This window comes from Streptomyces sp. NPDC048644 (assembly GCF_043199105.1).
Classification (GTDB): domain Bacteria; phylum Actinomycetota; class Actinomycetes; order Streptomycetales; family Streptomycetaceae; genus Streptomyces.
In genome coordinates, this window is the sequence record NZ_JBICVO010000011.1 from 115,344 (window position 1) to 173,014 (window position 57,671).

The following is a 57,671-nucleotide window of genomic DNA, read 5'->3' on the forward strand; positions in this document are numbered from 1 at the left end:
GGTGTGGGGCTGCTGGGTCTGGGCCTGCGTCGGCTGCTCGTGGGTCAGGCCGACGCCATCGACGGGCTCTGCCGGGTGCGTGCGCTGTCCGGCCGGCGGCGCGCCCGCGTCCTTCGCGCTGCCCGCGTCTGCCGTCGCGTCGGCTTCCTCCGCCGCCGCCTGCGTCTTGAGGCCGGCCCGATGCCGCTGCTCCGCCTGCTGACGAGTGCCCTTCTCGAAGGAGTCCGAGCCGTTCTTCTCGTCCTCGAGCCACTGCTTCAGGTCGGCGCTGTCCTTGCCGTGGAAGCGGTCGTGCAGCGCGACCCAGTCGTGACGGAAGGAGGACGCCACGTCCGCGTACCCGTCCTCGTGGGGGGAGGCGAACCCGTCGTATTCGACGAACCGCCTCTCGAAGGTGCGGCCGGCTTCGGCGACCGCGCCCTCGCGGTAGGAGTCCCGGTCCAGGTGGGTGCGGAGGTCGTCCAGGAGCTTGTCGGACGTGGCACGCCACTCCTGGAACCGCGGGTCGAGTTCCTTGCCGAGCAGCGGTTCCCGGCCGGTACGCAGCCCGCCCAGCAGGGATTCGGCCTCCGCCTTCAGCTGTGTGGTGAGGTCCTTGACGACCCGCTCGACGGCCGCCTCGTCGTGCGTCAGGTTGTTCTCGGTGGCGTCGCGCAGTTCCGTGACGCGCTGGTTGACCTCGGAGTGGTAGTGCAGCCGGTCGCCGAGCGCCCGCCCGGTCAGCATCGAGTCGGTGCTGCGCTTGCTCCACGACACCGCATCGCCGAGCCCGTTCCGGGTCGGGTGGGCGCCGCCGTTGAACGAGGTGAACGCGTCGTTCACGGTGGCGCGGAGGTCCTTCTTGAGGCTCTCCAGCGCGTCGGCCTTGAGGTTGTCCAGCGCTTCGCCGGACGGCTTGCTCCCGGAGTCCCGCACGTGCGCGGAGACCGCGTCGTCCAGCTTCTCCTTCAGCCCCGGCAGCAGGTCCTTCTCGACCCGCAGGTGCTCCTGGAGGCGGGTGAGGGTGCTGTCCAGCGCGAAGTCGGCCGCGTCCTGGCGTCCCCATCCCTGGGCGTGCAACTGCTTCATGTCGCGGAACGAGTCCAGCAGCTGATCGCGGGCGGAAAGCTCCCAGCCCTTCCTGCCGCCGTCGTTGAAGTGATCGTCATCGACGCGGGCATTGCTGCCGCGCTTGCCCGATGCCGCGTCGTAGTGCTCCATGAAGCGGTCGACGCGTGCCTGTACCTCCTTGGCGAACGCGAGCCGTTCCGCCTCGGTGCCGACCGTGTGGGTCTGCTCCGGTGCGAGGTCCTTCGCGCCGTCGATGTCCGCCTGGTACTTCTCCCGGACCGTCTTCACGAGTTCCGGGTCGAGCGGGTTTTCCTTGTCCGCCGGGGCCAGGTGCTCATCCCGCGGCCGGTCGTCGGCCGTCAGGTCCCGCTCGGCCGCCGAGTGGCGCACGTCGAAGCGCTCGGGCAGCGTGCTGACGAGCTGCTCGTGGAACTCGTCCCAGGTCTTGCGCAGCGCATGGTGCTCGCCGGCGGTGAGCGGCTGCCCCTCGCCGACCTCGGTCAACTTCGTGAACTCGGCGTGGAATTCGGCCGTGACCTCGTCCAGTACGGCCGCACGGTCCACCTTGGTGGGCCGGTCCATGGAGGTGCCCAGCAGATTGCGGCGCTCGGCCGTGGCCCGTGCGTCCCTCAGCTCCGCCGCGGTGAGGCCGGCCTTCTCCTCGTCGCTCATGTGACGGACCCGCTCGTCCAGCGGCATCCAGTCCTCGGCCGCCGCGTCCACCTTGCCGGACAGCTCCTGCAACTGCCGGTTGCGGGTTTCGGCCAGTTCGAGCACGTACGTGTAGTGGTCGGTGAGCTTTTCCTTGGCGGCGGTGTGTGCGGCGTCCACCGCGGGGTCCTTGGCGGGCGCGGGGGAGGGCTCGGCGTCCTTCCAGTGACCGCCGTCCAGCCGCCCGTCCGACCAGACCTTGTCGTAGCCGGACATCCACTCGTGGTGGAAGTCCGATTCCAGCGAGTCCGCCTTGGACGAGGGAAGGCCGTGCCCGTCGCCGACCAGCTCGTGCCATACCGACTTGGCCTCGGCGGCGGTGTGCGGCAACTGCTCCGCGGTCTTCGCCAGGCCGGGCGCCGAGTCCTTGAGGCCGGTGAGGTGGTGCTCCAGGTTGTACAGCGCCTTGTTGACCTGCTGCGGCGAGTAGTCGGTGCCGTTCAGCTGCTTGCGGGCGTCGGCCACCGCGTCCACGGAGAGGTGGTCGAGCCGGGAGCGGACCCAACTGCCCTGCGTGCCGAGGTCTTCCCGGCCCGGCAGGGATTCGTGGGTGGTCTTCCACTGCCGGTGGGCCTCGGCCTCGAAGGTGAAGCGCCCGGAGATGCTCTTGTCGAGAGTGGTCAGGGCGTGCTTCGTGGTGGTGTCCACGCCCACGGACCTGTCGTCCAGCGGGTCGCGCCTGATGTCGGCGAGCAGGTCGTGGGCGGACCGGTGCAGTGACGCCTGCACGCTGCCGGAGTGCTGCCGCAGATCGTGCGAGAGCTGGTGCGGGTTCGCATCGTCCCCGAAGCGGTCCGGCAGTTCGTCGAGGAAGTGGCGGATGTCATCGGTGGCCTTCAGCTCGGCCGCGAGCTTCTTGCCGACGCCTGCCTCGACCTCCCCCCACTTCTCCGACGCGCGGGTCAGCGCCGCGTGCTGCGCCTTGGAACTCGGCCGCTCGGGGAGCGACTTCAGCTCGTCCTGGAGTATCTGCTCGAACTTGGCGCGGGACGCGGCGCCGTAGCGTTCCCGGATCTCCGCCGTGTCACGGTCGGACCAGCCGCTGCCGGACTCCTTCCAGCCGGCCAGGTGCCGCTCGACCATCTGGTCCGTGACGCTGAGGTTTTCGTGGGTCCTGGAGTGCAGCGTGATCCGGTCGGGCAGCCCCTTCTTGAGGTCGTCGGCCATCCGGGAGAAGTGCTCGCCCGGCTCGTGGACCATCCAGTGCGGCTCCTCGTGCAGCTTGCCGTAGCTGCTGTCGAGGGCGTGCTCCAGGCTGTTCCGGTACCCCTGGGACGCCGCCTTGACGGCCTCCGGGGGGTGGCCTTCGGAGTTCCAGCGCTGCTCGGCCCGGTCCACCGCATTGTCGATGCGGGTGTCCAACTCGGGCCTCATGTTGTGCAGTTGGGCGCGGCCCCGGATGGTGCTGCCGAGGTTCTTCAGCTCCTGCGCCCACTGCTTCTCGGCCTTGGCGAGTTCGGACCCGCTGGGCGCGGGCTTCTCGCCGTCCGCGCGGAACAGCTTGTCGAACTTGCCCTCGGCGTCCTGGACGAGCTTGTCGAACACTGCCTGACGCCCTTCGGCGTCCATCTTGCGCAGCGCCTTGGACGTCTTCGTCAGCTCGACGAACTTGTCCCGCAGCTTCTCGGCGCCCGTCTGGAGCTTCTCGTTCAGGGCCTTCTCATGGGCGAAGGACTGCCGCTCGGCCTCCACCTTGTCGGCGTAGGACTTCTTCACCCCCTGGTTCTCGTCCGACCAGGCCCGCTCCTTCTCGGCGTTCTTGGCGTGGCCTTCGGAGTCCGACGGGGCGTGCTCGGATTCCGAGCGGGCGCCGGGACCGTGCTCCCCGGGCCGTGCGGCCTGCGCGTGACCGGCCGAACTGCCCGCCTCGTGGGAGGGGTTGGCGTGCTCGCCCGACGCGGAGGCGCTGTGCCCGCTCTCGTGTGCGCTGCCCTGGGCGGACGCGTGGTGATCGGCGGAGGACGCGGACGAGGTCTCCGGGGAGCGCGGCTCCTGCTTGCCGGCCCCCTCCTTGGCCGACGTGGCACCCGGCTTCTCCGTGGCGTTCGCGCCCGGCTTGTCGCCGGTGGCGCCCGGCTTGCCTTCCTGGCCGACCGTCACCTTGTCGTTCGCCTGGCCGACCGGCCTGTCCGACTTCGCCCCGGCCCGCTCCCCAGGGTTGGCCCCCGGCTTCTCGCCTGCGGTGGTGCCGGGCTTCTCCGATGCGTGGGTGGTGGGCTTGTCGGACGCGGTGGTGCCGGGCTTCTCCGATGCGTGGGTGGTGGGCTTGTCCGACGCGGTGCTGCCCGGCTTGTCCGTGGCGGTGGGCTTGTCGGTGACACCCGGCTTGTCCGTGGCGGTGGTGCCGGGCTTGTCGGTGCCGGTGGTGCCGGTGGTGCCGGTGGTGCCGGACTTCTCCGTCGGTCCGGCGCCCGGCTTCTCGTTCGTCTGCGCCGGGTGCGTGGTGGCGGGCTGGTGCTGCTCGGCGTGCTCCGTGGATCCGCCGGGCCGTTCCCCGGGCTGGTTGCCCTTGCCGCCCTCGGTGGAATGCGGTGCCTGCGTCTGGTGGCCCGGCTCCGTCTGCGGGGTCTTCCCGGCCGAGCCGGTCTGGCCTTCCTGCGCGGCGTGCTTGCCGCCGTCACCGGACTTCGCGGCTCCGGTGGGCCGGGTTTCGGAGCCCGGGGTCTGGTGGGTGGGGCTCGACGTGGTCGGCTCGGTGCCGTGCCCGGTGCCCTGCTTCCCGGTCGGGCCGTGGCCGGACGAGGTGGCGGGCGGCTTCTCCTCCGCCCCGTTGCGGCGGCCCGGCGAAGGAGGCACGTCGGTCGGGTTGGCGTGGACGGGGCCGCTGTTCTTGCCGGACGGCGTCGTGGTGTGGGCGGTGGGCACCCCGTCCTCGGGGCGCGCGGTGTGCGGCTTCGGACCGGTCGTGCCGGTCGGCGAGGTCTGCCCCACCGGGCCTTCCGTCGTCGGCTTGACCGTTGAACCAGGGCGCGGGTTCACCGGGTCCTTGCCCACGCCGGGGCCGGTACCCACCGACTTGTCCGGCGCCGTGGCGACCTGCTGCGGCCGGGTCGTCGAGCCATTGGTGGGGTGGACACCGGACGATTCGCCGCTGACGGGCTTGGTGATCACGGTCTCGGCGCCCTTGCCGGGGTTCACCGACTTGGCGCCGCCGGTGCCCGACTTCGCCGTCGACGCGAGTCCGCCGGTGGGCGGTGAGAAGTTGCCCACCGGGACGGTGGTGCCCACGTCGCCCGTCGGCGTCACGCCGTGCTCACCCGACGTATTGACCGTCGGCGGATCCATCGCGGGGCCGTGCGTCTTGTCGCCCGCCCAGCTCTTGGCCGACTCGACGCCCTTCAACGCAGGTCCGAACAGGCCGGCCCCGCCCGCCAGGCCCATGTTGAGCCCTTCGTTCTTCCACCAGTCGCTGTCGAACTTCAACTCGGTGTGGGTGGCGGCGGCGCCGATGGCAGCGGTCGCCGCGTCGATGCCGAGCTGCGCTCCGGCCTGCAACGCGACATCGACGGCGACGGCCGCGCCGAAGACCGCCGCCTTGGCGACGGCGCTCGCGGCGGAGGTGACGGCCTCCATGACGGCGGTGAAGCCCCTGAGGAGGGCGCTGAAGACGGGCATCCCGGCCGTCAGCAAGCTGAGGCCGAGCCCGACCGTCATGGAGATGATCTCCTTGATGATGTCGTTCAGCGCGTCCTGCTGTTGCTGCTCCTGGAGATTCTTGATGTAGTCGCCGTACGCGTTGATCTTGTTGCCCATGTCCCGCGCCGCGTCAACGGCCACCTGAAGGTGCTGGTCGTGGACCTGGTTCCAGGTGGTCTGGACGGTGTTGTTGGCGTCACCGGTCCACAACATGCCGTGCACGGACGAGTCCATGGACGACATCTGTTCCCACAGCATGTCGCTGAAGTGGATCCAGGCATTGCCCAGCTTGTAGATGTTTTCGGTCACCGTCGGATCGATGCTGTACATGGCGACATCACCTAGAGGCTGGAGCGGGAGGGGAGAGGGGGAGCGGACGGGCGCGTGGGTCGCGCGCCGGTCAGTAGGTCTCGCTGATCGCGGTGACCGACGGGTCGCCGAACGCGGTGCCGTGGATGATGCCGTCGTCGGGCTGCGGGCTGCTGCTGCCGTCGCCGTTCATCTGGTTGGAGAAGTCCGTGAACTCCTTGACGATCACGTCTTCGGCGTGCAGGTAGTTCGCCCCGGCGGCGTTCAGTGCCTGCGCGGTCCGCGCGATGACACTGGTCTTCTCGCTTTCCGGGTTCTTCTCGTTGCCGAAGGCGGTGGTCATGCAGGCTTCCAGGCGCGTGAAGAAGTCCTCGGCCTCCGCCTGGGTCTTGCCCGCCCAGCCGAGTTCGAGTTCCTTCAGCGTCGAGAAGATCGTGCTGACCTGGGTGGAGATGTCACCCACCAGACCGCCTTGGCCGTCCGTGCCGGCGACCTTGCTGCCCAACGCCCGCAGCACTTCGGCGTCGACGTTGATCGAGGTGTTGACCGGCGTGACCGGGTCGTGACTGCCATATGTGACCGAAGGAAGGTTCGGAGGGGTAGTGCTCACCTGTGCTCCTGCGAAAGTCGTACGGGGGTGCCGGCCGGCGCGACCGCGCGTGACAGGAGGCGGTTGCTGCCGCGGCCCCGGTCGTGGGCGGTCTCAGTTCTTCTTGTGGAAGTTCTCGGTGTTGGTCTCTTCGGCCTGCTTGTACTCCGCGTACGCCGCGTTCATGCGGGTCACCATCTCGTGGAGGAGCTCGACGAGTTCGCTCATGTTGGTGCCGAACTCGGCCTGGAGAGCGCTGAAGGACTCGCCTGCCGGGCTGCGCCAGCTGCTCTGGGCTTGCTGGAACGCCGCCTTCACCTGTGAGACGTCGCTCTCGATCGAGGTCGTACAGCCGCGCACCGTGCCGATCGCGTCGCGCAGTTGCGCCAGGTCGACTTTGAACTCTGCGGGGGTGAGGGATCCTGTGGCCACCAGGCGAGCCTAGACGGCGGTGATCATCCGGAGGAATTCCCCTGTTCCGGCGGGGCCGGTGTCCAAGAACGGGGACCTGGCTCACGGCCGGTGCATCGGGTGGGATGGGATCGAGCGCACCCTACCCGACCGCACCTCAGGAAGGCAGCTGTGGCCACCACTCCGGAGAACTCACGACACGGGCCGCCTCGTAAGGACGAGGAGGACGGCCCCGAGGCCAAGGGGGACGGCACTCCGGCGGACACGCGGTACTCGGACGTCCCCAACCTGACGATGATCTGGGGCGATGCCCCGCCCATCACGTCCTTCACCCCGCCCCCGCAGAACGGCAACGGCCAGGACCTCACCCAGAAGCAGCCGGTCGGCACCCACCCGGCGATCAACGTCAGCATCGGCAGCATCGTCGACGCGATGCAGGGGATGTTGGCGTCGTCCAGGACGGCGGTCGACGGCTATCAGGAACTCCAGCGCACGGTGAAGGAAGCCGTGTTGGGCGGCTCCGTCTTCGGCCAGCAGGCGACCTACGAGGACTTGGGCGCGGACGACGGCAGCACCTTCGTGGACGGCCAGGGTGACAGCCACGAACTGATGAGCCACGCTTTCGACGACGACCCCCCGCCCAAGCCGGACGAAAAGGTGCGGGCGGCAGCCACCGCCTACGCCGAGGCGATGAATCCGGCGATGACCCGGGTACTGCGCCAGTGCGCCGACGCCATCGCGCTGGGCGGCCAGTTCATCGTCCGGATGGACCGGGCCGGCAGCTTCTACGCCCAGGCGGACCAGCAGTCGATCTTCCCCGCACCGACCGGTGAGCGGTGGACGACCTGACGCGAGCAGGTACGCCGACGCCAACGGGCCGGGAATGACGTGCGGTTGACGCACGCACCCCGGCCCGTGGTGTCTCACCCCGCGTGCAGCGCGGGGATGTCATCCGGCAGCAACGTCACCAGATCATCCGTGTCGGACCCGGCCTCGCCTTCGCCCGGCGTGATCAGGGCCGCATGATCGGCGAGCCGGGCCGCGTGACGCTCCGTCATCCGCTGGAAGAGCTGGCGCGCGGTGCGGCCGTTGCCGAAGCGGTCGTCGCGTTCGACGCCCGCGAAGTACTCGGCGAGCGCCGCCGATGTCTCGTCGCCCAGCTCGTACTGGTGGTGCTCGGCCTGCTGCCGCACGATGCCGACGAGTTCGTCGGAGTCGTAGTCGTCGAAGAGCAGGGTCCGGGTGAACCGTGAGGCCAGGCCAGGGTTGGCGTCGATGAACCGGCCCATGTCGTCGGGGTAGCCGGCCACGATCACCACCACGTCCTCGCGGTGGTCCTCCATCAGCTTCACCAGCGTCGAGATGGCCTCAAGACCGAAGTCCGAGCCCTGGCCGTGCGGCACCAGCGCGTACGCCTCGTCGATGAAGAGCACGCCGCCGACGGCCTGCCGGAAGACCGCGGTGGTCTTCGGCGCGGTGTGCCCGACGTACTCGCCGACCAGCGAGCCGCGGTCCGCCTCGACGAGATGCCCGCGGGTCAGCAGCCCGAGCGCGGCCAGCAGCCGGCCGTACAGCCGGGCCACCGTGGTCTTGCCGGTACCCGCGTTCCCCGCGAACACCAGGTGGCGGCTGAGCGGGGGCGGCGGCAGACCGGCCTCGGTACGGCGGCGGACCAGCTGCATCAGCTTGACCAGCGTTTCCACGTCCTGCTTGACGCGGTCCAGGCCGATCAGACCGCGGAGTTCGGCGAGCAGCTCCTCCAGCGTCTCGGCGGGCGGCGCGGTCTCGGTGGTGCCGACCGGTGTGCCGCCGCCGCGCGAGCCGCCCGACGGCACCGGGGTCGCCCCGGGCGCGGGCGCGACCGCGCGCCCGGACTCCGGCAGGGTGCTGTCCTTCACCGCGTCGACGCGGCACTCATCGAAGACCGGCTCGGCGCCGTCCGCGAGCTTGAGGTCCTCGTCGGTGTCGCGGATCAGGCAGCGGCGCAGCACCGGCTTGGCGTCCTTGCCGACGTACACCGCGGGGAACCCGGTGGCGCCGATGTCGCAGTCCGCCAGGAGTCCTGACGCACCGTCGGCGATGTAGACGCCGTTCTTGGCGGCGCGGGTGACCCGGGTCGAGCTGATCCGGGGCCTGGCGCCGGTCCACAGCACCAGGGCGCTGCCCTTGCTGTCGGTGATCTCGCAGCCGTCGAGCCACGCGGTGCTGCGCTCGCCGAGGAACACACCGGCCGACCGGCTGCCGCGCACCCGGGTGTCCGCGACCAGCGCGCCGGTGCCGGCCGTCACGTCGAGGCCGGTGCCGCAGTCCTCGATCTCGCAGTCGTCGAGGAGCGGGCGGTGCTCGGTGGACAGGCTGATGCCGGTGCCCGCGTCCGCCACCCGGCAGCGACGTGCCGTCAGGTCGCCGCCGTCCACGGCGATGCCGGTGAGTTCGGCGGCTTCGACGCGGGTGCCGGTGAGCGTGAGCAGGGCCCGCTCGGTGACCCGTACGCCGTGCTGCGGGGTGCCGCGCAGTTCGCAGTCGCGGACCGTCGCGCGGGCCGAACCCGCGAGGTGCACGGCGGTGAACGCGCTGTCGGTGACCGCGCATTCGGTGAGGGTCAGACGGGCCTCGTCGGTGACGAAGACGCCGTTGGCGCGGGAGCGGGCCAGGCCGCCGCCGCGTACCTCGACGTCCGCGGTGCCGCCCGCGGCGAGTCCGCTGTCGGCCGAGTCACCGACGGTGGTGGCGTCAAGACGCAGTACGGCGCCCTCGGCGGCCAGCACGCCCACGCCGCCGGATTCGTCGACCCGGCAGTCCCGCAGGGTGACCAGCACAGGCCCCGCGGCCTGGACACCGGTGCCGCCGCTGCGGGCGATCTCGCAGTCGTGCAGCAGCACTCCCGCGGTGCTCCCCGATGCCCCGGCGTCGCCTTCGGGGCCGCTGCCCGCGTCGGTGTCGGGCGGCAGCGCGGGGCCGCCGGTGCCCGACGCGGTGACCAGGACGCCCTGTGCCGCGCTGCCGGTCAGCCGGCAGGAGCGCAGCACGGGACGGGCGTCGTCGTCGACGCGGAACGCGGCCGACGCGGTGCCGGTCAGCTCGCAGTCGGTGAAGCTGCCGCGGGCCGGGCCGCGCATCAGGACGCCGTATCCGGCCACCGCGCTGACGGTGAGTCCGGTGACCGTGGCGTCCGCGCCGTGCTCGACCAGCAGGCCGGTGCCGTTGACGTCGGTGACCGTCACGCGCTCCAGGACGGCCCGGCTGTCGCCGCCGAGGCGCAGCGCCGGTGTGCCGGTGCCGTGCACCCGGCAGTCGCGCAGGGTGGGGGCCGCGGTGCCGGTGATGTCCACCCGGCCGCCGGTGATCTCACAGCCGTCGAGCACCACCGTGCCGCCCGTCATGGACACCGCGGGCTGGTCGGGGTCCAGGCCCTGGACGGTGAGCCCGCGGACCTCGCCCGCGCCGCCGAGCACGGTCAGCGGCGTGCCGCGGGTGGCGACCAACTGGACGGTGCCGGGGCCCTGTTCGGCGACCAGGGTGACGTCCCGGTCCAGTGTCAGGTTCTCGGGGTAGGTGCCGGGCTGGACGGAGATGACCGTGCCGGGTCCAGCAGCGCGTAGTGCCGCGCCGATGGTGCGGTGCCCACCCCAGCCCCGGGCTCCGACGCGCAGTGCGGCTGCGCCGCTGGACCGCCCGATCATGCCGGGGAGCAGCTGAGCTGGACCGGCGCGGCAGCGTCGTGCGCGTGCTTGGTGGACGACGTGTAGTCGATGCCGGTGTTGAACATCTTGAGCGTCACCTTGCCGCCGCTGACCTTGAACGGCCCGCGGGAGAGCCACTTTCCGGCGTTGTGGACCTGGTCGACCTGGAAGGTACCGGCGGCGGTGCCGCCGCTGTGGTCGGAGTTGTAGAGGGCGTACTCCGCCGGGTTGCCGCCCACGTACTGGATGTTGGAGTTGCCGGGAACGTAGACGGACAGCTCGCAGGAGGCGGCGCCCTTGATCTTGGCGCTGTAGTCGAACTTCCACAGCACGTACTGCGTCGCGTCGTGCGAGGTCTTCGACCCGGACATGGGGACGGAGAGGTACTGGCCGTTGCAGCCGGAGCCGGTGTAGCCGCCGGTGGAGGACTTGAGCCAGCCGGATGAACCGTTGCTGAAACTGGGGTCCTTGGTCCAGATCTTGGCGGCGGCGCTCGACGGGCAGCCGTAACCGGCGAGGCCGGTGTAGGCCGGGGTCGCGGCGCGGGAGTACGTCTTGCCGTGAGCCTCGGCCTTCTGGGTCGCGGCGCTGGTGGGGGGAGTCTTCGACGAGCCGGTGGAATCGGGGGACGGTCCCGTGGAGTCCGGCTGGGTCTGGATGTTGTTGCCCGACGTCCCCTGCCCAGCACCTTGTCCGCCCGAGCCGCCGCTGCTTCCTCCGGTCCCTCCGGCGGGGCCGTCGTTGTGGCCCGCGGGGCGCTTGCCGTGCTGGTCGGCGCTGGCGGTGGCCCCGGCCGGGGAAGCCTTCCCCGCCTCGTTCTTCTCGTCGCCCTTGCTGGTGAGCGCGCCGATCGCGAGCGCGCCGAGGCTCAGTGCGGCGACCACCGCGATGCCAATCGCCACCAGCCGCTTGCCCGGCTTGCCCTGCTCGCCATCGGGCCGGACGCCGCCCACGAACGCGGAGACGAAGCCATGCCGGTCCTCCTCCGCCAGGCGGCCGGGCGCCTCGGCGGCGGGCTCCTTTGGCTTCTCCTGGTCAGCCACGTGCTCTCCAATATTCAGGACTGGTATGGGACTGCGGCACAGAATACCGCTGATGGGTTAACAGATAACTCCCCAGAGGTAAATAAATTAACGTGAGGGCTGCGCCTATCGGCCGTTAACGGAAGCATTACGTAATCGTAATCTCCCACGTGGAACCGTACCGTCGGTTCCTTCGTCGCAGGTCAGAGTGGCAGTTGCGACTCACCCCGTCACCGGTCGAACACTCATGTAGTGGTTCTGTTATACATAGCCATCGGTCCGTGCACTGCCGACCCGGTCCAGTACATTGAGCGTACATCGAGTCGGTTTCCGGATGATGCGTCGATCCGGGGACCGGAAGCGCGACGCATTGATCTGAGGACGGGAACACGCATGTCTAATTGTGCGCGAATTGCCATTATTGAGCATCAGAACCTCGTCCGGCACGGACTTGAGCGAGTGCTCTCCCAGAGCCCCCGGCTGGACGTGATCGCCGCGGTGGAGTCCGTACAGGACTTCTCCCGTGTGCCGCTCGGCGCCGAGGGGCTCGACGCCATCCTCTTCGGCCCGCCCGTCCGCGAAGACGAGATGGAGGGGGAGTCGTCGGTGCAGACGGTCGCTCACCTCGCCGCCTGCGCACCGGTCCTGGTCGTCTCCGAGTTCAGCCGGCCGACCCGCGTGCTCGACACGGTGCGGGCCGGGGCGCTCGGCTGCGTCACGGGACAGGTCGACGACGACGAACTGCTGCGCGCCGTGGACACCGTCGTCGCGGGCGGCTTCCACCTCGCGCCGACGCTGGCCCCCCGCATGCACGCGGAGCTGCGTGAGCCCACCGGGGCGGAACCCAGAACGCTGGCCCGCCGTGAACTCGAAGCGCTGCGGCTGCTCGCCGAAGGGCTGACGCACAGCCAGATAGGCCGCAGAATGGGCCTGACCGAGGCCACCGTCAGCACCTACGTCAAGCGGATAAGAACCAAGCTCAACGTCGGGAACAAGGCCGATCTCACCCGCACCGCCATCGAACTCGGCCTGCTGCGGGAAGCGGGCACCGCGCCGGCGCGAGCGGCTGCGCCGGTCCGTGGCACCGGAAGGACCCGCTCCCTGCTGCTCGGCAAGGAGTGAAGGAGCGGGCAGGGGCGGTCGCGCCGCTCGATCCCCTTGTGCGGGCCGGGCCGGCAGCGCCGACCTCCCGTCCCGCTCCGCCGCGCCCGTCACAGATTCCGGCCGATCCCCATCAGCTGGCCGAAGACGCCGAACGCGGCAACCGTCAGCGGGATGGCGAACGCACCCAGCACCGCGCCGAGTCCGCCGAACCAGGTGGGACGGCGCAGCGGCGGCAGCTCAGGACGCATCAGCCGCCGGAACCCGTACAGCACCAGCACGCCACCGATCACCAGCGAGGCCACAGGACCCGACCAACCGGGCAGGTCCAGCTGGTCGGGGCCGGCCAGCAGCAGCGTGAACAGGCCGATCGCACCGGCGATGCCCACCGGCGCCACCTCGACCACGACCTTCGCCGACCCGGCGCGCAGCAGCAGGCCGAGACCGATGCACGCGGTGATCGCGGCGGCGAACGGGGACTCCCCGTCGGAACCGAGCAGCACCAGCGAAACGGCGGTCACCAGGGACAGCGCCCCGCCCCACAGGGCGAGCAGCAGCATCGCGGTGCGTACGGCGCTCTCCAACTCCGGGCCTTCCGGGGCGGTGTCACCGCTCGGAGCGTGCCGCCGGTAGCCGAAGGCGGCCACCCGGCCCGCCGTCGCCGGAGCGATGAGGAGCAGGCCGAACGCGACCACCGAGATCACCGCGGCGCACTGCGCGGTGTCCGCCTTGAGCAGTGCGAGCCCTGCGGTCAGCACCGTGGCGATCACCGAGCCGAGCAGCACCGCCGCGGTCGTCACACCCATCGACGCGACACAGGCCAGCACCGCGCCGACGAGTACCCCGCAGGCCAGGCACAGTGCGGTCACCCCGTCCGGGGTCAGCGCCGTCTGCGGCGCCGCGTCCTGTGCCACCAACTCCCAGGAGGCGATGGCCAGGCAGGGGATCGCACACAGCGCGAGCGCGAGACGTACGGAACCCGGCACGGACCAGCGCCGTTCGGCGGCCAGCCAGCCGAGCGCCGGCAGCACCAGGCCGAGTGCCGCGGCTGCGGTTCCGATGACCGCGGAGTCGATCGGCTCCAGAAAGGCGACCAGCAACAGCGCGCCGATCCACCAGGCGAGGCCGCAGGCCATCACCGTGACGGTGCGCGAGCGGGCGTCCCAGCGCCGGTCAAGCAGCTGTTCGGAGACCTCCGTGACCTGCTCGGCCACGTCCTGGATCACGGGTTCGTCGAACTCCCCGGCCACCACGTCCCGCAGGTACAGCAGTTGACCGTCCGCCACACCGATCTCGGCCAGGCTGTGTTCGGGTGCGAACGGCACTCCCGTCCCGGTCCCGAGGGACCAGGCGGCGGGCATCAGCTCGCTCTCCTCCAGCTCGCACATACGGGCCAGGTCATCGACGTACTCGGCGATGGGAGCACGGGCCGGGACCGCGAGGTCCACCTGCCTGCGCTCGCCTACGACCGTGATCCGGCAGCGCTCATCGGCCATCGGGTGTGCTCAGGTCCTCTCGTGCTGGGTGGAGACAGGGTGATGCGTGGCTCACTGGTTCATCCAGGTCTTCGTGTTGGCCCACTCGGCCTCGGAGTAGTTCTCCCAGTTGACGTTCATGGCCATGGCGATCTGGCCGAGCACGCCGTTCGGCCCGAACAGGCCCTCGGCGGCGATGTTCCACTCCTGCTGAAGGCCCTCGTAGTACACCTGCGCGTCACCCTGCCAGGTCTCCGCGATCGGCTGGAGCAGGGTGATCAGTTGATGCAGCTCCTCCGCGATCTGCTCGGACAGGTTGTTGATGTGCGTGCCTGCGTTTTGCAGCTCATGGCGGACCAAGAGGTTCGCATCGTCGATTCCCACGGCAGCTCCTCGGGCGTTCGGCCGGTCAGTCGGACGGTTCGGTGGTCAGCCCAGCCGGGCCGCGGGCAGCTCGCTCTGCAGGGTGTGGATCCGCTGGAGGTTGGCGTTCTCGGATTCCTTGTAGTTGACCTCGTTGCCGCGCAGGCCCGACGCGATGTCGGTCAGGGCGTTGTGCAGCATCTGCGCGTACGTGTCGTACTCGGCCATGTAGATCTGGAAGGTGTTGTGGGCGATGCCCTGCCAGGAATCTTCCAGCTGGATGACGTACGACTTGAGGTTCTGGAGCTTCGCCTCGACGTCCGCCGCCGTGTTGTCACAGGAGACGGCGGCCTGGGCGATCATCGCCGGAGTGACCTTGAAGCCTGCCGATGTCATCTGCCCGCCCTCTCGCGCCGGTTCCTGCCGGCAGTTGGCTGTTCCGCCGCAACTCTCGCAGCGGGCGTGCATGTCGGCCAGTCCCCTGTTCTGGTGTCCCCCCACGTCACGGAACGGTGCCCTGACCAGGGCTCAGGGCACCAGCGGACGCACCTGCCCGGCCACGAAACGGACGAAGCCCTCCGGGTCGGGTTCGCCGCCTGCTGCGGCCGGCCGCGGCGCGTCCCTCCGCCAGGAGTGCACACGTCCGGCGTACGCCGTCGGGTGTGGTGCCGGCCTCCAGGATGGTGCCGTCCGCGGTCTCGCCGGTGAGCCGGATCGTACGCGGCCCCTTCGCGCCGGCGAGCACGTCGGGTGCCGTCGGCGGGGGCCAGTCGAGGGCGACGCCGTCGAGCCGGACGTAACGCCCCTGTACGGTGACCCGCTCGCCGTGCAGCAACGCCCGTAGCGCCGTGAGGTGTTCGCGCAGCAGCGTCAGGGGCGAATCGACGCGGGCGCCGACCTGTGCCATCCAGTCCTGGATGCCGTGTCCGACGCCGAGGGTGACGCGTCCGGGGAACAGCCGGTGCAGCGTCGCGGCCTCCATCGCGGTCAGCGCCACGTTCCGCAGCGGCACCGGCAGCAGGCCGACCCCCACCCGCAGCCGTTGCGTCCAGGCCAGGGCGGCGGCTGCGGAGGCGATGCCGCTTTCGGAGAAGCAGTCCTCCCGGAGCCACAGCTCCTCCAGGTCGGCTTCCTCGGCGGTGCGGGCGACGTTGCGCAGCCGCTCGGGAGGCAGTTGGGGGCGGAACACGCCACCGAGAGCAGTCATGCGGTTCTTCCTCCCCGCGGGTGGTGCCCGGCGATGCATGCGGTGTGCGCGGGGCGGCCGGGGCCGGGGCGCGATGCGCCGTTCCGCACCCCTTGACCGTACGCGGTCAGCGAGTAAAGTCTAGACCAATTGGCGGGCGGGTCCGTGGGCCTCCGTACCCGGTGTCGGCGCCGGGCGGGGCGGTCGCGTGCGCCGCCGCCGTGGAACACCTTCGCGTCATCCACCCCACACTCAACGAGGCTTCCCGGGGCGGACGTGCGGCGCTGCGGCAGCGCCGCGTCCCCCTCTCTCGCGTGGCGGCCTCCCTCGCGAAAGGTCTTGGCATGAACAAGAAAAGAAGGCTGGCTCTGGCCATCGGTGCCGGTGTGGCTCCGCTGCTCGTCGTGACCATGCCGGTCAGCTCCGCCAGCGCGCACGGCTACATCTCCTCACCGCCCAGCCGGCAGGCCCAGTGTGCCGAGGGCACCGTCGACTGCGGGCCCATCAAGTGGGAACCGCAGAGCGTCGAAGGCCCCAAGGGGCTCACCAGTTGCAGCGGCGGCAACAGCCAGTTCGCCGACCTCGACGACGACTCCAAGGGCTGGAAGGTCACCCCGGTCGGCAGCTCGACCAGCTTCAACTGGCGGCTGACAGCCCGTCACGCCACCACCACCTGGCAGTACTTCGTCGGTGGCAACAAGATCGCGGAGTTCAACGACAACGGGGCCACGCCGGGCGCCACCGTCACCCACCAGGTCAACTTCGGCGGCCTCAGCGGCAAGCAGAAGGTCCTCGCGGTCTGGAACATCGCCGACACCGCGAACGCCTTCTACGCCTGCGTGGACGTCAACATCGGCGGCTAGCACGGGAATTACGGGTTCCGCTTCCCGGGCGGGACGTGGCACGGACGCGCTCCAGAGCGGGCCGTTCCGCGTCCCGTAACCCCGCCGTCCCTCCGAACAGCGGGACGTGCGGCGGCCCGGTCCCCTCCGCCCCCCGGAGCGACCCCGTGTGCCGTCCTCTCCCGCCGCCCCGGTCCGGCCTCCGTGCCGGGGCGGCGGGGCGCGGCGCCGCCCGCCGGAGCGTTACGGCACCGGCGGAGCGTGCCGGAACCGACCGGCGTACCCGATACGATCGGCCTTCGTGGCCGTCGTTCGTGGCCGTCGCCGGGAGGAAGAGATGGGCCTGTTCCGCCGAGGACCGAAGCGGGATCCACGCGCGCTCGCACGCGACGAGGAGTTCGCGTTCTTCTCCGACAGAGAAGGCGGCGTCTTCCGGTCCCAGGTGCGGCAGGCATTCGCCGAACGGGGCCTGGAGGTCACCGTGTACGCGGGCACGGTCACCGACTCCGGTGGCCGCCAGTTCGGCCTGGGCAACCTCGCGGCCGTCTGCCACCACGACCGGCGCGGCGAGCGCTGCTGGCCGGCCCTCATCCGCGACCACGTCGGCAAGGTCCTGCGCACGATGGACGGCCCGCAACCCCTGGAAATCCTCTCCGAAGACGAGATCAGGGCCTGCCTCTACCCCCGCGTCGTCGCCGAGGACACCCTCCCCGCGTCGGACGCCTTCCGGTACGGCAGGGAACCCGCAACCGGGCTGCGCGAGGTGCTGGCCCTCGACCTGCCCGACGCGGTGCAGATGCTCAGCGAGGACTCCCTGCTGGACGTCGGCGACATCGCCGAACTGCGGATCCGGGCGATGAACAATCTGCGCGCGCTGCCCGTCGAAGGGCACGAGACGGTACGCCGCGGCGACGGCGCCGCCTTCGAGGTGCTGCTCGGCGACTCCTTCTTCACCGCCAGCCGGGTCCTGGTGCTCGACGAACTCGTCGAGCGGATCATGGGCACAGGACTGACCGGGAACGGAGCGCTGGTCGCCATGCCGTTCCGCCACCAGCTCGCCTTCCACCCCATCCACGACGCCCAGGTCATCCCGGCGCTCCAGGCCATGGCCCAGTTCACCGCCGCCGGGCACGAGGACGCCGCCGGAGCCATCAGCCCCAACGTGTTCTGGTGGCGCCACGGCCGCCTGACGCCGCTGAGCGAACCGGACGGCGGAGGGCTGCGGGTGGTCGTGAACGGCGACTTCCAGAACATGCTGGAGCGCCTGGTCGACGACGACGTCTGACCCCTGTGGCCCGGCGGGCGGGCCCGCGCCCCAGGGCCTGTCGTCCGGGCCGCGCACGCCTCGGACAAAAATTTCTCGCAGAATCTTCACGGAGACGGAACCCCCGGGGCCTTTCGAGCGTTCTAGAGAGTGAGGCCCCGCGTCATCCCCCGTGCGTGGGGCCTCACCATGTCATCTCAGCCCTCGCGGCCTTCGCTCCGACCGCCGCGACCGGCCCCGGGCGGCTCGTCGAGCCGGGCCAGCTCCGCCTCGCTCAGCAGCCGCGAGCGGATCAGGAACCGCACCCCTTCCGGCGCCTCCAGCGAGAATCCGCTGCCGCGCCCCGGGACGACGTCCACGGTCAGATGCGTGTGCCGCCAGCGGGCGAACTGGTCGGCTGACATCCAGAAACCGATCGGCTCCGCCACTCCGTCCACGACAAGGCGCGCCAGCAGCACATCCGACGCCCCGGTACGGAACTCGCCCTCCGGGAAGCACATCGGTGCGCTCCCGTCGCAGCAGCCTCCCGACTGGTGGAACATCAGCGGTCCGTGCAGCTCCCGCAGCGTGCGCAGCAGCGCGGCAGCCGCATCGGTGAGCGCGATCCGGGAAGCGTCGTCCGGTCCGGGTGCCCCGCCGTCCGAGGCACCCGGACCGTCCCCCGCCGCCGCGGCGGCCGGGCCCTTCACGCCGTCCATCAGAAGCGCCCCGGCTTCCGGAACGGGCGCTGCGTCTGCGGTCGGAACCTGCCGGACAGGTACACGCGTGCGTCCCTTCGTCGAGCGGCCACCGCGGACACCGGCGCCCGGGGGCCGGTGCAGGGCCCTGCCGGGCCGCCGTCACGGCTCATGGCCCCAGTCAACGCCCCGCAAGGTTGCGCAAGGGTTGCACGGCACCGGGTGCCGGCCGGTTCACCTGTCCGCGCCGCCCGGCGCGCCCCGGGGCCCGCCCGGCGGCACGCTGGCTTCGGACCGAAAGAGCCGGCGAGCCAGGAGCGTGCCCATGACCCTGCCACGAACGGACGCCGCGGACCGGCCCGCCGACGCGGACACCGCAGGCAGGACCCCGGCGCATCTGCTGCGGGTCAGCGATTTCGACCCGATGGCGCTGGCCGCCGTTCTGGACCTCGCCGCCCGCATGAAGCGGGAGCCGCTGGCCTGGCAGCACAGCCTGCGCGGCGCGGCGGTGGGATGCAGCTTCGAGAAGCCGTCGACCCGTACCCGCGTCTCGCTCGCGGTGGCGGCCCACCGGCTGGGCATGACCACCGTCATGCTGAACAAGGAGGAGATGCAGCTGGGGCACGGGGAGACCTGGGAGGACACCGTGCGCGTCCTCTCCTCCTACCTCGACGCCCTCACGCTGCGCACCTTCGAGCACGGCACGGTCGAGCGGTTGGCGGGCATCGCGACGGTTCCCGTCGTCAACACCCTGTCCAACGACCACCATCCGTGCCAGTCGCTGGCCGACCTGCTGGCGCTGACCGAGCACTTCGGGACGCCGGCCGGCCTCCGGGCCGCGTTCATCGGGGACGGCAGGAGCAATACCTGCAACTCGTTCCTGGAAGCCTGCGCCGGTGTGGGCATGCACCTCACCATCGCCGCACCGCCCGGCTACGAAACCGACCGTGACCTGGTCGCCGCGGCCCGCAGGACGATGCAGCGGACGGGCGGTTCGGTGGAGTTCACCACCGATCCGGTGGCGGCGGTCCGGCAGGCCGACGCCGTCTACGCGGAGGTCTGGGTGCCGATGGACCGTCCGCAGGAGCGGGCGGAACGCGTCCGCCGCTTCGCGGACTACCGGGTCGACGGCGCACTCCTGGCCCAGGCGGGCGCGGACACCGTCGTCCTGCACTGCCTGCCCGCCGTACGGGGCGAGGAAATCACGTCGGACGTGCTCGACGGCCCGCAGTCGCTGGTCTGGCGCCAGGCGGCGAACCGGCTGCCCACGGCCCAGGCCGTCCTGCACACCCTGATCGCGGGAGGGGGCGGCTGACCGCCGGGACACCGCGCTCCGCAGAACACGACGAAGCCCCCGCCGACCCGGTTCGGCGGGGGCTTCGTCGTGTTCAGGACCGGCGGGGGAAGGCGGAGGGCGCAGGCGGGCGGGGTGGGCTGCCCGACAGTGCAGAGATCGTTTCCCCTTCGGGCGCGGCAGTTGGGTCTTGCCCGGCCGCCGTACATCGTGTGATCAGGGCAGAGGTTTCACGCGATAAGCCAGGAAACCCCCCTTATCCTCCAGAGCCGGAAGGGGGCTTGTGGCCATGGTTTCCCAGGCCGAGCCAACGCAGCAGATCTCACGCGAGAGTGTGCGGACCGCGATCAGCCAGATCTGGCAAGAGGTCCTCCGTATCGACGTGCTGAGCGGCGACGACAACTTCTTCGAGCTGGGCGGCCATTCGCTGACGGCCTCGCAGGTCATCGCCCGTATCGCCAGGACGCTCCAGGTCGAGGTCCCGATGGCGGACTTCTTCGAAGGGCCCACCGTCGACGAGCTGGCCGAATTCGTGGTGCGGCGGCGCGGCCCCGAGGGGGGTACGCCGGAATGAGCGACGACGCGGTCTCCCCGCTGTCGTCGGCCCAGCAACGCCTGTGGTTCCTATGGCAGTTGAGGCCCGACGGCAATGAGTACAACGTGCCCAGAGCCACCCGCCTGCGCGGACCGCTCGACACGGACGCACTCCAGCGAGCCATCGACCGGCTGGTGGCCAGGCACGACGCGCTGCGCGCCACCTTCCCGACCGTGGACGGCACCCCCGTCCAGCGGATCGCCCCCGGTACAGCGGTGCCGCTCCGCCTGACCGACCTCGGCGGATCACCCGAGGCGACGCGCGAGACGGAACTGGCCGCAGCGGTGCACCGCGCCGCCCTGGCACCGTTCGACCTGGCCGAAGGCCCGGTGTTCCGCGCCGACTTGATACGTCTCGCCGACGACGACCACGCGCTGGTCCTCACCTTCCACCACATCGTGGTCGACGGCTGGTCCATGGGCATCATCGACCAGGAACTGTCCCTCCAGTACGAGGCCCTGCGCACCGGCGGCCCCGATCCGCTGCCCGAACCGGCCCACTCGTACCGGGAGTACGTCGCCGCCGAACGCCGGCTGCTGGCCGGGCCGCGGCGCCGCGAGGCGCTGGACCACTGGCGGGCCGAACTCGCCGGCGCCCCGCTGCGCCTGCCGCTGCCGACCGACCGGCCACACCCCCCGACGCAGTGCTTCGACGGCGACAGCCACCCGGTCACCTTCCCGCCGCAGCTCGGGGCGCAGCTCGACACCGTCGCCTCCCGCTACCGCGTCACCCGCTTCATCACCCTGCTCGGCGCCTACGCGGTGCTGCTCTCCCGGATGTCCGCCGCACCCGACCTGGTCATCGGCGTACCGGTCAGCGGCCGTACGACGCTGGAGGTCGAGGGCACCGTCGGGCTGTTCGTGAACATGCTGCCGCTGCACATCCGTTGCGCGCCGGACACCACCTTCGCCACCCTCCTGCACCAGGTCCGCGACGCCTTCCTCGCCGGGCACGAATATCAGGACCTGCCCTTCCAACTCCTGGTCGAGGAGGTGCAACCGGACCGCTCGACCGCGCGCCACCCGCTCTTCCAGACCGTGGTCACCTACGAGGACCTGCCCGCCCCGGGCGCCGCGCTCCTCCCCGGCCTGGAATGCTCGCCCCTCCCGCTGCCCACCACCACCGCCAAGTACGAACTGGCCCTGCACCTGGCAGGCAACCGGCAGGGCACCGAGGGCTGGGTGGGCTACCAGACGGGCCTCTTCGACGGCCGGACCGCGGGGCTCATCGGCGACCGCTACACCCGCTTGCTGTCCGCCGCACTCGCCGCGCCCGACACCCCGGTGGGCGACCTGCCCGTGCTCGGCGTCGACGAGGAGCAGGCGCTGCACGACTGGTCAGGTACCTCAGGGCGTCCGGCCGCGCCGGAACCCGAGCGCATCGACCGGCTCTTCGCACGCCGGGCCCACGACCGGCCGGACGCCCCCGCGGTGCGGACCGGCGAAGGCGGCCTGACGTACGCGGCACTCGACCGCGCGGCCGACCGGCTCGCGGCGGGGCTGCGCGCGGCGGGCGCGGGGCCAGGCACGCTCGTGGCGACCTGCCTGCCCCGCGGCGCGGACCTGGTGACCGCGCAGCTCGGCGTGCTCAAGAGCGGCGCCGCCTACGTCTCCCTCGACCCCGCGCACCCCGCGTCCCGGCTGAACGCCATCCTCGCCGAGGCGCGCCCGCTGCTGGTCGTGGCCGGCCAGGAACCCGCCGCGGGGCTCGCGGCGGACCGCGTGCACACCGTCGGCGCCCTCCAGGACCTGGGGGACCGGGAGGCGGACGGGAAACCGGGCCCCGTGCCGGACGCCGGGCCCGACGACCTCGCCTACGTCATGTACACCTCCGGGTCCACCGGCACACCCAAGGGCGTCATGGTCGAACACCACGCGCTCGCCAACCTGGTGGCCTGGCACCGCACCGCATTCGGCCTGGAGCCCGGCGACCGCAGCACCCTGATCGCGGCACCCGGATTCGACGCGTCCGTCTGGGAGATCTGGTCGGCGCTGACCGCCGGCGCCTGCCTGGAAGTACCCGACGCCGAAACCGTCCTGTCGCCGTCCGAACTCCGCACCTGGCTGACCGAACGGCAGGTCACCACCGCGTTCCTGCCCACCCCCCTCCTGGAGCGGATGACCGCCACGCCGTGGCCCGCGGGCTCCGCGCTGCGGTCCGTGCTGACCGGCGGCGACCGGCTGCACGGCACCGGCGGACACCCGCTGCCCTTCCGCCTGCTCAACAACTACGGCCCGACCGAGAACACGGTCGTCGCCACCTCGGGAGAGGTCACCGCGCAGGACGCGGCGGACCAGGCGCTGCCCGGCATCGGCCGCCCCATCGCGGGCACCGAGGCGTACGTACTCGACGCGGAGCTGCGGCAGGTCCCGGTGGGTGTGCCAGGCGAGCTGTACCTGGGCGGGGCCGGCCTGGCCCGCGGCTACCTGGGCCAACCCACCCTGACCGCCGACCGGTTCGTCCCGCACCCCTACGCCACGTCACCCGGCGCACGGCTCTACCGCACGGGCGACCTCGTACGCTGGCGGGCCGACGGCAGCCTGGACTTCCTCGGCCGCAACGACCACCAGGTCAAGGTCCGCGGCATCCGCATCGAACCGGGCGAGATCGAGAACGTGCTGCGCGCCCACCCCGGCATACGGGAAGCGGTCGTGGTGGCCACCGGCAACGACGGCGCGGGAACCGAACTCGCCGCCTACCTGGTGCCCGCCGACGGATCCACCCCCGACCTCGCCGGGCTCCACGACCACACCGCCAGGCACCTGCCGCGCCACATGCACCCGCGCCGCTACCTCCTGCTGACGTCGGTGCCGCTGACCGCCAACGGCAAGGTCGACCGCACCGCGCTGCCCGCCGACGCCCCGGAACTCGCCGCGCCGCCCGAAGCCGCCCGCCGGTCGGCGAAGGCGCCGCTGGAGCGCCTGATCAGCGGCGTCTGGGCGCAGGCGCTCGGCCACGACTCCTTCGGGACCGACGACAACTTCTTCGACGTGGGCGGCCATTCGCTGCTCCTGGCGTCGGTCCGCGACCGGCTCGCCGCCGAACTGGGCACCCCCGTACGGATCGCCGACCTCTACGCGTACCCGACCATCGCCACCCTCGCCCGGCAGTTGACCGGCGCCGAAGGCCACACCCCCGGCCGCACCGGCGTCGATGACGGCGCCGTCGAGCGCCGCCGCCGCGGCACGGCCCGGCTGACGGCGATGCGGGCGCGTACCCACTCACGGAAGGGCTGAACGACAGTGACCGCCGAGCACAGCAACGAGAACCCCCACTCCTACGACGACGGCCTCGCGTACGGCGACGAGGACACCCACCTCGCCGTCGTCGGCATGGCCTGCCGCTTCCCCGGCGCCACCACCCCGGAGGAGTTCTGGGACAACGTGGTGTCGGGCACCGACGGCGTACGGACTCTGACCGCCGACGAACTGCGGGAGTGGGGCGACGACCCGGAGCGGCTCACGGACCCGCGCTACGTACGCCGCCACGGCGTCGTGGAGAACATCGGGGACTTCGACCCCGCGTTCTTCGGCGTCTCGGGACGCGACGCCGAACTGCTCAACCCGCAGCACCGGATCTTCCTGGAGTGCGCCTGGGAAGCGCTGGAGCGGGCCGGATACGACCCGCGCGCCGTCCCGGGCACCACGGGCCTGTACGCGGGCGCGGGCCGCAACGGCTACGCCACGGTGATACGGAACAGGACCGACCGCTTCTCGGGTGTGGACGACCTCACCCTCAGCCTCGCCAACGACCCCGAGCACCTGTGCACCCGGGTCTCCTACACGCTGGGCCTGACCGGACCCAGCGTGGCCGTCATGACCGCCTGCTCGACCTCCCTGGTCGCCGTGCACGAAGCGAGCCGTGCCCTGCTCGCGGGCGAGTGCGACACCGCGCTGGCCGGCGGCGTCACCCTGCGCGCGCCGCTGTCCGGCTACTGGCACCGCGAGGGCGGCACCATGTCGGCCGACGGGTACTGCCGCACCTTCTCCCAGGACGCCCGGGGCATCGTCGCAGGTGACGGCGCCGGCGTCGTCGTGCTGCGCCGCCTGCGCGACGCGCTCGACGACGGCGACCACATCCACGCCGTGATCCGCGGCTCGGCCGTGAACAACGACGGGCACGACCGCGCGGGCTACACGGCCCCCGGCGTGCGCGGCCAGTCCGAAGTCATCCGCCGCGCCCACCTCGCCGCCGGCATCTCGCCCGACGACATCTCCTACATCGAGGCGCACGGCACCGGCACCCCCGTCGGCGACCCCATCGAAGTCACCGCGCTGACCGAGGCGTTCGGCGGCGCCGCGCACGGCGGCGAAGGCACCGTCGCACTGGGCTCGGTGAAGACGAACATCGGCCACACCGACACCGCGGCCGGCATCGCGGGCCTCATCAAGACCGTGCTCGCCCTGGAAGACGGCACGCTCCCCGCCACCTTGCACTTCACCGGACCCAACCCCCGCATCGACTTCGCGGCCACCCCCTTCCAGGTCGTCACCCGGGCCCGCAAGTGGGAGACAGGACGGCTCCCGCGCCGGGCCGGCGTCAGCTCCTTCGGCATCGGCGGCACCAACGCCCACGTCGTCCTGGAAGAGGCGCCGCTGCCCGCCCCCGCCGCGGCCACGCCCGCCCCCGCCGAGCAGCTGCTCGTCCTGTCGGCCCGCACCCCCACAGCCCTGGACGCCATGGCCGAGCGGCTGTCGCAGCACCTGAGCCGGCACCCGGAACTGCCGCTGGACGCCGTCGCCAGGACCCTCCAACTGGGACGCCACACCTTCGCCCACCGCCGCCACGTCGTCTGCGCCGACCACGCCCAGGCACGCGCGGCGCTCGCGGCACCGGCCGCGGCGGAGCACACCGGCGAACGCCCCGTCACCTTCTCCCTCCCGGGCCGCGGCGCCCGGCACGCCGCGGTCATCGGCTCCCTGTACGCGACCGTCCCGGCCTTCCGCACCGCGCTCGACGCCTGCCTCCAGGCCCTGCCCGCCGCCACCGCCCGCGACGTCAGCGGGCTGCTCGGCACGGACGACGCCGGGCGGCCCGGCACCGCACCTGACGCCGCGCCCGCTCCGGTGGCCGGGGCGGCGCACCTCACCGTCGAATACGCGCTGGCCCGCACGCTCATGGAGTGGGGCGTGACCCCCGCGAACGTCACGGGCCACGGGCACGGCGCACCGGCCGCCGCGAGCGTCGCCGGAGCGCTGCCCCTCGCCGACGCGCTGGCCATCGCCCTCGCGGCACCCCGGGGCGCGGACGCCCTGCGGGACGCGGTCGGCGCGGCCACCTGGCGCACCCCCGATGTGCCCTGGACCAACCCCGCGACCGGCGCCCCGGTGACGGCCGGTGAGGCGGCCGACCCCGCCTTCTGGACGGCGCTCCTGGAAACCGGCACCCAGCGGCCCGACGACGGCCCGCTGCCTGACACCGCAGGCCGCCTCCACCTGGAGATCGGTACCGACCCGCAGGGCGGCGGCCCGCTCACCGCCCTCCTCGACGCGGCCGGCCGCGCCTGGCAGAACGGCGCGAGTGTCGACTGGAGCCGCCTGCACACCGGCACCGACCGGCGCCGGGTGCCGCTGCCCACCTACCCGTTCGAGCGGCAGCACCACCTGGTGCGGCCCGAGCCCCGCCCCGCGGCCACCGCGGCCCCGGACACATCCGACGCGGCACCCGCGGCGCAGGACGCGGGCGACACCACCCTGCTCGGCCTCTTCCAGCAGGTGCTCGGCACGGCCGACGACGTCACCGACCCGGACTTCTTCGAGTACGGCGGCGACTCCCTCGCGGCCGTCGAACTCGTCGCCCTCATCGAGGAGCGGTTCGCGGTGGCGATGTCCCTGGAGGACGTCTTCGAGCACCCGACGGCCAGCGGCCTCGCCCGCGTCGTCGATGACCTCCGGGCCGCCGCCGGCACCGCGCCCGAGTCCGGCCACCACCACGACGCGCGGGGGGAATCATGACGGACCTGACCGCTCTGCTCACGGAACCCGCCGACGCGGCGGGCGAGGACGGCGCGAGCAGGAACCTGCCCGCCTCCTTCGCCCAGCGGCGGCTGTGGTTCCTCGACCAGCTCGACCCCGGCAACAGCGCCTACAACCTCGTGGCCGCCCTGCGGCTGCGCGGCACACTCGACCAGGCCGCGCTGCACCGGTCCCTGAACCGCATCGTGGCCCGGCACGAGGCGCTGCGCACCGTCTTCACGGCCGACGCGGCGGGGGAGCCCCGCCAGCACGTGACGCCCCGCCTCGACCTCGGCCTCCCCGTCACCGACCTGACGCGACGGCCCGCCGCCGACCGCGCCGAACAGGCCAGGGCCTTCATCGAGTCGGAGACCGAGCGCGCCTTCGACCTCGCCGAAGGCCCCCTCATCAGGACCCACCTGGTGCGCCTCGACGACCAGGACCACGTGCTCGCCGTCATCTGCCACCACACCGTGTGCGACGGCTGGTCCATGGACCGCCTCTTCACGGAACTCGCCGAGCTGTACGCGGCGCAGACGGCCGGCCGCGCACCCGAACTGGCGCCGCTTCCCCTCCAGTTCGGGGACTACGCGGCCCGCCAGCACCGGGACCTCACGGACACCAGGTCGCAGGACGCGCTCGCCCACTGGCGCACCCGGCTGGACGGCGCACCGGCGCTCCTCGAACTCCCCACCAGCGCCCCCCGCCCCGCCGTCCAGGGCTTCGACGGCGCGTCCCACACCGTGACGATCAGCACGGAGACCTGGCAGGCGGTACGGGCCGCAGCCCAGGCGCACAAGGCCACCCCCTTCATGCTGCTCCTGTCGGCGTTCGCCCTCCAGCTCTCCCGCCTCTCGGGCGCGGAAGACCTGGTCATCGGCAGCCCCAGCGCCGGCCGTGCCAGGCCCGAACTCGCCCCGCTGATCGGCATGTTCGTCAACACCCTGCCGCTGCGCATCGACCTGACGGGCGACCCCTCGTTCGACGAGCTGCTGCGACGGGTCCGGCGCAGCGCCCTCGACGCCTTCCCGCGCCAGGACGTCCCCCTGGAGCGGATCGTCACCGAACTCGGGCCGGAACGCGCCCGCAGCCACGACCCGCTGTTCCAGGCGATGTTCGCGCTCCAGCAGCCGCTGACCCCGCCCGGCCTGCCCGGACTGGCCACGGAACTCTTCCCGGTGAGCCCGCGGACGACCTTCACGGACCTGTGGCTGGAGATCAGGCCGCACCAGGACGGCGCCGACTGCTCCTTCCGCTACCGGACGGAACTGTTCGACGAGCCGGCCGTCGCCCGCCTGGCACGGCAGTTCCGCCAGGTGCTGCACACCGCCCTGGACGCACCCGGCACCCCCTGCTCCGGCTTCTCCCTGACGGACGAGGAGGAGACCGCACGGCTGCTGCACGGCTGGAGCAGCACCGCGCCCGCGCACCCGTGGGAAGGCCCGGTGCACGAGGCCGTCACCCGCCAGGCCCGCCTGACCCCTGACGCCACCGCCGTGGTCTTCGAGGACCGGCAGCTCGGCTACGCCGAACTCGACGCACGGGCAAGCGCGTTGGCCGCGCACCTGGCCGGGCGGGGCGTCACACCCGATGCGCCGGTAGCGGTCTGCCTGCCGCGCGGCAGCGACCTGGTCACCGCGGTCCTGGGTGTGATGGCGGGCGGCGGGGCCCATCTTCCGCTGTCGCCCGACGACCCGCCGGCCCGTCTGGTGGACATGCTCCGCGCCGCCGGCGCCGCCCACATCCTCACCACCCGGGCACTGGCCCCCGTACTCGCCGTCGCCGGGGTACCCGTCACGGCCGTCGACACCTTCCCCTGGGACGCGGCCCCGCACCCCGGCCCGGCCCCCGCACCGGTCGGCCCCGACCACCTCGCGTACGTCATCCACACCTCGGGCTCCACCGGCGCCCCCAAGGCGGTGGGTGTCCCGCACCGTGGCCTGGCCAACCGGGTCCGCACGCTCCAGGACACCCACGGCCTGGACGCGTCGGACCGGGTGCTGCACAAGACCCCCGCCACCTTCGACGTGTCGGTCGAGGAGCTGCTGTGGCCGCTGACCACGGGGGCCACGCTCGTGGTGGCCGCCCCGGGCGGGCACCGTGACCCCACCTACCTCGTCGAGCTGATCGAGCGGGAGCGGGTGACCACCGTGCACTTCGTGCCGCCGCTGCTCGCCGCGTTCCTCGAAGAGCCCGGTCTGGACCGCTGCGCCTCGCTGCGGCGGGTCCTGTGCAGCGGCCAGGAACTGCCCCCCGCCTCACGCGACCGCTGCCTGGAGCGGCTGCCCGTCCGGCTGTTCAACGCGTACGGGCCGACCGAGGCGTCGATCGAGGTCACCGAAGGGGAGTGCACGGCGGGGGACGCCGACGGGGATACCGGCGATCCGCGGGTGTCCATCGGGCGTCCGATCGCGGGCGCCGAGGTGTACGTGCTCGACGGCGAGCTGCGGCCGGTGCCCGTGGGTGTGCCGGGCGAGCTGTACCTCGGCGGCACCGGGCTCGCCCGCGGCTACCTGGGCCAGCCCGCCCTGACCGCCGACCGGTTCGTCCCGCACCCCTACAGCAGGGTGCCGGGCGCCCGCCTGTACCGCACCGGTGACCTGGTGCGCTGGCGGCCCGACGCGGGACTCGACTTCCTGGGCCGCAACGACCACCAGGTCAAGATCCGCGGCGTACGGATCGAACCCGGCGAGATCGAGAACGTGATCCGCACCCACCCCGATGTACGCGAGGCGACCGTGATCGCCGCCCGCCCCGACGGCGCCGCATCGCCCGAACTCCACGCCTACCTCGTACGGAACGAGGCGGCGCAGGCGGCGGATCACCCCGACGACGACGCCTTCGCCGCCGCACTGCGCGGCCATCTGCGCGACCGCCTGCCCGGCTTCATGGTCCCTGCGCGGTTCCTCGTCCTGCCCCGCCTGCCGCTCAACGCCAGTGGCAAGGTCGACCGCGCGGCCCTGCCGGACGCCGGACCCGCCGCCCCGCCGGCCACCGCCGAAGAACCGGCGGAACCCGCGGACGACGTCGAGGCGACGCTCGTGCGCATCTGGTCGCAGGTGCTGGGGCGCCCGCACACCGGGGTCACCGAGGACTTCTTCGCCATCGGCGGGGACTCACTCAAGAGCATCCAACTGGTGCACAGGGCACGGGAGGCCGGTCTTTCGCTGCGGGTCGGCGACATCTTCCACCACCCCACCGTCCAGGACCTCGCGGCCCACCTGAAGCGGGCCGCCGCACCCGCGGAGGCCCCGTGAAAAGCCCCTGGCTGCTGCGCTTCCCGCCGCGCCCCGACGCCCGGATACGCCTGGTCTGCCTGCCGGGAGCGGGCTGCTCGGCGGCCATGTACCACCCGTGGTCGGCCCAGTTCCCCGACGACGTCGAGGTCTGCGCCGTCCAGCTGCCGGGGCGCGGCGGGCGGCTGCGCGAAGACCCCTTCCGCCGGATGGAACCGCTCGCCGACGCGCTGGCCGAGGAACTGCACGCCACATCCGACCGCCCCATGGTCCTCTTCGGCCACAGCCTCGGCGCGCTGATCGCGTACGAAGTGGCCGCCCGCATCCGGCAGTTGCCCGGCAACACGCTGACCGGGCTGATCGTGGCGGCGCACAAGGCACCCCACCTGGGAAGCGCCCAGGTCTCCTGCCACGACCTGCCGGAAGACGAACTGCTCGGCTTCCTCGACCGCATCGGCGGCACCCCACCCGGAGTGCTGGCCAGGCCGGAGATCCGGCAGCTGGCACTCCCCGCCCTGCGCGCCGACTTCGAACTGGACTTCACCTACGCCTACCGCGAGCGGCCCCCGCTCGACATTCCCCTGAGCGCGTTCGGCGGCACCACCGACGCCCTGGTCTCCGGGCCCGAACTCGCCGCCTGGGAGCGGCATACGGCACGGGAGTTCCTCGTCAGGCAGCTGACCGGCGGACATTTCTTCCTCACCGGACCCGAGGGCGCCGACATGCTGTCGCTGATCCGCGCCGAACTGCTCGCACCCGCCCGGCCAGGCCGGCCGGCACATCCCGCACCCCGCACCGGAGAGGACCGCGTCACCCATGTTCGATGACGACGACCGCCAGTACACCGTGGTCCGCAACCACGAGGACCAGTACTCGATCTGGCCGGCGGACCGGCCCGCGCCCGACGGCTGGGACGCCCTGCCGGTGACCGGCGCCAAGTCCGCTTGCCTGTCCCACATCGCCACCGCATGGACCGACCTGCGGCCCAAGAGCCTGCGTTCCTGACCCGACCGCCGACCGGGGCGGCACCCGTCCGCCCAGCCCTCACGAGGAGGAGAGCAGCACGTGCTGTCACAGCTCTGTCTTCACCGGATATTCGAAGAACAGGCGGCGCGCACCCCTGACGCGCCCGCCGTGTCGGACGGCCAGGAGACCCTGACCTACGCCCAACTGAACGACCGCGCCGCCCGGCTGGCGTCCGCCATCCTGCCGCACGCGCCCGCACCCGGCTCCCGCATCGGCCTCTACCTGCGGCGCGGGAACGACGTGGTGGCCGCGGTGATCGCGGTACTGAAGGCCGGCTGCTCCTACGTACCGCTGGACCCCTCCTACCCGGCCGACCGGGTGCGGTACATGGCGCAGGACGCCTCCCTCGACCTGGTGCTGGCCGACCAGGACACCGCCGACGCACTGCCCGACGCCACCGTCGTCACCGTCGGCGAAGCGGTGCGCGCCCACCCGCCCCTCGAACCGGGCCGGGTGCAGGTCACCCCCGGCATGCCCGCCTACGTCATCTACACCTCCGGATCGAGCGGCAACCCCAAGGGCGTCGAGGTCTCCCACCGGAACGTCACGGCGCTGCTGGCCGCCTGCGACCAGGTCTTCGAGCTGCGCGGCGACGACGTGTGGACGCTCTTCCACTCGCCCTGCTTCGACTTCTCCGTCTGGGAGATGTGGGGCGCGCTGTCGCACGGTGCCCGCCTTGTCGTGGTGCCCGCCGATGTCGCCCGCTCACCCGAAGCCTTCCTCGACCTCATCGTGGCCGAGCGCGTCACCGTACTCAACCAGGTGCCCTCGGTGTTCCGTTACCTCTCCCGCTCGGCGGTGGCCCGCGAGCCTGCGGCCGGCGGGGGAGCGGACCTGCCGCTGCGGTACGTCATCTTCGGCGGCGAGCCCGTCGACCTCGAAGCGGTGCGCGGCTGGCGCGAAGTCCACGGCAGGCGGGCCGAGTTCTTCAACATGTACGGCATCACCGAGACCACGGTGTTCGCCACCTACCGGCGGCTGCCCGAGTCCGAGACCGACGCGCCGTCCGCCGGCGCCCGCGCGGGTCTTGCCCCGGCCGACCCGGCCGCGCCGCCCCGCGCGAGCGCCGACCCGGAACTCAACATCGGCCGTCCGCTCGACGGCCTCGACGTGGAACTGCTCGACGAGTGGGGCGGCCGGACCCCTCCCGGGCGCATCGGCGAACTCTGCCTCGCCGGAGACCAGTTGGCCATCGGCTACCTGGGCAGGCCGGAGCTGACCGACGAGCGCTACCCGCTGCTCGACGTGGCGGGCACCGGCACCGCACGGCGCTACTACCGCAGCGGTGACCTGGCGCTGGCACTCCCGGACGGCTCGTGGGAGTTCGCGGGCCGCGCCGACGACCAGGTGAAGATCAACGGCTACCGCATCGAGACCAGCGAGATCGAGGCCGCGCTGCGCACCACCGAAGGCGTCAAGGACCTCGTGGTCGTGCCGGTCACCAGCCGCATCGGCGAACGCATGCTCACCGCCTTCTACGCACCGGTGACCGACGCGTCCGGCACCGGGGACGACCTGGCCGAACGCCTCGCGGCCCGCGCCCGCGCCGCGCTGCCCGCCTACATGGTGCCCCGCCGCTTCGTATCCGTGCCCGAACTGCCGCTGAGCCCTTCGGGGAAGACCGACAAGCGCGCCCTCGCCGAGCAGCTGTCATGACCCGCGCCCCAAGCCCCCGCACCCCGAGATCCCACGCCTGGAGGACCCGTGGCTGAGCCTGGACAAGCCGTGGCAGGCCCGAGCGGCGACCGGTCGGCCCCGCGCCGCACCGGCTGGGCCGCGCCCGGCGACGCGCTGCCGCTCTCCGCCGTGCAGGAGGCCATGTGGATCTCCTGGGAGCGCGACCCCGACCAGCGGGAACACCTCATCCCGCTGGCCATGGACGTCACCGGCGACCTGGACACCGAGCGCCTGCGGGCCGCCGTCGCCGAGCTGACCAGGCGGCACCCGCTGCTGCGCGCCCGCGTCGACCGCGCCCCCACCGGCACCCGCCTGACCTGGGCGGGTACGGACCCCGTACCGTTCGCCTTCCGCACCGTCGACGGCGACCGCGACGCGGCAGTCGTGGCGGCCTGCACCCCCTTCGACCTGCACCGCGGGCCGCTGGCGCGGGCTGAGGTGCTGCGCGGCCCGGACTTCACCGTGTTCCTGCTGACCGTCCACCACCTGGTCCTGGACGGCGCGTCGATCCCCTTCCTCTGCGAAGAGCTGCGCCGCGCCTACGCCGGGCACCCCCTCGAAGGGCCGGACGACCCGCGTCCCGTCATCGCCCACGCCCGGCGCTCCTGGGAACTGGCACTCGGGGACGGCGGCGCACCGCACCGGGAGTACTGGCGCACGGCGCTGGCCGACCCGCCGCCGGCCCGTCCGCTGCCGGTGCGGTCGGACCAGGGCGGCCACCAGCAGCTGCCGTGCCCCATCGACCCGGAACTCGTCATTCGCGTACGGAAGCTGGCCGCCGAGCTGGGCGTCACCTACTTCACGGTCATGTTCGCGGCCCTCTTCGTGACCCTGCACCGGCACACCGCCGCCGACGATCTCATCGTCTCGGCGCCCTACCACGGACGGTCCGACCCCGCCCTCGCCCGCCGGATCGGCTTCTTCGTCAACGTCCTGCCGTTCCGGGAACGGCTCCCCGGCGACCGGACCTACGCCGACCTGCTGACCGGCCTGCGCGCCCAGGTGCGGGAAGGCACCGGACACGGCGACCTGCCGCAGTCGGCGATCCTGCGCGCGGCTGGCCTGTCGGCGCCGGACGACCGGGACCGCACCCACCAGGTCGTCTTCCAGTACCTCCAGTTCGGGCACCACACGGGCGACAGCACACAGGACGGCGCCGACGTGACCCGGATGGAGTTCGCGGGCGGCGACGCGCGGGCCGAGCTGAGCCTGCGGGACCTGACCGACGTGGCGGACCACCGGCTGACCGTCCTGCTCGCCGAGGACGGCAGGGGCAGCCGGATGCTGTGGAAGGACCCGCACGGCACCGTCGCCCCCGACCTGCTCACGTCGCTGGCACGCGACCACCTGGCCGTCGTCGCCGACATGGTCGCCGCCCCGTACGGCACCCTCGCCGACGGCCAGGCGCGGCTGCCCGCGGTCAGCGTCCCGACCCCGGACGAGACGGCCGCCGCAGGCCAGGGGATGCGCGCCGCCGCACCGGAACCCGGCGCGCCCCTCCCGCAGGCCGCCGCGCCCTCGCCCCTCACCTCGCCCACCGCCGTCGCGCTCGCCGAGATCTGGCACCAGGTACTGGGCGTACCGGTGGCGTCGGCCGATGACTCCTTCTTCGAAATGGGCGGCCATTCGCTGCTCGCCACCACACTGCTGACCCGTATCGGCCGCCGCTTCGGCACCGAGCCTTCGCTGCGCGAACTCTTCTCGCACCCCGGCTTCGGCGAGCTGGTGCGCCTCATCGACGGTGGCCAGGCCCCCGCACCTGAGGGCCCGGACGACGCCCCCGCGGCCCGCCCCGAACCCGGCGGCCCGCTCCCGGCATCCGGCTTTCAGGAGAGCATCTGGCTGGCGCAGCGCCTGGACCCGGTCCACGCGACGTACCACGTGCCGCTGTCCTGGGAGGTGGCCGGCGAGCTGGACCCGGCGAGGCTGCGCCGCGCGCTGGCGCTGCTGGTCTCCCGGCACGAGATCCTGCGTACCCGCTTCGTCGACCGCGACGGCCGCCTCTACCAGGATGTGGCCGTGCCGTGGACCCCGGAGGCGGACCACACGGACCTCACCGGGATGACCGCAGCCGCCCAGGACCAGCGCCTTCGGCACTGGGCTGACGAGGCGGCCGGCGACCTGGTGCCGGCGGACGGGCGGCTGCTGCGCGCCGCGCTGTTCACCACGGCCCCGCGCCGCCAGGTGCTCTCCCTGTGCGTCCACCACCTCGTGCTCGACGGCGAGTCGGTGCCGCATCTCGTACGGGAGCTGGAGCGCTGCTACGCGGCGGCGGGCGCGGGGGAGGCGCTGCCACCGGCGCCCCGCCACCAGTACCGCGACCTGGTGGCGGCCGAGCAACAGGAGTCCAGGGCCGCCGCCGACCTGGCGTACTGGTGCGACCGGCTGGCGGGCGCCCCCAGTTCGCTCGGCCTGTCCGCGCCCCGCTCTCCCGAGCCTGCGGGCAACATCGGGCTGCGGATCCCGGACGGGGCGGCGCGGGAACTGCTCGCCGTCCAGCGCGCCGAGCGGGCATCGGCCTTCATGATCCAGGCGACCGCGGTCGCCGCGGCCCTGCACCGGTGGACCGGGCGCACCGACCTCACCTTCGGCATCCCGGTCGCGAACCGCGGCGGCTCCGCGTTCGACGACGTCATAGGACCGTGCCTGAACACCCTGGTGCTGCGCTCCCGTTGCGCCCGTGACACGACGCTCGGCGGGCTGCTGCGGACCCTGCGGGAAGAGATCATCGGCGCCTTCGAGCACCGCGCGGCCTCCTTCGACGACGTGGTGCGCGGCCTGCGTCCCGCGAGGTCGCCGGGGCACACGCCGTACGCCGACGTGCTGCTGAACAGCGTCAGCCTGACGCACTGGGCGGGGACGCTCGGCGACGCCGTGCTGACACCGGTGGATTTCGTCGCGCAGCGCACCGAAACCAGTAAGTTCCCGCTCACCGTCACGTTCGCGGAAAGCGGCTCGGCGGTGCGGGGATCGCTGGCGTACCGCGGCGACCGTATCCGCGCCGCCGACGCCGGTGAGCTGGCCGGTGATCTCGCCGCGGTACTCCACCGATTCGGGGCCCTGCTGCCGGATCAGGTATTCACCATGGCGCCTTGTGAATCGCCGCGAAGGAACGGAGTGAACTGATGAGGAAATTTCGGTTCGGGGTAAACCTGAATTCCGCGACGGGGCATCAGGAATGGACGGAAAAATGCCGGGCCGCGGAATCGCTCGGATACGACGTCCTGACGGTTCCTGACCACCTCGGCGTGCAGGCCCCGTTCCCCGCGCTGGTCGCGGCGGCGGCGGTGACCGAGCACATACGGGTGGCTACTTTTGTCCTCAACAGTGCGTTCTGGAACCCGGTTCTGCTGGCCCGTGAGGTCAGGACGACGGACCGGCTCACCGATCGGCGCCTCGAAGTGGGGCTCGGGACCGGCTATGTGCGTTCAGAGTTCGACAAAGCCGGCGTGAGCTGGGGCACGGCCGGAACCCGGGTGGACCGGCTGGAGGAGACCGTCACCGAAGTGACCCGGCTCCTGGACAATCCCCGCGAACTGGGCGATACCCAACCGTCTTCCCGGCCGCCCCTGGTCATCGGCGGCAACGGCAACCGCGTCCTGGGTCTCGCCGCGCGCCATGCCGATGTCGTCGCGTTCACCGGCGCCGTGCTCAAACGCGGCGCCACGCGGGGCGCGTTGGAGCTGCTGGACGGCGAGACGGTCGCGGAACGGGTCGACCGTTTCGCGTCCGTCGCGGGCGAACGCGGGTCGCAGATCGAGCGGAACATCCTGGTCCAGGCCGTGTCGGTGACCCCGCGCCGGGACGAGGCGGTGGAGGCGCTGCGCCGTCGGATGCCGCACCTGACGGCCGCGCAGATAGCCGACACGCCGACGGTGCTGCTCGGCTCTGTGAAGGAGATCACGGACCAACTGCGAGAACGGCGTGATCGCTACGGTTTTTCCTACATTAGCGTGCATGAATCGGCCATGACGGAATTCGCACAGGTGGTCGAATCTCTCGCCGGGGAGTGATCACCGAGGGGGCGGTGCCGGGGGCGCGGCGCGTCAACCCCCCGGCGTCGCACCCGGCAGGGACTGGCTGAAAATAGATTGCCTGAACTGCCATCCGGCGGGGGAGACTTATGTCGCTTTCCAAGTAATGCGGGAATCCATCGGGTTACATTGAGCGCGACCACATGATCCGTGCATGCCCGGGGAGTGCAGGGGTAATGTCCATACGCGCCGTTATCCCTGTGTGGCATCGCACAGCTCTGTGTAGGGGAACGTTCTCCCATTGGGATGGGCGGACCCATTGCGCAGGGTGCCCAAAAGGGGATTCCTTGAGAAAGCCGATTACCGTAGCCGTGCTCGCAGATGACCCCATAACCGAGGAGGGGGCCATCATGCGCTTAACCTCATACGAAGAGATCGCCCCGCTCTCCCTGGACTCGCGCGACAACGCCGACGTACTGCTGGTACTCGCCAACGAAGTGACCGCGAACATGCTGACGCGGGTGGAGCGTGTGCACCGCGAGAACAGCGGCGACGGGCGCAGGCTGCCCGTCATCCTCGTCGCCAACGAGTTCCCGGAGCATTCCATGCTGCGCGCGATCAGCCTCGGACTGGTCAGCCTCCTGTACCGGCGCAAGAGCAGCTTCAACGCCATCGTGCGCGCCGTCGTGACCGCCGTACGCGGTCGCACGAAAGCGGGGGACGGCATTCAGCAACGCCTCATCAGCCAGATCGAGGCGATCAGGGACCACGCGCTCATCCCGCACGGACTCAACGTCGCGGGGCTGGGGGCCAGAGAGGTCGAAGTGCTCAGGCTGCTCGCCGACGGTCTCAACACGAAAGAGGTGGCGAGCAAGATCGGCTGCTCGGAACGCACCATCAAGAACGTCATCCACCAACTCGTGGCCCGCCACAACCTCCGCAACCGCACCCACGCGGTCGCCTTCGCACTCCGCACCGGAGTGCTGTAGAAAACGGCGAAGGGCCCCGCACACCGGGGCCCTTCAGCCCATCCGGCCACACCGCCTCACGCCGCCGCGTGCGCCCCGCCCGCGCCGGGCCCCCGCCCGTGCACATCGGGGTGGATCGGCGTCCGCGACCCGGTCAGCGGAGCGCCGGTACCGCCCTGCCGGGCCGCGATGATCTCGGCCGCGATGGACAGGGCGGTCTCCTCCGGCGTACGGGCGCCGAGATCGAGACCGATCGGCGAGCGGAGCCCGGCCAATTCATCGGCGGTGACCCCCGCATCGGCGAGCAGCCTGACCCGGTCCTCGTGCGTGCGGCGCGACCCCATCGCGCCGACGAAGGCGACCGGCATCCGCAGCGCCGCCGTCAGCAACGGAATGTCGAACTTGGCGTCGTGGGTGAGCACACACAGCACCGTGCGGGAGTCCGTATCGGTGCGCTGGAGATAGCGGTGCGGCCAGTCGACCACGACCTCGTCGGCCTCGGGGAAACGGGCCCGGGTGGCGAACACGGGCCGCGCGTCGCACACCGTCACGCGATAGCCGAGGAACACGCCGGTGCGCACCAGCGCCGCCGTGAAGTCGACCGCACCGAAAACGATCATGCGGGGCGGCGGCACGCTCGACTCGACGAACAGCGTCAGCGCCACCCCGCAGCGCGTCCCGTTCTCCGACACGGCACACGTACCGGTGCGCCCCGCCGCCAGCAGCGCCCGGCTCTCACCCGCCGCCGCCAGATCCAGCTCCGGATCCCCGCCGAACCCGCCCTCGTACGAGCCGTCGGTCCGCACGAGCAGGGCACGGCCGAGCAGTTCGGCCGGCCCCTCGGTCACCCGGGCCAGAGCCGCCGCCTCCCCGCGGGCGGCGGCCGGCAGCGCCGCGGCCAGCACCTGTCTCACCGGTGCCTGCGCACCCACCGGCGTGACCAGAATGTCGATGACCCCGCCACAGGTGAGGCCCACCGCGAAGGCGTCCTCGTCGCTGTAGCCGAACCGCTCGACGACCGTCCCGCCGTCCTCCAGGGCCTGGACGCACAGGTCGTACACCGCCCCCTCCACACAGCCGCCGGAGACCGAGCCGATGACCGTGCCCTCGCCGTCGACGGCGAGGGCGGCGCCGGGGCTGCGCGGCGCGCTGCCGCCGACGGCCACCACGGTGGCGACGGCGAAGTCCCGGCCCTGTGCCACCCACCGGGCCAACTCATCGGCGATGTCCAGCATTTCGGTCTCCTCCTGCTTCACGGCCCGGTGCGGGCGGGTGTACGGCGGACGAGGGCGGCGGAACCCCGGGTACCCGTGCTCAGCCGGCCCCGTGGGCCGCGGTACCCGCCTGAAGGATGCGGTCGGGCCGGATCGGCAGATTCCGGTGCCGCACACCGGTCGCATGCCAGACCGCGTTGGCGATGGCCGCCGCCGCCCCGACGATCCCGACCTCACCGACACCCTTGATCCCGACCGGGTCGTCCGGATCCGGGTCGTCCACCCAGTCCGCCTCGATGGGCGGCACATCGGCGTTCGCGGCGAAGTGATACCCCGCGAGGTCCGCGCCGACGTGCCCGCCCGACGCCTGGTCGCGGACCGCCTCCTCGTGCAAGGCCATGGAGAGTCCCCAGATCATGCCGCCGATGAGCTGGCTGCGCGCGGTCAGCGGATTGACGATACGTCCGGCCGCGAAGACGCCGAGCATCCGCCGCACGCGTACCTCACCGCTGGTGACGTCCACCGCGACCTCGGCGAACTGCGCCCCGAAGGAATGCCGCTCCTTCTGCGCCAGCGCCTGGACGGCCTCTGCGGTGTCGGACCTGACCGTGATCCCCTGCGGCGGAATGCCGCCGCCCAGGGCCAGTTGCTCCCGCAGGTCGGCCGCCGCGGTGGCCACCGCCCAGCCCCAGGAACGGGTGCCCATCGAGCCGCCGGCGACCCACGCGGGACCGAAATCGCTGTCCGCGATCTTCATGCGGATGCGTTCCGGAGCCACCTCCAGGGCGTCCGCGGCGATCAGGGTCAACGCCGTCCGCGCCCCGGTCCCGACGTCAGCCGCGGCGATCCGCACCGTGAAGTCGCCGTCCGCCTCCGCCGTCACGGACGCCGTGGACGGAGCGACCCCCGACGGGAACGTCGCGGCGGCCGTCCCGGTGCCGAGCAGCCAGCGCCCCTCGCGGCGGATACCGGGACGCGGATCCCGCTGCGCCCAGCCGAACCTGGCGGCACCCTTCTCGAAGCAGGCGAGCAGATTGCGGCTGCTGAACGGCAGCCCTGACACCGGCCCCGCGGCCGGTTCGTTGCGGGCGCGCAGCGCGATCGGATCGATGCCGCACTTCTCGGCGAGTTCGTCCAGCGCCGACTCCAGCGCGAACGAACCTGGCGCCTCACCCGGCGCCCGCATGAAGGTCGGTGTCGGCACGTCGATCCGTACCACGCGGTTGGCGGTGTGGTGCGCGTCGGCGTCGTACATCACCCGCCCCGGATCGGCGCTCCGCTCAAGGAATTCATGCACCGTCGACGTGACGCTCAGAGCCTGGTGGTCGAGAGCGCGCAGCCGCCCGTCGGCGTCGGCGCCGAGCCTGACCCGCTGCGCGGTGGGACTGCGGTAGCCGACCAGCGAAAAGGTCTGACGTCGCGTCAGAACGACGCGGACCGGGCGGTGCAGGACGGTCGCCGCCATCACCGCGCACACCTGGTGCGGCCGGATCCCCTTCGCCCCGAAAGCGCCGCCGACGTGCTCGGAACGCACCCGGACCGAGCCCGGGTCGAGGGAGAACAGCTTCGCCAGCTCGTCCGACACCCACCCGCTGCCCTGGTTCGAGTCGACGACTTCGAGGCGTCCGCTGTCCCAGCGTGCCATCGCCGCGTGCGGCTCCATCGCGCTGTGGTGCTCCTCGGGCGTGGTGTACTCCTCGTCCACGACCGCGGCGGACGCGGCGAGTTCGGCCTCCAGGTCCCCCTTGTCCGTCTCCGGGTCCGGCGTGTACGTGCCGGGCCGCCCGGCGGCGAACGCCACGTCGTGCGGCTCCTCGTCGTACTCCACGACCAGCGCATCGGCGGCCTCCCGCGCCTGCTCGGACGTCTCCGCCACCACCAGCGCCACCGGCCAGCCCGCGTACGGCACCCGGTCGTGCTGGAAGACCTGGGTGACCGGGTCGGGCCGTCCCAGCAGGCCCGTGTAGTCCCCGTCGACGCGCGGCGCGTTCCCGTGATGCAGGACGGTGAGGACGCCGGGCATCTCCAGGACGGGCGCGGTCTCCACGGAGCGGATTCGCCCGCGGGCGATGGTGGACAGCACCAGCCAGCCGTGGGCGAGTTCGGCGAACGGGACCTCGCCCGCGTAGCGCGCGGCGCCGGTGACCTTGTCCCGGCCCTCCAGGCGGGTGCGCGCGGCGCCGACGGCCCCCGCGGCGCCGGTGGTTGCGGTCGTCACCGTGGTCATCGGGCGTCCTCCTCGGCGAGTTCGGTCAGTACGGCCACCACGAGATTGCGCATCAGCGTGACCTTGTATCCGTTGTGGGGGAGCGTCGCGGCAGCCGCCAGCTCCGCGTCGGCGGCGGCGCCGAACGCATCGGCGGTCGCCGGACCGCCGGTCAGCGCCCGCTCGGCCTGCCGGGCCCGCCACGGCCGGGACGCGACCGCCCCGAAGGCGAGGCGCACCTCGTGCACGACACCGTCCCGCACGTCCAGGGCCGCGGCGATCGAGCCGATGGCGAAGGCGTACGACGCGCGTTCGCGTACCTTGCGGTAGCGGGAGGCGGCGGCGACCTGGGCCGGCGGCAGGGTGAGCCCGGTGATCAGCGCGCCCGGCGGCAGCGCGGTCTCCAGATGCGGCGTGTCACCCACCGGAAGGTAGAACTCCGCAAGCGCCAACTCGCCGGGCCCGTCCGCCGTTTCGTACTGCACGACGGCGTCGAAGGCGGCGAGCGCCACCCCCATGTCCGAGGGGTGAACGGCCACACAGTGCGCCGATGCCCCGAGGATCGCGTGGTTGTGGTGCTCGCCGTCGATGGCCGGGCAACCGCTGCCGGGGGAGCGCTTGTTGCACGGCTGGGCCACATCGGTGAAGTAGCCGCAGCGGGTGCGCTGGAGCAGATTCCCGCCGACGGTGGCCATGTTGCGCAGCTGGCCCGATGCCCCGGCCAGCACCGCCTGCGCCAACGCCGGGTAGCGGCGCCGCACTTCGGGGTGGGCGGCGAGATCGCTGTTGGTGATGGTCGCGCCGATGCGCAGACCGCCGTCCGCCGTCTCCTCGATCCGGTCGAGCGGCAGTTCCCGGATGTCGACGAGCTGCGCCGGCCGCTCCACCCCGGTCTTCATCAGGTCGACGAGGTTGGTGCCACCGCCCAGGGCACGCGCGTCGGGGTCGGCGCCGAGCAGGGCGACGGCACCGGGTACGTCGGACGCGCGCTGGTAGCCGAACTCCCTCATGCCGACACCGCCGCGTCCGCCGCGTGCGAAGTGCCGCCGGAATCCGGTGCGTTGGCCTCCTGCGTGGCGGCTGCCCCCCGCGCGACCGCCTGCACGATCGACACGTAGGCCCCGCAGCGGCACAGGTTGCCGCTCATCCGCTCGCGGATCTCCTCCGCGGTCAGCTCCGGCGGACCTGCCTCCGGCGACACGTCGGCGGTCACCGCGCTCGGCCAGCCCGCCGCGTGCTCCTCGATCACCGCGAGGGCCGAACAGACCTGCCCAGGCGTGCAGTAGCCGCACTGGTAGCCGTCGAGGTCGAGGAATGCTTCCTGCACCGGGTGCAGCCGGTCGCCGTCCGCCACGCCCTCGATGGTGGTGACCGCCCGCCCTTCGGCGGCCACCGCGAGCTGGAGGCAGGAGACGGCCCGGCGCCCGTCGAGCAGCACCGTGCAGGCGCCGCACTGGCCGTGGTCGCAGCCCTTCTTGGTGCCCGTCAGGTCGAGGCGCTCGCGCAGCGCGTCGAGCAGGGTGGTGCGGTGGTCGACCGGCAGCGAGTGCTTCTCGCCGTTGATGTGCAAGGTGATGGCGCTGGACGTCGATAGGGCCATGATCAGCCTTCTTTCGCGTATATGAGGCGCGGTGCGGGTCGGAGCCTGAGCCCTGTCGCCGACGTAGTCAACCGGGAAGCCGCACGTTCTGTGGCGTCGGAGCGCGGGAACGCGGAAGTGCTGATTCCGGCAGACATTTCGGGGGAGCGGGCGCTGTGCGGGACGGCGGAAGCCTCGGTTCCGACGGTGTGGGCCGATCCGGGCGATCGGTCGCCAGGCCGTCCGCACCGTCCGCTTCTGCCATTATGGTGGATCCAAGCGGATAGCTGTCCGTTAGTGTGAAACTTACTGGACAGGTGTCCGGTTAGCAAGATCGGCCCATCCGTGGATTCCCGGATCCCGGAAGGAGGACGAGTGCCACCGAGGAAAGACGCGCCGCTGCGCTCGGACGCCCAGCGCAACCGCGAGCGCATCCTGGAGGCGGCGCTCGCGGAACTGACCCGCTCGGCCGACGTCCCCCTCAGCGCCATCGCGAAGCGGGCAGGCGTCGGCCAGGCCACGTTCTACCGCAACTTCCCCCACCGCGAGGCCCTCGTCCTGGAGGTCTACCGCTACGAAGTCCAGCAGGTGGCCGACGCCGCATCCCAGCTGCTGGCGACCCGGACGCCCGACCAGGCCCTGCGGGAGTGGATGGACCGCCTCGCCCAGTACGCCATGGCCAAGGCCGGCCTGGCCGACGCGATGCGCCGGGCCACCAGCGCACACGGCTGCCTGGCCGCACTCGGCCACGGCCCGGTGACCGCCGCCATCACCCTCCTCCTCCAGGCGAACGAGGAGGCCGGCACCATCAGGCCAGGAGTGACCCCCGACGACTTCCTGCTCGCCATCGCAGGACTGTGGCAGATCGACCCGCACGGCCCGTGGCAGCACCGCGCCGGACGCCTCATCACCCTCGTCATGGACGGCCTGCGCACCGGCGCCCCCGGCCCCTGACCCCACCCCTCAGAGAACCCGGCGCACGGCCCCGCCGACGGCGCCCGCGCGGCCCGTGTGCCGGGCGCCCATCACGTAGGGTCGACGGATGGCGAAGTATTTCGACGTGCACCCCGAGAACCCTCAGCGGCGCACCATCAGCACAGTGGCGGACAGCATCCGTTCCGGCGCGCTCGTCGCGTATCCCACGGACTCCTGCTTCGCGCTGGGATGCCGGCTGGGCAGCCGCGACGGCATCGACCGGATCCGCTCGATCCGCAATCTCGACGATCGCCACCACTTCACCCTGGTGTGCCAGAACTTCGCGCAGCTCGGCCAGTTCGTGCACGTCGACAACGACGTGTTCCGCGCCATCAAGGCGGCGACACCCGGCAGTTACACCTTCATCCTGCCCGCGACGAAGGAGGTGCCGCGCAAGCTGCTGCACCCCAAGAAGAAGACGGTCGGCGTCCGGATCCCGGACCACGTCGTCGCCCAGGCCCTGCTCGCCGAACTCGGCGAGCCGCTGCTCTCCAGCACCCTGCTGCTGCCCGACGAGGACGAGCCGCTGACGCAGGGCTGGGAGATCAAGGAACGGCTTGAGCACGTCGTGGACGCCGTGGTCGACTCGGGCGACTGCGGCACCGAGCCGACCACCGTCATCGACTTCTCCGGCGACGAGGCCGAGATCGTACGCCGGGGAGCGGGCGACACCTCGCGGTTCGAGTAGCCGCCCTGTCCCGGGGCGCCGCCCGGACACACCGTCCGAGTGGCGCCCCGGTGCTACCAGGTCACCATCAGCCGCAGCGGACTGCGCGAGGTGGCGCCAAGACGCCACTCGACACCTTCAACGGGCTCCGCGAGCCGCAGCCCGGGGAAGCGGGCGGCGAGTCCGTGCAGCGCGAGCTGCAACTCCAGCCGGGCCAGCCAGGCACCCAGGCAGTAGTGCGGCCCGGCCCCGAACGCGATGTTGGCCCCCTCCAGCGGGGCGAACAGGTCGTCGAAGGGCCGGGCCGGGAAGACGGCGGGATCCCGGTTGGCCGTGCCGCAGTCGGCGACCACCACCGATCCGGCCGGAATGATCACGCCCCCGACCTCGGCGTCTTCGGACGCATGGCGGATGCTGCCCCGGTCGTCGCCCAGCGGGATCAGGTGCAGCAGCCGCTCGGCCGCCAACTCGGCCGCCTTCTCGTCCGACCCCAGGCGCGGCCAGCACTCCGGCCGCTCACCGAGCAGGTAGAGCAGGCAGTTGCCGAGCATCGTCATCGTGCTGTCATGGCCGCCCACCGCCAGGCCGCACACCAGGCTGACGAGCTGCGCCTCGGGAATGCCGCCCTCCGCGTCCCCGGCCTGGACCAGGCTGCTGACGAGGTCGTCGCCGGGGTTGCGCCGCCGCTCGCCGATCAGTTCGGCGGCGAACGCGGCGAACTCCTCCAGCGCGGCGCCGATCTCGTCAGGGGAGTGGGAACCGTCCGAGAAGGCGTACTTGGTCCAGTGCCGCAACCGGCCCTGCGCCCGCGCGTCGAGACCCATCAGCTCACTGATCACCGAGATCGGCAGCGGCAGGGTGAAACCGGCGACCAGATCCACCGGCGGTTCACTGCGGGCCAGTTCGTCCAGGCAGCCGTCCACCATGGCGGCGATCCAGGGACGCCAGCGCGCGACGGCCCGCGGGGTGAACGCCCGGCGGAAGGTGCGGCGCAGCCGGATGTGGTCGGGCCCGTCCTGGTTGAACAGCAGGTCGGGATTGTTGACGAGGTTGGGCACGTCCGAGACGGGCGGGGCGTCGGGCCCGTAGAGCTGGGCCCGGCCGAATCGCGTGTCGCTGAGTACCTGCTGCACGTCGTGGTGCCGGGTCACCAGCCAGGCCGGGCTGCCGTCGGGCAGAGTGGTGGGCTGCGGCGGGCCTGACTCGCCGAAATCCACGCGGTGCAGCGGGAGCAGCGGCTGTTCGACCGTTTCCGTGGTGGGGTCTGCGGCGGACACGGTACCTCCTTGTCCGTGGCGGTAGGGCGGTGTGGAGGAAGGCGACAAGGCGCCAACTCCGGTGTCACGCAACGGAATTGGCGCCCTCTTCACAGCTTGACAAGGACCTTTCCCCGGCTGGCCGCCCGGTCCTGGTACAGGCTCCCGTAAGCCGCCGGGATGTTGTCGAAGCCGTGGTGGACGGTGTGCTCGCAGGTGACCTCGCCGCGGCGGACCATGTCGCCCAACTCGGTGTGGAGCGCCGCCCAGTTCTCGTCCGTGAACCATTCGAGCGAGAAGATGCCGCGGATGGTGGTCCGCGGGAACATGATGTAGGGCAGCAGGCGTGGCCCGACACCCTCCCGGCCGACCTGCGTCGCCCACTGCCAGCAGACCGCCACCTGGCTGCCGACGTTGAGCAGCGAGAACACCGTGTCGGTCACGGTGCCGCCCAGATTGTCGAAGTACTTGTCGACCCCGTCAGGCGCGGCTTTCCTGAGCGCCTGCCGCACCGCGTCGGCGTCGTCACCGTGCCGGTAGGTGATGACCTCGTCGAAGCCGAGCCGGGTCAGATGCTCCGCCTTCTCCGGGGTGGACGTGGAGCCCACCACCCGCGCCCCGGCGCGCTTGGCCAACTGGCCGACCAGCGACCCCACGGCGCCCGAAGCCCCACTGATCACGAGGGTGTCGTCGGGGCGGATCGTCATGAACTTGCTCAGCGTCCCCCAGGCCGTCATCCCGGGGCCGCCCATCACGCTCAGCGCCGTCTCCAGGGGCAGCGACGCGTCGAACCACTGCGGATCCAGCCGGCGGTAGGCGGGGAAGACCATCGGGAACGTCCCGGTCTGCCACAGCCGCGGTTCGCCGTTGCTGACGAGGTACTCGCGCCAGCCGCCGAACCCCTGCACCAGGTCACCGACCCGGTGGGCCGCCTGCGGGCCGGCGTCGATCACCTCCATGACCGAGTCGGCCCCCATGTGCATACCGAGCGGGGTGTCCATCGCGATGCCCTGCAAATACGGGTCGACCGACACGTACAGGGTCTTCAGCAGCATCTCGTCGGGCGCGAGATTCCCGCCCACGTCCTCGGTGACCTGTTCGTAGACCCTGCCGATATCGGGCACACCCTCGACGTGCTCGCGGACCACCCATTTTTTGCTCTTCATGTCGCGTCCTTTTCTGTGGTGACGGCTGTCCTGACCGCTTCGCGGGCGGGCGGGGGCACGCGCACCCCGACCGGAATGACGCGGTGCGTCGGCAGCGGCCCGGTCTCGTCGACGGAGGCGGTGAAGGGCCGCCCGTCGTCGCGGCAGATGAACTGCATGACGTGCCGGCCGGCGGCGGCGGCCCTGATCAGGCCGCCCGTCGTCGCCCAGACACCGGACTGGTAGAAGTTCGCAAGACCCGGCAGTCCTGGCCCGTGCTTCTTGATCAGCTCTTCGAGCGTCTCGCCGCTCTCCACGAACGGCTGCCAGCCGAGCACGGTCCCGTTGTAGTTGCCCGTGTAGCGCACCTGCGTCAGCGGGCTGGACACGTCGCGCACCGCGATGGCGTCCTCGATCCCCGGGTACCGCTCCTCCAGGAACCGCACCAGCGCCATGCGCGCCCGCCGCTTCGCCGCGTAGTAACCGCGCCCGTGGCGCACCGGCAAGGTGTGCACCTCCTGGCCCCCACGGGTGCGGCTGATCTGCTCCGCCCCCTCGTCCAGGGCGCGCCAGGGCGCGATGTCACAGAAATAGGTGGCGTAGACGACGGTCGTCTCCTCGGGGGAGAGTTCCGGGTAATGCCGGTTGCGGAACTGGACGTTGATGCTCGGGTGGCGGATGCCGGTCAGCTCGGCGGCCATGTCCTCGTCGAGCAGGTACGTCGTGCAGGGTTCCCCTTCGGGGAAGGGGCGCCGCAGGCCGAGGAAGAGCGTGAAGTAGCCGGGGAAGACCATGCCGGGCTCGTGGATGGTCTCGGTGTAGAGGTGGCGGTAGGTCTCGTTGAGATAGCGGCCCTTGAGGAACTTCATCGTCGTGGTGTATCCGTCGCAGGCCGAGACCACGATGTCGGCGTACACCTCCTGCCCGTCGCTGAGGCGTACCCCGATCGCACGGTCGTCCTCGACCAGGATCTCCTCGACCTTGGCGTTGTACGTCACCTCGCCGCCGAGCCGCCGGTAACGCTGCTCGATCGACTCGGCGAGCCCGAGGGAGCCGCCCTCGGGGACGCCGGCCGACAGATTCGCGTGCGAGGCCAGTTGGAAGAGGAAAGGCAGCACCGGGAACGCCGGGTGCTTCTCGTACAGGATGAAGTTGAACGCCTCGCGCAGCAGCGGGTCCTGGAACTTCGCCGAGAAGTCCGTCATCAGCTCGGTGATCGACGTGCGGATGGTGTTGAAGTACGGGATGAACGACGCCAGCATCCGCCAGCGCTCGACCGTCCCCATCAGCCCGACCGGCTTGAGGAACGGGTACACCTCCAGGCACTTGCGGAACTTGCGCAGCGCCTGGCAGAACCGCCTGATCAGCTTGGCGTCGGCCGGTGAGATGGCGGTCAGATGCGCTTCCAGCCGGTCCGGGTCGGAGTAGAAGTGGACGGCCCTGCCGTCCTGGCCGCGCACGATGTTGAACACGTCGAAGTGGCGTACCTCCTTGCCCTGCAGCGCGCCCAGTTCGAGCCAGATCTGGTGCATCTCGTTACCCGGGCCGCTGCCGAGCAGCCAGCTGATGCAGCAGTCGAGGGTGAAGTCGCCCCGCTCCCAGGCCGTGCAGCAGCCGCCGGGGATCTCGTGCATCTCCAGGATCCGGGTCCGGTAGCCGTTCATCTGCGCGTAGCAGCCGGTGGACAGGCCGCCGAGGCCCGCACCGATGATGATCATCGTCTCTCTGCCGTGCTCCGGCCGCGCCGTGCCCGGCGCCTCCCCGCCGCTCACGCGCCTGCCTTCCCACGCGCGGACCACCGGTCGAGCTGCGGCAGATGCCCCAGCTTCCCCGGATGCCACGGTTCGTTGCCGGTGCTCTCCCACGCCCTGAACTCCAGGCCCATCTCCTCGCACAGGTACTGGGCCGCGAACCTGCCGGTCGACGCGGCGCGGATCAGCCCGCCGAGGCCGACCCACTGCCCCGCCATGGAGAACCCGCTCAGCCCCGGCAGCCGCATCCGGTCCTTGGCCACCAACTTGGCCGCCACGTCGTCGGCTTCGGAGAACGCCTTCCAGGCCAGGATGCTGCCGTTGAAGTTGCCCGTGTAGCGCTTGGTGGTGGCCGGCGACGCCACGTCGACCACGTCGATCCGCTCCCCGGTGCCGGGCCACTTGCGTTCCAGGAAGCTCCGCACGAAGTCGGCCACCCTGTGCTTCTGCGCCCAGTACTCCTTGCGGTTGCTGCCGCGCAGGTTCTTCCAGTAGGAGAAGTCGCTGAAGTAGGTGCAGTGGACCACCGACTTCCCCTCCGGGGCGAAGCCGTCCGAATAGCGCGAACGCAACTGCACCACCAGGCTCTTCTGGAGCGCCCCCGGCAGTTCGGCGGCCTCCTCGTCGGTCAGCAGATACGTGGTGCTGTGCGCGTCGCCGGTCGGGAGGTCGCCCTTGATGCCGACGAAGGCCGAGACCACGGCGGGGAAGAGGGCGCCGGGACGGTCCAGCACCTCCTCGTAGAGCTTGTCGATCCGCGGCCCCGTGTACCGGCCGTCGAGCAGCCCGTAGATGGCGGTGTGCCCGTCGCAGGCCGCCACCACGTGGTCGGCGTAGAACCGCTTGCCGTTGCGGAGCTCCACGCCGACCGCACGGTCGTCCTCCACCAGGATCCGCTCGACCCGCGCACGGTAGGTGATCTCACCGCCCAGCGACGTGTACCGCTCCTCGATCGACCGGGCCAGGCCCAGCGAACCGCCTTGCGGGAAACCGGCGTTGTGGTGGTAGGCGCTGGCCATGTTGAACAGGTAGGGCAGCAGCGGGAAGCCCTCCGGGTCCTGGAAGAAGATGTTCCGGAACGCCCGGCGCAGCAGCGGGTCCTGGAACCGGTCGGCGAAGGTGTGCATCGGCAGCGCCGCGGTACGCCAGAACAGACGGAACGCCGGCAGCACGGTCCGCAGCAGGGCCGCCTTCTCCCGCACGCTCCGAAGCGGGGGCGGCGTCAGGAAGGGGTACAGCTCGATGTCAAGGAACCGTCGCAGATCCCGGCAGAACGCGCGGATCGGCCGCGCGTCGGCGGGCGAAAGATCCAGCAGGTGCCGCTCCAGACGGTCCGGATCGTTGTAGAACGTCACCGAACGGCCGCTCTCGTCGGTGACCTGGTTGAACAGGTCGAAATTGGTGATCGACTTGCCGTCGAGCGCCCCCAGCTCCCGCCACACCTGATGCGCCTCGTTGCCGGCGGCCGTTCCGATCAGCCACTCGATGCAGTAGTCGAAGATGTAGCCGTCGCGCGACCACGCCGTGCAGCAGCCTCCGGGCAGTACGTGCTTCTCGAAGATGCGGGTCCGCATCCCGCTCATCTGCGCGTAGCTGCCGGTGGACATGCCGCCGACTCCCGCGCCGATGACGATGACCCGGGGCCTGCCGCCCGAGCCGCGCTCGCTCCAGTCAGGCTCGCGGTCATCCGGCATGGATCTCGCCCCCCGCCAGGATGCCCAGCACCAGGTTCACGTTGTGGGTGAGGTGCTTGGGGTCGAGCATGTCGGCGTGCGTGCCGGAGCCGCGCAGCACCGCGGTGCCGCCGGTCGAGCTGCCGTGCCAGGTGCCGCGCTCGTCGGACGCGTAGAGCGCGGTCTTCTCCTCGTCGGTGATCACGCTGACCGCCGCCGCCACCGTCCCGAGGTTCGGGGTGCGCCCGCAGAAGGCCAGGTACTCCGCCGCGTGATCGAGTACGTCCTGCGCGACGACCTCCGAGCCGGTGTGCTTGAGCAGGTGCTCGCCCAGTTCGGCCTCGAACGCCTCGATGTGCTCGGGGCCGGCGACGTAGGGCTCCACGATGCGCAGCGAGTCCAGGATCACCACGTGCGCCACCCGGCGCCCGCGGCTCTCCAACTCCTTGGCCGTCTCGAACGCGAGGTTGCCGCCGAGGGAGTAGCCGAGCAGCAGGCACGGGCCCTCGGGCTGGAGCGACTCGACCAGGTCCGCGTAGCGCACCACCTTGTCGTCACCCGGCACGTAGTTGAAGGCGATGAGCCGGTGCTGCGGCAGCCGCGCCGCGAACTCGCGGTAGACGAGGCCGTGGCCGCCCGCGGGCGGGAAGCAGAAGACCGTTGTCCCCGGGCCGTTGAAAGTCAGATACGGCAGTTCGTCGGCGGCCTCGCTGTGCAGGAGTTGCTCCACGGTCTGGGCCATGCCGTGCAGGGTCGTGACCTGGTACAGGCGGCTGACGGGGATGCTGACGCCGAACTCCGTCCGCAGGTGGTGGATCAGTTCGATCAGCTTGATCGAACTGCCGCCCACCTCGAAGAAGTCCTGCTCAAGGCCGACCCGCTCCAACCCGAGCAGCTTCTGCCACTGCCGGGCCATGCTCACTTCGTACCGCGTCACCGGCTCCTCGTGGGGCTCCTCGCCCCCGTCGAACCGCGGCGCGGGCAACGCGGCGACATCCACCTTGCCGCTCTGGGTCAGCGGCAGTTGGGGCAGCTCCACGAAGTACGAAGGGATCATGTACGTCGGCAGATACCCGGCGAGGTAGCGGCGCAGCTCGCGCCGGTCCAGGGCCGTGCCGTTGGCCGGCACGCAGTAGGCACACAGCGCGGCCTCGCCGCCGGTGTCCGTGCGCACCGCGACCACCGCCCGCGCAAGACCCGGCCACTGCGCCAGCTGCGCCTCGATCTCACCGATCTCGATGCGGTGGCCCCGCAGCTTGACCTGGTTGTCGACCCGCCCGAGCACATGCACCCTGCCCTCCGCGTCCCACCGCGCGACATCGCCGCTGCGGTACAGCCGCTCCGGCTCGCGCCCCAAGGCGCGGGTCACGAACCGCTCCGCGGTCTGTTCCGGATCCCCGGCGTACCCGATCGCGACGCCGTGCCCGCCGATCCACAGTTCACCCGGTACACCGGGCGGCACCGGCTCGCCGCGCTCGTCGAGGATGTGCAGCGTGCTGTTCGGCAGGGGCCGCCCGATCGGCACCATCCGGCCGGGCTCCAGGTCGTCGACGGGCCCCTCGAAGTACGCACTGTCGATGGTCGCCTCGGTGACGCCGTACGAATTGACCACGCGGGTCTGCGGGCCGCACAGGTCGCTCAGCCGCCGGTACTCCGCGACCTTCCAGGCGTCCGAGCCGACGACCAGCAGCCGCATGAAGTCCAGACACAGCCCCTCCCGCTCGCAGTGGTCCATCAGGCCGCGCACCACGGCGGGCACGAACTCACCGCAGTCCACCTGCTCCTGACGCATCGTCCGGTACAGGCGCGCGGTGTCGAACAGCAGGTCACGGTCGGCCAGCACCAGGCTGCCGCCGGAGCACAGCGCCCGCACCAGGTCACCGGTGAAGACGTCGAACGACGGTGCGGCCATCTGGAGATGCACCCGCACGTCGCTCTCCAGGCGGTACTCCTGGAGCCACGCGCCGTACGCCGATGCGAGGTTGCGGTGGCTGACCTGTACCGCCTTGGGGCGCCCCGTGGAACCCGAGGTGTGGATGACGTACGCCGGGGCGTCCATGTCGACCGGAACCGCGGGAACGTCACCTGACGCCGCCGCGTCCGCGCCCAGCAGCTCGCCCAGGCTCACCACATCGGCGGGCAGCACGCTCGCCGCCGCCAGGGCGTCACCGTCACCGACGATCACGAGCGAGACCCCGGCGCTGTTCACCATCCGGGCGATGCGGTCCGCCGGATGGCCGGGTTCGAGCGGCAGATAGGCGCCGCCCGTCTTGAGGACCGCCAGCAGCGCGACGATCAGCTCGGGTGACTTGTCCAGGCGCAGCGCGACCACCGAACCGGACCCGACGCCACGCGCCCGCAGCAGGCGGGCCAGCCGGCCTGCCCTGGCCTCCAGTTCCCCGTAGGTCAGCCGCCGGGTCGCGCCGTCGAGCGAGGGCGCCGAGACGGCCACCGCATCGGGGTGCGCGGCGGCTGCCCTGGCGATCAGGGCGTGCACCGGCAGGTCCGCTTCGGTGCCTGGCTCCGTCTCGCGGTCCGCGCCGCCGGGCGGCAGCGCCAGCCGGCCGGCACCGCTCCAGTCGCCGATCAGCCGCGCACGCTCCGGTGCGTCCAGCATGTCGAGACCGGTGGTGGGCCGCTCGCCCGGCGCCCGGGTCATCGCGTCCAGCAGGTTGACGTAGTGCGACGCCATCCGCCGCATCGTCTCCGGCAGGAACAGGTCGGTGTTGTACTTGAACACGCAGTGGAAACGCCGCTCCGCCTCGTCCTCGTACGCCGACAGCGTCAGGTCGAACTGGCCCTCCTCCTCGGGAAGTTCGATGTACTCCAGCCGGTAGCCGTACTTCTCGGTGGCGACCTTGTGGGTGAGGAGGATGAACATCGCCTGGAAGACCGCGGAGCGGCTCGGATCGTGCTGCAGGCCCAGCTTCTCGACCAGCAGGACGAACGGGTACTCCTGGTTGTCGAGGCCGTTCAGCACGGTCGTGCGGACCTGCTCCAGCAGCTCGGCGACCGAAGGGCCGCCCGACAGGTCGGCGTGCAGCGGCAGCGGGTTGACGAAGTACCCGTAGACGGAGCCGAACTCCTGCTGGGTACGGCCGGTCACCGGGCTGCCGACGATGAGATTGTCCTGCCCGGAGTAGCGGTGCAGCAGGACGTAGTACGCGCTGAGCAGCACCATGAACGGGGTCACGTGGTGCGCACGCGCCAGGGCGTGGACGCGGGCGCTGAGTTCCGTGTCGAGCACGAAGAACTCGGAGGCGCCGTTGTGCGTCTGCACGGCCGGGCGTGGCTTGTCGACGGGCAGATCGAGCAGCGGGACCTGGTCCGGCAGATGCGACCGCCAGTAGTCGAGCATCCCGTTGGCCTCGCGGCCGGCCAGGAAGCGGTTCTGCTGGTTGAGGAAGTCGAGGTAGCGGGCCTGCACCGGGGGCAGCGTGGGCTCCTGGCCGTGGCGCAACCCCTCGTAGAGCGCGAGCAGTTCCTCGATGAAGGTGAACGTCGAGATCGCGTCCGAGACGATGTGGTGGACGGCCTTCATGATCACCCACCGGTCCTCGCCGCGCTTGAACAGGCGGAAGCGGACCAGCGGATCGCGTTCGAGGTCGTAGGGCTTGCGGTACTCCTCGACGATCACCCGGTGGATGTCGTCCCAGTCCTGGCCCTGTACGTCGAACAGGGCGACGTCCGCGGCGGCTTCGGGCGACACCCGCTGCACCGGCTGCCCGTCATCCAGCAGGAAGTTGGTGCGTAGTGCCGGGTGGCGCGCGATCAGACGGCGGACCGCCTCGAACATCACCTCGGGTTCGAGCGCGACCCGCACCTCCACCGCGCCGCCGATGTTGTAGGCGTAGCCCGTGGGGTTGAGCTGCTTGAGGAACCACAGAGCCTTCTGGTTCTGCGTCAGCGGGTACTCCCGCTCGTCCTCGTACAACTCCAGGGCCCCGGCGTCGCCGCCCCCGTCGTCGGCCGCCATCAGCTCGGCCAGACCGTCGTCGAGCTGCGATACCAGCTCACCGACCGGGGTGCCGCTCAGCAGCGCGACCACCGGCAGCGCGACCTTGAACTCCGCGTGGACCCTGGCCCGCAGCTCCATCGCCAGCAGCGAGTCGAGCCCCAGGACGTTGAGCCCGGCCGACGGATCGACCTGCTCGGGAGCGGCCCGCAGCACCGAGGCGACCAGCGCGGTGAACCGCTCGGCCACCAGCGACCTGCGCTCCTGGGCACCGGCTTCGCGAAGGGTGTCGAGGAATCCGTTGCCCTCGTCACCCGCCGGCCCTTCCGAGGCCGCGGCCAGCTCGGACACCAGCGGTGGTGGCGAGGAGTACCAGGCCAGGAAGACCGGCCAGTCGACGACCGTCGCGACGAGTAATTGGGCACGGTCCTGACCCATGACGCGTTCGAGCACCGCCATGCCCGCCTCGGGTGACAGCGAACTCATCCCGCGGCTGTGCAGGTAGTGCTCGACGAGCCCCAGCTCCTCGATCATGCCGGTCGCCCACGGGCCCCAGTCCACACTCAGCGCCGGCAGACCCTGCGCGCGGCGGTGGTGGGCCAGCGCGTCCAGGAAGGCGTTGCCCGCCGCGTAGTTGGTCTGCCCCGCCGTCGTCAGCAGCGACGCGATCGAGGCGAACAGGACGAAGTGCTCCAGCGGCTCGTCCCGCAGGTGCCGGTGCAACAGATACGCGCCGACGGCCTTCGGGTCGTGGACCGCGTCGAAGGTGGACCTGTCCATGTCCGTGATCAGCGTGTCGCGCACCTGGCCCGCCAGGTGGAACACGCCCCGGATGGGCGGCGGGTCGCCGCGCCTGTGGTCCTGGAGCCAGCCGGTCAGCGCGTCCTCGTCGGTCAGGTCGACCGGGGCCAGGACGGGCTGCGCACCGAGCGCCTCCAGCTCCTTGAGGAACGCCACGGCCCGGCCTTCCGGGGTGGCGGGGTCGAGCCCGCGCCACTGCTCGCGCTCCGGCAGCCGGCTGCGGCCCATCAGGATCAGACGGCGCGCACCGCGTCTGACCAGCGTGCGGCACAGCAGCCGACCGAGCGCCCCGAAGGCACCGGTCACCAGGTAACTTCCGTCGGCGCGCAGCCGCAGCGGCAGCGGCCGGGTCAGCTCGTCGGCGGGCCGCAGCCGACTGGTGAGGCGCCGCTCGCCGCGCAGCGCGATCTCTTCCTCGTCGTCGGTCAGCACCTCGCGCAGCAGCTCGGCCGCCGCTTCGCGGAGCCCGGCGGCGCCGCGGTCACCGTCCGGGTCGAGGTCGATCAACTTGCCGCGGTGGCCGGTCAGTTCCTGGTGCCACAGCACCCGGCCGACACCCCACGCGGGCGCGCCCAGCGGCTCCGCGGCATCGCCGGGACGGACGGCCTGCGCACCGCGCGTGACGATGTGCAGCCGGCCACCGGTCCCGCTGGACAGCAGCGCGCGGGCCAGCGCGATCAGCGAGTAGGAGCCGACGCTGACGTGCCGCTCGAAGTCGGCCCGCGCGGTGCCGTCGATCGACGGCAGATCGAGGTTCCACAGGTGCACGAGGGCGCCGGGCGGCTCCTCTCCCTGCCTGCCCAGATCGGCGAAGAGCCGCTCCAGGTGCTCGACGGAGCCAGGCACGACCGTGAACTCCCGCCCCTCCTGGCCGTAGGCGTGACCGGGCCGCACCACGTGGCAGCGTTCGCCTCGCGCGCCGACCTGGGCCGCCAGTGCGTCGCCGAGCCCTTCGGCGTCCGCGAAGACCAGCCAGGATCCGGGTCCGGACGGCGCGTCCGTGCCACTGCCCGTGACCTGGCCGTCCTCCCCTCCGGCCTCGGCGGCGTCGAGCGGACGGTCGGTCCAGAGGGTCTCGGCCAGCCAGGAGTCGATGGTGCTCCGGCTGACCGTGGTCGACGCCTTCTCCACGTCGGCCGCGCGGAACCCGCCGATCCGGCCGAGCGGTTCGCCGCCTTCGCCGTACACGGTGAGGTCGCCGACCAGCTCCTCCTCGTCGCGACGGGTGACGGTGGCGTGCACCCAGAGCGGCTGGTCGCCGACGGGCCCCGCGCACACCTCGTCGATCGACAGGGGCAGACGGATGCCGGTTGAGCCCTCCTCGTGTGCCTCCAGGAGCTGGGGGGTCAGCAGAGACTGGAAGCAGGCGTCGAGGAGTACGGGATGGAAGTGGTGACGGGCGGAGTCCTCGCCGAGCCCCGCGGTGGGACGCAGCCGGGCAAGGACCTCGTCGGGCCCGAACCACACCTCGTCGATGGCCTGGAAGGCGGGGCCGTAGTGGTACCCGAGGGCGGCCAGCGCCGCGTAGCAGTCATCGCCGTCCAGCCGGCGCAGGCTGCGCGCGCGGATCGCGTCGGCGTCCAGCGCGGGGCCGTACGACCGGCGCTGCCCGGCGCGTACCACGCCGTTCGCGTGCACGACCGGTTCGCCGTCCGCGTCCGGCAGCGACGCGATGGTGAACCCGGCGTTCTCCATGGAGAGGGACAGCTGCACCGTCCTGCTGTCCTCGTCGGGCAGGAACAGCGCCTTGCGCAGCTCGATGCCGGACAGCGCGACGTGCGTGCCGCCGGTGACCGCCCGCACCGCCTGCATCGCCATCTCCAGGTAGCCGGCCGCGGGGCACACCACGGTGTCCTGGATCCGGTGGTCGGCGAGGTAGGGCAGGGCCTCGATGTCGAGCCGCGCCTCCCAGGTCGGTTCGGCGTGTGCCGTGCGGCGGCCCAGCAGCGGGTGGTCGAGGTGTCCGAGCCTGACCTGTTCGACGGACGCGGGCTCGGTCCAGTAGCGGTCCCGCTTCCACGGGTAGCGCGGCAGGGGGACCGTCCGGCCCGCGGGGTGCAGCACGTCCCAGCGGATGTCGACTCCGAGGTTGTGCAGCATCGCCAACGAGGCGGCGAAGCGCTCCGGTTCGTCCTCCTGGCGGCGGATCGACGGCAGCGTGCTGTCCTTGAGGTCCTTGGCGTCCTTGCCGTCGAGGCCCTTGGCTTCGAGGCACTCGCGGATGGAGTGGCCGAGCACCGGGTGCGGGCCGATCTCCAGGAAGAGGCCGTAGCCGTCGTCGGCGATGCGGTCGACCGCGGCGCGGAAGCGGACCCGGTCGCGGACGTTCTTCCACCAGTAGCCCGCGTCCAGTTCGGGGCCGCGCGCCACACCGTCGTCGCCGGTCAGATACAGCGGCACCCGCGCGGCCTGCGGCGCGAGCCCGGCCAGCGAGGACAGCAGCTCGTCCTTGATCGCCTCCATGGAGGCGCTGTGGTAAGGGACGCGCACGGAAAGGAACTTGGCGAAGACCTGCTCGGCGCCCAGCTCGGCCGCCAGCTCCGTCAGCGCGTCCTCGTCCCCGGCGAGGGTGATCGCGGTGGGGCTGTTGACCGCCGCCACCGAGACCCGGTCGCCGTACGGCGCGACATGGCGCTCCGCCTCCGCCTCGGAGAGGCTCACGGCGAGCATGGTGCCGGTGCCGGCCAGCAGTTGCTGGAGGCGGCTGCGGTGCAGGGCGATCCTGACCGCGTCCTCCAGGGTGTAGACCCCCGCCTCGTAGAAGGCCGCGATCTCGCCGGTGCTGTGGCCGACCACGGCGTCGGGGCGCACGCCGTACGCGCGCCACATCGCCGCCAGACCGATCTGCAGCGCGAAGTTGGCGGGCTGCGCGAGCCAGGTCTCGGCCATCCGCGACGCGCCCTCGTCGGCGTTCATCTCCTCGATCAGCGACCAGCCCGCCTGCCTGCGGATCTCCTCGTCGCAGCGGGTGATCACCTCGCGGTAGACCGGCTCGTTCGCGAACAGCTCCCGGCCCATGCCCCACCACTGGGGCCCCATGCCGGTGAACACCCAGACCAGGCGGCGCTGCGCGGCGTCCCGTTGCTGGCCCTGGAGCACCCGGGGGTGGGGCTCGCCGCGTGTGTAGGCGGCGAGCGCCTCGTCCAGGGAGTCGCGGGACGAGTGGACGACGGACAGGCGCGCGGCGTGGTGCTGACGGCGGTGGGCGAGGGTGTGGCCGATGTCGGTCAGCGACACCGCGGCCCCGTGGGCACCGGCCAGTTCCTCGCGGATGCCCGCGGCCACATCGGGGAGGCTGTCCGCGGTCCGCGCGCTCAGCGGCAGGATGGTCCAGTCCCGTTGCTCCGCCGCTGCGGGGCGCTCGGCGGGACGCTGCGGGGGCGCCGCCTCCAGGAGGACGTGCGCG

35 protein-coding genes and 1 pseudogene (2 of these 36 cut by a window edge) are annotated in these 57,671 nt (G+C 71.7%); 17 read left to right on the top strand and 19 right to left on the bottom strand.

Annotated features, from left to right (window positions below; translation table 11 throughout):
- The 3 genes from ACGFNI_RS24545 to ACGFNI_RS24555 all read right to left on the bottom strand — a co-directional run.
- Positions 1-5,727: the beginning of a protein-glutamine glutaminase family protein gene (locus tag ACGFNI_RS24545; RefSeq protein WP_393686783.1), read on the bottom strand. It extends 37,140 nt beyond the left edge of the window; the window shows 5,727 of its 42,867 coding nt (coding positions 1-5,727); it begins with the start codon at positions 5,725-5,727; the stop codon falls past the left edge of the window.
- A 70-nt stretch (positions 5,728-5,797) separates the two neighbouring features.
- Positions 5,798-6,316, bottom strand: a complete 519-nt coding sequence (locus ACGFNI_RS24550; protein WP_393686784.1) for a WXG100 family type VII secretion target — start codon at positions 6,314-6,316, stop codon at positions 5,798-5,800.
- Between the two features lie 93 nt (positions 6,317-6,409).
- Positions 6,410-6,727, bottom strand: a complete 318-nt coding sequence (locus ACGFNI_RS24555; RefSeq protein WP_393686785.1) for a WXG100 family type VII secretion target — start codon at positions 6,725-6,727, stop codon at positions 6,410-6,412.
- 150 nt (positions 6,728-6,877) lie between these two features.
- Between ACGFNI_RS24555 and ACGFNI_RS24560 the strand changes: the two genes are divergently transcribed.
- A complete protein-coding gene (locus ACGFNI_RS24560) occupies positions 6,878-7,555 on the top strand; it encodes a hypothetical protein (protein WP_393686786.1) in 678 nt (225 codons plus the stop codon).
- A 74-nt stretch (positions 7,556-7,629) separates the two neighbouring features.
- Here ACGFNI_RS24560 and ACGFNI_RS24565 read toward each other — a convergent pair whose 3' ends face one another.
- Together ACGFNI_RS24565 and ACGFNI_RS24570 are read right to left on the bottom strand one after the other, a co-directional pair.
- The gene (locus tag ACGFNI_RS24565) at positions 7,630-10,389 is read right to left on the bottom strand and encodes a right-handed parallel beta-helix repeat-containing protein (protein ID WP_393686787.1); all 2,760 of its coding nucleotides are present in this window, start codon (positions 10,387-10,389) and stop codon (positions 7,630-7,632) included.
- Positions 10,386-11,432 carry a hypothetical protein gene (locus ACGFNI_RS24570; protein WP_393686788.1) on the bottom strand — a complete coding sequence of 349 codons (1,047 nt, stop codon included), beginning with the start codon at positions 11,430-11,432 and terminating at the stop codon, positions 10,386-10,388. Before ACGFNI_RS24570 ends, ACGFNI_RS24565 begins: the two co-directional genes overlap by 4 nt.
- Positions 11,433-11,870: 438 nt before the next feature.
- Here ACGFNI_RS24570 and ACGFNI_RS24575 point away from each other — a divergent pair, with 438 nt between their 5' ends.
- Positions 11,871-12,533: a DNA-binding response regulator gene (locus ACGFNI_RS24575; protein ID WP_393686789.1), complete on the top strand. Its 663-nt coding sequence runs from the start codon at positions 11,871-11,873 to the stop codon at positions 12,531-12,533.
- A gap of 89 nt (positions 12,534-12,622) precedes the next feature.
- Here ACGFNI_RS24575 and eccD read toward each other — a convergent pair whose 3' ends face one another.
- From eccD to ACGFNI_RS24595, 4 genes and pseudogenes are all read right to left on the bottom strand, one after another.
- Complete coding sequence (eccD, locus tag ACGFNI_RS24580; RefSeq protein WP_393686790.1) at positions 12,623-14,008, bottom strand: type VII secretion integral membrane protein EccD; 1,386 nt, start codon at positions 14,006-14,008, stop codon at positions 12,623-12,625.
- 51 nt (positions 14,009-14,059) lie between these two features.
- The gene (locus ACGFNI_RS24585; protein ID WP_393686791.1) at positions 14,060-14,371 is read right to left on the bottom strand and encodes a WXG100 family type VII secretion target; all 312 of its coding nucleotides are present in this window, start codon (positions 14,369-14,371) and stop codon (positions 14,060-14,062) included.
- Positions 14,372-14,416: 45 nt separating this feature from the next.
- Positions 14,417-14,746: a WXG100 family type VII secretion target gene (locus tag ACGFNI_RS24590; RefSeq protein ID WP_393686792.1), complete on the bottom strand. Its 330-nt coding sequence runs from the start codon at positions 14,744-14,746 to the stop codon at positions 14,417-14,419.
- 202 nt (positions 14,747-14,948) lie between these two features.
- Positions 14,949-15,557: pseudogene (locus tag ACGFNI_RS24595) on the bottom strand (LLM class flavin-dependent oxidoreductase); the annotation flags it as partial.
- A gap of 323 nt (positions 15,558-15,880) precedes the next feature.
- Here ACGFNI_RS24595 and ACGFNI_RS24600 point away from each other — a divergent pair.
- Entirely contained in the window at positions 15,881-16,399 is a 519-nt protein-coding gene (locus tag ACGFNI_RS24600; protein WP_393686793.1) for a lytic polysaccharide monooxygenase auxiliary activity family 9 protein, read from the top strand.
- Positions 16,400-16,715: 316 nt separating this feature from the next.
- Entirely contained in the window at positions 16,716-17,663 is a 948-nt protein-coding gene (locus tag ACGFNI_RS24605; protein WP_393686890.1) for a hypothetical protein, read from the top strand.
- A 176-nt stretch (positions 17,664-17,839) separates the two neighbouring features.
- Here the strand turns inward: ACGFNI_RS24605 and ACGFNI_RS24610 are convergent, their stop codons facing one another.
- Positions 17,840-18,340 (bottom strand): DUF779 domain-containing protein, encoded by a 501-nt coding sequence (locus ACGFNI_RS24610; RefSeq protein WP_393686794.1) that lies wholly within the window; start codon positions 18,338-18,340, stop codon positions 17,840-17,842.
- A 304-nt stretch (positions 18,341-18,644) separates the two neighbouring features.
- Here ACGFNI_RS24610 and argF point away from each other — a divergent pair, with 304 nt between their 5' ends.
- The 11 genes from argF (at position 18,645) to ACGFNI_RS24665 (ending at position 37,064) form a co-directional block, all read left to right on the top strand.
- Positions 18,645-19,634: an ornithine carbamoyltransferase gene (gene argF, locus ACGFNI_RS24615; protein ID WP_393686795.1), complete on the top strand. Its 990-nt coding sequence runs from the start codon at positions 18,645-18,647 to the stop codon at positions 19,632-19,634.
- Positions 19,635-19,902: 268 nt separating this feature from the next.
- Complete coding sequence (locus ACGFNI_RS24620; RefSeq protein ID WP_393686796.1) at positions 19,903-20,187, top strand: phosphopantetheine-binding protein; 285 nt, start codon at positions 19,903-19,905, stop codon at positions 20,185-20,187.
- Positions 20,184-23,444: an amino acid adenylation domain-containing protein gene (locus ACGFNI_RS24625; RefSeq protein ID WP_393686797.1), complete on the top strand. Its 3,261-nt coding sequence runs from the start codon at positions 20,184-20,186 to the stop codon at positions 23,442-23,444. The genes ACGFNI_RS24620 and ACGFNI_RS24625 overlap by 4 nt, the downstream gene beginning before the upstream one ends.
- Positions 23,445-23,450: 6 nt before the next feature.
- Positions 23,451-26,162, top strand: a complete 2,712-nt coding sequence (locus ACGFNI_RS24630) for a type I polyketide synthase (protein WP_393686798.1) — start codon at positions 23,451-23,453, stop codon at positions 26,160-26,162.
- Positions 26,159-29,419, top strand: a complete 3,261-nt coding sequence (locus tag ACGFNI_RS24635; RefSeq protein ID WP_393686799.1) for an amino acid adenylation domain-containing protein — start codon at positions 26,159-26,161, stop codon at positions 29,417-29,419. The genes ACGFNI_RS24630 and ACGFNI_RS24635 overlap by 4 nt, the downstream gene beginning before the upstream one ends.
- Positions 29,416-30,225 carry a thioesterase II family protein gene (locus ACGFNI_RS24640; protein ID WP_393686800.1) on the top strand — a complete coding sequence of 270 codons (810 nt, stop codon included), beginning with the start codon at positions 29,416-29,418 and terminating at the stop codon, positions 30,223-30,225. The genes ACGFNI_RS24635 and ACGFNI_RS24640 overlap by 4 nt, the downstream gene beginning before the upstream one ends.
- Positions 30,215-30,403: an MbtH family protein gene (locus ACGFNI_RS24645; protein ID WP_393686801.1), complete on the top strand. Its 189-nt coding sequence runs from the start codon at positions 30,215-30,217 to the stop codon at positions 30,401-30,403. Before ACGFNI_RS24640 ends, ACGFNI_RS24645 begins: the two co-directional genes overlap by 11 nt.
- A gap of 60 nt (positions 30,404-30,463) precedes the next feature.
- Positions 30,464-32,080, top strand: coding sequence for an amino acid adenylation domain-containing protein (locus ACGFNI_RS24650; RefSeq protein ID WP_393686802.1), 1,617 nt, complete (start codon positions 30,464-30,466; stop codon positions 32,078-32,080).
- Positions 32,081-32,128: 48 nt separating this feature from the next.
- The gene (locus tag ACGFNI_RS24655; protein WP_393686803.1) at positions 32,129-35,227 is read left to right on the top strand and encodes a condensation domain-containing protein; all 3,099 of its coding nucleotides are present in this window, start codon (positions 32,129-32,131) and stop codon (positions 35,225-35,227) included.
- A complete protein-coding gene (locus ACGFNI_RS24660; RefSeq protein ID WP_393686804.1) occupies positions 35,227-36,114 on the top strand; it encodes a TIGR03621 family F420-dependent LLM class oxidoreductase in 888 nt (295 codons plus the stop codon). The genes ACGFNI_RS24655 and ACGFNI_RS24660 overlap by 1 nt, the downstream gene beginning before the upstream one ends.
- A gap of 371 nt (positions 36,115-36,485) precedes the next feature.
- Positions 36,486-37,064, top strand: coding sequence for a LuxR C-terminal-related transcriptional regulator (locus tag ACGFNI_RS24665; RefSeq protein ID WP_393686805.1), 579 nt, complete (start codon positions 36,486-36,488; stop codon positions 37,062-37,064).
- A gap of 56 nt (positions 37,065-37,120) precedes the next feature.
- Here the strand turns inward: ACGFNI_RS24665 and ACGFNI_RS24670 are convergent, their stop codons facing one another.
- The 4 genes from ACGFNI_RS24670 to ACGFNI_RS24685 form a co-directional block, all read right to left on the bottom strand.
- Positions 37,121-38,278: an XdhC family protein gene (locus ACGFNI_RS24670; RefSeq protein WP_393686806.1), complete on the bottom strand. Its 1,158-nt coding sequence runs from the start codon at positions 38,276-38,278 to the stop codon at positions 37,121-37,123.
- A gap of 79 nt (positions 38,279-38,357) precedes the next feature.
- A complete protein-coding gene (locus tag ACGFNI_RS24675) occupies positions 38,358-40,484 on the bottom strand; it encodes a xanthine dehydrogenase family protein molybdopterin-binding subunit (protein ID WP_393686807.1) in 2,127 nt (708 codons plus the stop codon).
- The gene (locus ACGFNI_RS24680; protein ID WP_393686808.1) at positions 40,481-41,473 is read right to left on the bottom strand and encodes an FAD binding domain-containing protein; all 993 of its coding nucleotides are present in this window, start codon (positions 41,471-41,473) and stop codon (positions 40,481-40,483) included. The genes ACGFNI_RS24675 and ACGFNI_RS24680 overlap by 4 nt, the downstream gene beginning before the upstream one ends.
- Positions 41,470-42,063: a (2Fe-2S)-binding protein gene (locus ACGFNI_RS24685; RefSeq protein WP_393686809.1), complete on the bottom strand. Its 594-nt coding sequence runs from the start codon at positions 42,061-42,063 to the stop codon at positions 41,470-41,472. The genes ACGFNI_RS24680 and ACGFNI_RS24685 overlap by 4 nt, the downstream gene beginning before the upstream one ends.
- Positions 42,064-42,417: 354 nt before the next feature.
- Here ACGFNI_RS24685 and ACGFNI_RS24690 point away from each other — a divergent pair, with 354 nt between their 5' ends.
- Both ACGFNI_RS24690 and ACGFNI_RS24695 read left to right on the top strand, forming a co-directional pair.
- A complete protein-coding gene (locus tag ACGFNI_RS24690; RefSeq protein WP_393686810.1) occupies positions 42,418-42,996 on the top strand; it encodes a TetR/AcrR family transcriptional regulator in 579 nt (192 codons plus the stop codon).
- An 88-nt stretch (positions 42,997-43,084) separates the two neighbouring features.
- Complete coding sequence (locus ACGFNI_RS24695; protein WP_393686811.1) at positions 43,085-43,705, top strand: L-threonylcarbamoyladenylate synthase; 621 nt, start codon at positions 43,085-43,087, stop codon at positions 43,703-43,705.
- A gap of 53 nt (positions 43,706-43,758) precedes the next feature.
- On the opposite strand, the gene ACGFNI_RS24700 is transcribed toward ACGFNI_RS24695, so the two are convergent.
- The 5 genes from ACGFNI_RS24700 to ACGFNI_RS24720 all read right to left on the bottom strand — a co-directional run.
- Positions 43,759-44,961, bottom strand: coding sequence for a cytochrome P450 (locus tag ACGFNI_RS24700; protein ID WP_393686812.1), 1,203 nt, complete (start codon positions 44,959-44,961; stop codon positions 43,759-43,761).
- An 89-nt stretch (positions 44,962-45,050) separates the two neighbouring features.
- On the bottom strand, positions 45,051-46,106 hold the full coding sequence (locus ACGFNI_RS24705) for an MDR family NADP-dependent oxidoreductase (protein WP_393686813.1): 1,056 nt from the start codon (positions 46,104-46,106) through the stop codon (positions 45,051-45,053).
- Complete coding sequence (locus ACGFNI_RS24710) at positions 46,103-47,803, bottom strand: phytoene desaturase family protein (RefSeq protein ID WP_393686891.1); 1,701 nt, start codon at positions 47,801-47,803, stop codon at positions 46,103-46,105. The genes ACGFNI_RS24705 and ACGFNI_RS24710 overlap by 4 nt, the downstream gene beginning before the upstream one ends.
- Before the next feature lie 50 nt (positions 47,804-47,853).
- Positions 47,854-49,530 carry a phytoene desaturase family protein gene (locus tag ACGFNI_RS24715; protein ID WP_393686814.1) on the bottom strand — a complete coding sequence of 559 codons (1,677 nt, stop codon included), beginning with the start codon at positions 49,528-49,530 and terminating at the stop codon, positions 47,854-47,856.
- Positions 49,520-57,671, bottom strand: the 3' portion of a protein-coding gene (locus ACGFNI_RS24720) for an amino acid adenylation domain-containing protein (RefSeq protein ID WP_393686815.1). 1,289 nt of this gene lie beyond the right edge of the window; 8,152 of the gene's 9,441 nt are visible here — the last part of the coding sequence; the start codon falls outside the window, past its right edge — the gene reads right to left on this strand; its stop codon occupies positions 49,520-49,522. Before ACGFNI_RS24720 ends, ACGFNI_RS24715 begins: the two co-directional genes overlap by 11 nt.

What these genes read in the sequence shown, in the direction of transcription:
- ACGFNI_RS24565 (WP_393686787.1), bottom strand. Translation starts at nt 10,389, where the DNA reads ATGATCGGGCGGTCCAGCGGCGCAGCCGCACTGCGCGTCGGAGCCCGG.
- eccD (WP_393686790.1), bottom strand. Translation starts at nt 14,008, where the DNA reads ATGGCCGATGAGCGCTGCCGGATCACGGTCGTAGGCGAGCGCAGGCAG.
- ACGFNI_RS24590 (WP_393686792.1), bottom strand. Translation starts at nt 14,746, where the DNA reads ATGACATCGGCAGGCTTCAAGGTCACTCCGGCGATGATCGCCCAGGCC.
- ACGFNI_RS24600 (WP_393686793.1), top strand. Translation starts at nt 15,881, where the DNA reads ATGAACAAGAAAAGAAGGCTGGCTCTGGCCATCGGTGCCGGTGTGGCT.
- ACGFNI_RS24605 (WP_393686890.1), top strand. Translation starts at nt 16,716, where the DNA reads ATGGGCCTGTTCCGCCGAGGACCGAAGCGGGATCCACGCGCGCTCGCA.
- ACGFNI_RS24610 (WP_393686794.1), bottom strand. Translation starts at nt 18,340, where the DNA reads ATGGACGGCGTGAAGGGCCCGGCCGCCGCGGCGGCGGGGGACGGTCCG.
- argF (WP_393686795.1), top strand. Translation starts at nt 18,645, where the DNA reads ATGACCCTGCCACGAACGGACGCCGCGGACCGGCCCGCCGACGCGGAC.
- ACGFNI_RS24620 (WP_393686796.1), top strand. Translation starts at nt 19,903, where the DNA reads ATGGTTTCCCAGGCCGAGCCAACGCAGCAGATCTCACGCGAGAGTGTG.
- ACGFNI_RS24625 (WP_393686797.1), top strand. Translation starts at nt 20,184, where the DNA reads ATGAGCGACGACGCGGTCTCCCCGCTGTCGTCGGCCCAGCAACGCCTG.
- ACGFNI_RS24635 (WP_393686799.1), top strand. Translation starts at nt 26,159, where the DNA reads ATGACGGACCTGACCGCTCTGCTCACGGAACCCGCCGACGCGGCGGGC.
- ACGFNI_RS24645 (WP_393686801.1), top strand. Translation starts at nt 30,215, where the DNA reads ATGTTCGATGACGACGACCGCCAGTACACCGTGGTCCGCAACCACGAG.
- ACGFNI_RS24660 (WP_393686804.1), top strand. Translation starts at nt 35,227, where the DNA reads ATGAGGAAATTTCGGTTCGGGGTAAACCTGAATTCCGCGACGGGGCAT.
- ACGFNI_RS24665 (WP_393686805.1), top strand. Translation starts at nt 36,486, where the DNA reads ATGCGCTTAACCTCATACGAAGAGATCGCCCCGCTCTCCCTGGACTCG.
- ACGFNI_RS24670 (WP_393686806.1), bottom strand. Translation starts at nt 38,278, where the DNA reads ATGCTGGACATCGCCGATGAGTTGGCCCGGTGGGTGGCACAGGGCCGG.
- ACGFNI_RS24675 (WP_393686807.1), bottom strand. Translation starts at nt 40,484, where the DNA reads ATGACCACGGTGACGACCGCAACCACCGGCGCCGCGGGGGCCGTCGGC.
- ACGFNI_RS24680 (WP_393686808.1), bottom strand. Translation starts at nt 41,473, where the DNA reads ATGAGGGAGTTCGGCTACCAGCGCGCGTCCGACGTACCCGGTGCCGTC.
- ACGFNI_RS24685 (WP_393686809.1), bottom strand. Translation starts at nt 42,063, where the DNA reads ATGGCCCTATCGACGTCCAGCGCCATCACCTTGCACATCAACGGCGAG.
- ACGFNI_RS24695 (WP_393686811.1), top strand. Translation starts at nt 43,085, where the DNA reads ATGGCGAAGTATTTCGACGTGCACCCCGAGAACCCTCAGCGGCGCACC.
- ACGFNI_RS24705 (WP_393686813.1), bottom strand. Translation starts at nt 46,106, where the DNA reads ATGAAGAGCAAAAAATGGGTGGTCCGCGAGCACGTCGAGGGTGTGCCC.
- ACGFNI_RS24710 (WP_393686891.1), bottom strand. Translation starts at nt 47,803, where the DNA reads ATGATCATCATCGGTGCGGGCCTCGGCGGCCTGTCCACCGGCTGCTAC.
- ACGFNI_RS24715 (WP_393686814.1), bottom strand. Translation starts at nt 49,530, where the DNA reads ATGCCGGATGACCGCGAGCCTGACTGGAGCGAGCGCGGCTCGGGCGGC.